The organism is Mycobacterium sp. NGS18 (assembly GCF_059813185.1).
The window spans coordinates 1-57,671 of sequence record NZ_JCALEC010000014.1; the positions used below are offsets into that span (position 1 = coordinate 1).

The 57,671-nt window shown below is 69.4% G+C and carries 52 protein-coding genes and 2 pseudogenes; 44 read left to right on the forward strand and 10 right to left on the reverse strand.

Features of this window, described 5'->3' with window-relative positions; genetic code table 11:
- Window positions 1–69: 69 nt before the first annotated feature.
- Complete coding sequence (locus tag AC5Y31_RS19760; RefSeq protein ID WP_499982397.1) at window positions 70–1,161, reverse strand: ESX-1 system-associated protein; 1,092 nt, start codon at window positions 1,159–1,161, stop codon at window positions 70–72.
- A gap of 110 nt (window positions 1,162–1,271) precedes the next feature.
- Here AC5Y31_RS19760 and aspS point away from each other — a divergent pair, with 110 nt between their 5' ends.
- Window positions 1,272–3,041 carry an aspartate--tRNA ligase gene (gene aspS, locus AC5Y31_RS19765; RefSeq protein ID WP_499982399.1) on the forward strand — a complete coding sequence of 590 codons (1,770 nt, stop codon included), beginning with the start codon at window positions 1,272–1,274 and terminating at the stop codon, window positions 3,039–3,041.
- Between the two features lie 40 nt (window positions 3,042–3,081).
- Window positions 3,082–3,489 (forward strand): PaaI family thioesterase, encoded by a 408-nt coding sequence (locus AC5Y31_RS19770; RefSeq protein ID WP_301635238.1) that lies wholly within the window; start codon window positions 3,082–3,084, stop codon window positions 3,487–3,489.
- A gap of 6 nt (window positions 3,490–3,495) precedes the next feature.
- Here the strand turns inward: AC5Y31_RS19770 and AC5Y31_RS19775 are convergent, their stop codons facing one another.
- The gene (locus AC5Y31_RS19775; RefSeq protein WP_499982401.1) at window positions 3,496–3,924 is read right to left on the reverse strand and encodes a transglycosylase family protein; all 429 of its coding nucleotides are present in this window, start codon (window positions 3,922–3,924) and stop codon (window positions 3,496–3,498) included.
- 319 nt (window positions 3,925–4,243) lie between these two features.
- Between AC5Y31_RS19775 and AC5Y31_RS19780 the strand changes: the two genes are divergently transcribed.
- From AC5Y31_RS19780 to aroQ, 14 genes and pseudogenes are all read left to right on the forward strand, one after another.
- Entirely contained in the window at window positions 4,244–5,086 is an 843-nt protein-coding gene (locus AC5Y31_RS19780; protein WP_499982402.1) for a DUF3097 domain-containing protein, read from the forward strand.
- Between the two features lie 78 nt (window positions 5,087–5,164).
- Window positions 5,165–6,274: an NDMA-dependent alcohol dehydrogenase gene (locus AC5Y31_RS19785; RefSeq protein ID WP_065026320.1), complete on the forward strand. Its 1,110-nt coding sequence runs from the start codon at window positions 5,165–5,167 to the stop codon at window positions 6,272–6,274.
- A gap of 26 nt (window positions 6,275–6,300) precedes the next feature.
- Window positions 6,301–7,641 (forward strand): replication-associated recombination protein A, encoded by a 1,341-nt coding sequence (locus AC5Y31_RS19790; RefSeq protein ID WP_499982404.1) that lies wholly within the window; start codon window positions 6,301–6,303, stop codon window positions 7,639–7,641.
- Between the two features lie 36 nt (window positions 7,642–7,677).
- Complete coding sequence (locus AC5Y31_RS19795) at window positions 7,678–8,070, forward strand: secondary thiamine-phosphate synthase enzyme YjbQ (RefSeq protein WP_301636305.1); 393 nt, start codon at window positions 7,678–7,680, stop codon at window positions 8,068–8,070.
- Window positions 8,071–8,160: 90 nt separating this feature from the next.
- The gene (gene alaS / locus AC5Y31_RS19800; RefSeq protein WP_499982406.1) at window positions 8,161–10,848 is read left to right on the forward strand and encodes an alanine--tRNA ligase; all 2,688 of its coding nucleotides are present in this window, start codon (window positions 8,161–8,163) and stop codon (window positions 10,846–10,848) included.
- A complete protein-coding gene (gene ruvX / locus AC5Y31_RS19805; RefSeq protein ID WP_499982408.1) occupies window positions 10,845–11,378 on the forward strand; it encodes a Holliday junction resolvase RuvX in 534 nt (177 codons plus the stop codon). Before alaS ends, ruvX begins: the two co-directional genes overlap by 4 nt.
- Window positions 11,371–12,627 (forward strand): endolytic transglycosylase MltG, encoded by a 1,257-nt coding sequence (locus tag AC5Y31_RS19810; protein ID WP_065022785.1) that lies wholly within the window; start codon window positions 11,371–11,373, stop codon window positions 12,625–12,627. The genes ruvX and AC5Y31_RS19810 overlap by 8 nt, the downstream gene beginning before the upstream one ends.
- The gene (locus AC5Y31_RS19815) at window positions 12,605–13,444 is read left to right on the forward strand and encodes a shikimate dehydrogenase (protein WP_499982410.1); all 840 of its coding nucleotides are present in this window, start codon (window positions 12,605–12,607) and stop codon (window positions 13,442–13,444) included. The genes AC5Y31_RS19810 and AC5Y31_RS19815 overlap by 23 nt, the downstream gene beginning before the upstream one ends.
- A 10-nt stretch (window positions 13,445–13,454) precedes the next feature.
- On the forward strand, window positions 13,455–13,874 hold the full coding sequence (locus tag AC5Y31_RS19820; RefSeq protein WP_499982412.1) for a prepilin peptidase: 420 nt from the start codon (window positions 13,455–13,457) through the stop codon (window positions 13,872–13,874).
- Window positions 13,875–14,065: 191 nt separating this feature from the next.
- Window positions 14,066–14,437, forward strand: a complete 372-nt coding sequence (locus tag AC5Y31_RS19825; protein WP_234787243.1) for a hypothetical protein — start codon at window positions 14,066–14,068, stop codon at window positions 14,435–14,437.
- Between the two features lie 123 nt (window positions 14,438–14,560).
- The gene (gene aroC, locus AC5Y31_RS19830) at window positions 14,561–15,778 is read left to right on the forward strand and encodes a chorismate synthase (RefSeq protein ID WP_065022803.1); all 1,218 of its coding nucleotides are present in this window, start codon (window positions 14,561–14,563) and stop codon (window positions 15,776–15,778) included.
- 3 nt (window positions 15,779–15,781) lie between these two features.
- A pseudogene (locus AC5Y31_RS19835) lies at window positions 15,782–16,306 on the forward strand (shikimate kinase); the annotation flags it as partial.
- A 92-nt stretch (window positions 16,307–16,398) separates the two neighbouring features.
- Entirely contained in the window at window positions 16,399–17,505 is a 1,107-nt protein-coding gene (gene aroB / locus AC5Y31_RS19840) for a 3-dehydroquinate synthase (protein WP_301635259.1), read from the forward strand.
- Window positions 17,502–17,936: a type II 3-dehydroquinate dehydratase gene (aroQ, locus tag AC5Y31_RS19845; RefSeq protein WP_065022780.1), complete on the forward strand. Its 435-nt coding sequence runs from the start codon at window positions 17,502–17,504 to the stop codon at window positions 17,934–17,936. Before aroB ends, aroQ begins: the two co-directional genes overlap by 4 nt.
- Here aroQ and AC5Y31_RS19850 read toward each other — a convergent pair.
- The gene (locus AC5Y31_RS19850; RefSeq protein ID WP_499982415.1) at window positions 17,912–18,604 is read right to left on the reverse strand and encodes a B-4DMT family transporter; all 693 of its coding nucleotides are present in this window, start codon (window positions 18,602–18,604) and stop codon (window positions 17,912–17,914) included. The two genes, aroQ and AC5Y31_RS19850, sit on opposite strands and share 25 nt — an antisense overlap.
- A gap of 33 nt (window positions 18,605–18,637) precedes the next feature.
- Here AC5Y31_RS19850 and AC5Y31_RS19855 point away from each other — a divergent pair, with 33 nt between their 5' ends.
- The 3 genes from AC5Y31_RS19855 to nusB are packed head-to-tail and all read left to right on the forward strand — an operon-like array spanning window position 18,638 to window position 20,813.
- Complete coding sequence (locus AC5Y31_RS19855) at window positions 18,638–19,741, forward strand: M24 family metallopeptidase (RefSeq protein ID WP_499982416.1); 1,104 nt, start codon at window positions 18,638–18,640, stop codon at window positions 19,739–19,741.
- 14 nt (window positions 19,742–19,755) lie between these two features.
- The gene (efp, locus tag AC5Y31_RS19860; RefSeq protein WP_065022777.1) at window positions 19,756–20,319 is read left to right on the forward strand and encodes an elongation factor P; all 564 of its coding nucleotides are present in this window, start codon (window positions 19,756–19,758) and stop codon (window positions 20,317–20,319) included.
- A gap of 2 nt (window positions 20,320–20,321) precedes the next feature.
- Window positions 20,322–20,813 carry a transcription antitermination factor NusB gene (nusB, locus tag AC5Y31_RS19865; RefSeq protein ID WP_065022776.1) on the forward strand — a complete coding sequence of 164 codons (492 nt, stop codon included), beginning with the start codon at window positions 20,322–20,324 and terminating at the stop codon, window positions 20,811–20,813.
- 6 nt (window positions 20,814–20,819) lie between these two features.
- Here the strand turns inward: nusB and AC5Y31_RS19870 are convergent, their stop codons facing one another.
- Window positions 20,820–21,095, reverse strand: coding sequence for a hypothetical protein (locus tag AC5Y31_RS19870; RefSeq protein WP_499982419.1), 276 nt, complete (start codon window positions 21,093–21,095; stop codon window positions 20,820–20,822).
- Between the two features lie 128 nt (window positions 21,096–21,223).
- Between AC5Y31_RS19870 and AC5Y31_RS19875 the strand changes: the two genes are divergently transcribed.
- The 10 genes and pseudogenes from AC5Y31_RS19875 to AC5Y31_RS19920 all read left to right on the forward strand — a co-directional run bounded on the left by AC5Y31_RS19875 (window position 21,224) and on the right by AC5Y31_RS19920 (window position 33,185).
- Complete coding sequence (locus AC5Y31_RS19875; RefSeq protein ID WP_065022774.1) at window positions 21,224–23,986, forward strand: aminotransferase class I/II-fold pyridoxal phosphate-dependent enzyme; 2,763 nt, start codon at window positions 21,224–21,226, stop codon at window positions 23,984–23,986.
- A 152-nt stretch (window positions 23,987–24,138) separates the two neighbouring features.
- Entirely contained in the window at window positions 24,139–24,879 is a 741-nt protein-coding gene (locus AC5Y31_RS19880; RefSeq protein ID WP_065022773.1) for a GntR family transcriptional regulator, read from the forward strand.
- A complete protein-coding gene (locus AC5Y31_RS19885; RefSeq protein ID WP_064853937.1) occupies window positions 24,876–25,103 on the forward strand; it encodes a 4Fe-4S dicluster domain-containing protein in 228 nt (75 codons plus the stop codon). The genes AC5Y31_RS19880 and AC5Y31_RS19885 overlap by 4 nt, the downstream gene beginning before the upstream one ends.
- Window positions 25,104–25,127: 24 nt before the next feature.
- Window positions 25,128–26,480 carry an ABC transporter substrate-binding protein gene (locus AC5Y31_RS19890; protein WP_065022772.1) on the forward strand — a complete coding sequence of 451 codons (1,353 nt, stop codon included), beginning with the start codon at window positions 25,128–25,130 and terminating at the stop codon, window positions 26,478–26,480.
- On the forward strand, window positions 26,477–27,325 hold the full coding sequence (locus AC5Y31_RS19895; protein ID WP_499982422.1) for an ABC transporter permease: 849 nt from the start codon (window positions 26,477–26,479) through the stop codon (window positions 27,323–27,325). Before AC5Y31_RS19890 ends, AC5Y31_RS19895 begins: the two co-directional genes overlap by 4 nt.
- Window positions 27,322–28,053 (forward strand): ABC transporter ATP-binding protein, encoded by a 732-nt coding sequence (locus tag AC5Y31_RS19900; protein ID WP_499982423.1) that lies wholly within the window; start codon window positions 27,322–27,324, stop codon window positions 28,051–28,053. Before AC5Y31_RS19895 ends, AC5Y31_RS19900 begins: the two co-directional genes overlap by 4 nt.
- Window positions 28,050–30,751 (forward strand): annotated as a pseudogene (locus AC5Y31_RS19905) (fumarate reductase/succinate dehydrogenase flavoprotein subunit). Before AC5Y31_RS19900 ends, AC5Y31_RS19905 begins: the two are co-directional and overlap by 4 nt.
- A gap of 59 nt (window positions 30,752–30,810) precedes the next feature.
- Window positions 30,811–31,371, forward strand: a complete 561-nt coding sequence (locus AC5Y31_RS19910) for a TetR/AcrR family transcriptional regulator (RefSeq protein WP_499982425.1) — start codon at window positions 30,811–30,813, stop codon at window positions 31,369–31,371.
- A 33-nt stretch (window positions 31,372–31,404) separates the two neighbouring features.
- Window positions 31,405–32,553 carry an acyl-CoA dehydrogenase family protein gene (locus AC5Y31_RS19915; protein WP_499982426.1) on the forward strand — a complete coding sequence of 383 codons (1,149 nt, stop codon included), beginning with the start codon at window positions 31,405–31,407 and terminating at the stop codon, window positions 32,551–32,553.
- 8 nt (window positions 32,554–32,561) lie between these two features.
- Complete coding sequence (locus tag AC5Y31_RS19920) at window positions 32,562–33,185, forward strand: FMN-dependent NADH-azoreductase (protein ID WP_499982427.1); 624 nt, start codon at window positions 32,562–32,564, stop codon at window positions 33,183–33,185.
- Window positions 33,186–33,192: 7 nt separating this feature from the next.
- Here the strand turns inward: AC5Y31_RS19920 and AC5Y31_RS19925 are convergent, their stop codons facing one another.
- The gene (locus AC5Y31_RS19925; RefSeq protein WP_499982428.1) at window positions 33,193–34,395 is read right to left on the reverse strand and encodes a serine hydrolase domain-containing protein; all 1,203 of its coding nucleotides are present in this window, start codon (window positions 34,393–34,395) and stop codon (window positions 33,193–33,195) included.
- A 105-nt stretch (window positions 34,396–34,500) separates the two neighbouring features.
- On the opposite strand from AC5Y31_RS19925, the gene pyrR reads away from it, so the two are divergent.
- From pyrR to metK, 13 genes are all read left to right on the forward strand, one after another.
- Entirely contained in the window at window positions 34,501–35,064 is a 564-nt protein-coding gene (gene pyrR, locus AC5Y31_RS19930; protein WP_065022764.1) for a bifunctional pyr operon transcriptional regulator/uracil phosphoribosyltransferase PyrR, read from the forward strand.
- Entirely contained in the window at window positions 35,061–36,038 is a 978-nt protein-coding gene (locus tag AC5Y31_RS19935; protein ID WP_499982430.1) for an aspartate carbamoyltransferase catalytic subunit, read from the forward strand. Before pyrR ends, AC5Y31_RS19935 begins: the two co-directional genes overlap by 4 nt.
- The gene (locus AC5Y31_RS19940; protein ID WP_499982432.1) at window positions 36,035–37,327 is read left to right on the forward strand and encodes a dihydroorotase; all 1,293 of its coding nucleotides are present in this window, start codon (window positions 36,035–36,037) and stop codon (window positions 37,325–37,327) included. Before AC5Y31_RS19935 ends, AC5Y31_RS19940 begins: the two co-directional genes overlap by 4 nt.
- Window positions 37,324–37,866, forward strand: coding sequence for a PH-like domain-containing protein (locus tag AC5Y31_RS19945; protein WP_499982434.1), 543 nt, complete (start codon window positions 37,324–37,326; stop codon window positions 37,864–37,866). Before AC5Y31_RS19940 ends, AC5Y31_RS19945 begins: the two co-directional genes overlap by 4 nt.
- Entirely contained in the window at window positions 37,863–38,987 is a 1,125-nt protein-coding gene (gene carA / locus AC5Y31_RS19950; protein ID WP_065022760.1) for a glutamine-hydrolyzing carbamoyl-phosphate synthase small subunit, read from the forward strand. The genes AC5Y31_RS19945 and carA overlap by 4 nt, the downstream gene beginning before the upstream one ends.
- Window positions 38,987–42,328 carry a carbamoyl-phosphate synthase large subunit gene (gene carB, locus AC5Y31_RS19955; protein ID WP_499982436.1) on the forward strand — a complete coding sequence of 1,114 codons (3,342 nt, stop codon included), beginning with the start codon at window positions 38,987–38,989 and terminating at the stop codon, window positions 42,326–42,328. The genes carA and carB overlap by 1 nt, the downstream gene beginning before the upstream one ends.
- Window positions 42,328–43,155 carry an orotidine-5'-phosphate decarboxylase gene (gene pyrF, locus AC5Y31_RS19960; protein ID WP_065022758.1) on the forward strand — a complete coding sequence of 276 codons (828 nt, stop codon included), beginning with the start codon at window positions 42,328–42,330 and terminating at the stop codon, window positions 43,153–43,155. Before carB ends, pyrF begins: the two co-directional genes overlap by 1 nt.
- Window positions 43,156–43,527: 372 nt before the next feature.
- Window positions 43,528–44,991, forward strand: a complete 1,464-nt coding sequence (zwf, locus tag AC5Y31_RS19965; RefSeq protein WP_499982438.1) for a glucose-6-phosphate dehydrogenase — start codon at window positions 43,528–43,530, stop codon at window positions 44,989–44,991.
- A 435-nt stretch (window positions 44,992–45,426) separates the two neighbouring features.
- The gene (mihF, locus tag AC5Y31_RS19970; RefSeq protein WP_003932123.1) at window positions 45,427–45,744 is read left to right on the forward strand and encodes an integration host factor, actinobacterial type; all 318 of its coding nucleotides are present in this window, start codon (window positions 45,427–45,429) and stop codon (window positions 45,742–45,744) included.
- Between the two features lie 7 nt (window positions 45,745–45,751).
- The gene (gene gmk, locus AC5Y31_RS19975) at window positions 45,752–46,354 is read left to right on the forward strand and encodes a guanylate kinase (RefSeq protein ID WP_301635328.1); all 603 of its coding nucleotides are present in this window, start codon (window positions 45,752–45,754) and stop codon (window positions 46,352–46,354) included.
- 65 nt (window positions 46,355–46,419) lie between these two features.
- On the forward strand, window positions 46,420–46,740 hold the full coding sequence (rpoZ, locus tag AC5Y31_RS19980) for a DNA-directed RNA polymerase subunit omega (protein ID WP_065022755.1): 321 nt from the start codon (window positions 46,420–46,422) through the stop codon (window positions 46,738–46,740).
- Between the two features lie 22 nt (window positions 46,741–46,762).
- A complete protein-coding gene (gene coaBC, locus AC5Y31_RS19985; RefSeq protein WP_499982440.1) occupies window positions 46,763–48,013 on the forward strand; it encodes a bifunctional phosphopantothenoylcysteine decarboxylase/phosphopantothenate--cysteine ligase CoaBC in 1,251 nt (416 codons plus the stop codon).
- A 125-nt stretch (window positions 48,014–48,138) separates the two neighbouring features.
- Window positions 48,139–49,350, forward strand: a complete 1,212-nt coding sequence (gene metK / locus AC5Y31_RS19990) for a methionine adenosyltransferase (protein ID WP_065022753.1) — start codon at window positions 48,139–48,141, stop codon at window positions 49,348–49,350.
- A gap of 77 nt (window positions 49,351–49,427) precedes the next feature.
- Here metK and AC5Y31_RS19995 read toward each other — a convergent pair whose 3' ends face one another.
- The 3 genes from AC5Y31_RS19995 to AC5Y31_RS20005 form a co-directional block, all read right to left on the reverse strand.
- A complete protein-coding gene (locus AC5Y31_RS19995; protein WP_499982442.1) occupies window positions 49,428–50,912 on the reverse strand; it encodes a flavin-containing monooxygenase in 1,485 nt (494 codons plus the stop codon).
- 63 nt (window positions 50,913–50,975) lie between these two features.
- Window positions 50,976–51,362, reverse strand: coding sequence for a VOC family protein (locus tag AC5Y31_RS20000; protein ID WP_499982444.1), 387 nt, complete (start codon window positions 51,360–51,362; stop codon window positions 50,976–50,978).
- A gap of 4 nt (window positions 51,363–51,366) precedes the next feature.
- Window positions 51,367–52,314 (reverse strand): alpha/beta hydrolase, encoded by a 948-nt coding sequence (locus AC5Y31_RS20005; protein WP_499982446.1) that lies wholly within the window; start codon window positions 52,312–52,314, stop codon window positions 51,367–51,369.
- Here AC5Y31_RS20005 and AC5Y31_RS20010 point away from each other — a divergent pair.
- Window positions 52,313–53,029 carry a lysoplasmalogenase gene (locus AC5Y31_RS20010; protein WP_499982468.1) on the forward strand — a complete coding sequence of 239 codons (717 nt, stop codon included), beginning with the start codon at window positions 52,313–52,315 and terminating at the stop codon, window positions 53,027–53,029. The genes AC5Y31_RS20005 and AC5Y31_RS20010 overlap by 2 nt on opposite strands.
- A 13-nt stretch (window positions 53,030–53,042) precedes the next feature.
- Here AC5Y31_RS20010 and AC5Y31_RS20015 read toward each other — a convergent pair whose 3' ends face one another.
- Window positions 53,043–54,392 (reverse strand): DUF4226 domain-containing protein, encoded by a 1,350-nt coding sequence (locus AC5Y31_RS20015; protein WP_499982447.1) that lies wholly within the window; start codon window positions 54,390–54,392, stop codon window positions 53,043–53,045.
- A 263-nt stretch (window positions 54,393–54,655) separates the two neighbouring features.
- On the opposite strand from AC5Y31_RS20015, the gene AC5Y31_RS20020 reads away from it, so the two are divergent.
- A complete protein-coding gene (locus AC5Y31_RS20020) occupies window positions 54,656–56,599 on the forward strand; it encodes a primosomal protein N' (protein ID WP_499982470.1) in 1,944 nt (647 codons plus the stop codon).
- A 6-nt stretch (window positions 56,600–56,605) separates the two neighbouring features.
- On the opposite strand, the gene AC5Y31_RS20025 is transcribed toward AC5Y31_RS20020, so the two are convergent.
- Window positions 56,606–57,589 (reverse strand): Acg family FMN-binding oxidoreductase, encoded by a 984-nt coding sequence (locus AC5Y31_RS20025; RefSeq protein ID WP_499982449.1) that lies wholly within the window; start codon window positions 57,587–57,589, stop codon window positions 56,606–56,608.
- Between the last annotated feature and the right edge of the window lie 82 nt (window positions 57,590–57,671).

Consider the following 57,671-nt stretch of genomic DNA (forward strand, 5'->3'; position numbering starts at 1 on the left):
AAGCCAGAACCAACCAACAACCGGCGCAGCCTGCAGGCTGCGCCGGTTCTTGCGTTGGGGCTCAGGCGTTTACCCGCCGCCCGCCGGGATCGACGCGCACCCGCCCAGCACCGTGGTGGACAGGAACGTCGCGGCATTGGCCAGATAGTTGTCCGACGGATCGTAGGTCGGCAGCGACAGCACGAACGCCCGCCGATACTGCGCGGACAGCTCCGCGAAGTCCTGCAGGGTGGGGTTGTTACTGCGCCGGCCCAGCTGCTGCATCTTGTTGGCCAGACTGATCATCACCGGGCCGACCGCCAGGTTGATCGCCTTCTGCTGCGGGTTCCAATAGGTCGCCGGGATGCTCGGGTCGATCTCGGTCCACTCGGCGGTGTCGGTGCCGAACTTGTCCAGCGCCGCCTTCCAGTCCGCGCACACCGGGTTCGGCCCGGTCAGGTAGCGCTGCGGGTTGGTGGGATTGCCCGGCGAGGCGGTCTTGGTGGGCGCGGACTGCGCCTCGACCAGCGGCGCGCGGGTCGCCGCCGATCCGTTGTTGCTGGCCGCGCAGATCGCGGCCAATGCCGAGGCCGCACTGTGTGCGGTGCCGGCCAGCGCCGCGTCGCGTTCGGTGTAGGTGGGAATGTGCTCGACGAACGCGCGGGCGTAGGCGATGAACTGCTCGTAGAGCTCACGCATCACCCGGTGCGGGGTGAGCTTCACCAGCCCGACGGTCTGCGCGGCGGCGTTGCGCACCACCTGTCCGGCGGCCAGGTACTCCTTTTTCTGTTCGTCGTTCCAGGCCGTGGCCGGGATCGACTGATCGCGCTCGTTCCACTTGCCGTGCCCCAGCAGGGACAGCGTGCTGGATAGGTTGGCGCTGATCGACCCCCAGGCCACGCAACTGGGGTCGTTGATGATGATCGCCACCGGCCCGGTGTCGTCGGCGCTGGCGATGCCCGAGGCCGCCGCGTTGCGGCTGGAGTTCGCGCCATCCAGCGATCCCTTGCCGGGGTCACCGCCGAGCAGCACCACCCCGACCAGCACTAGGGCGACCACAGCGAGCACGACCACGGCGGCCAGCCCCCATTTGAGGCTGTTGGTCTGCTTTGGCGAGGCGTCCTCTTCCTCGTCCTCCTCGTCGTCGTAGTCGAAGTCGAGGTCATCGGTGCCGTTGGTCACAGTGAGCCAGCTTAGAGCACCTACCGGCCCGGGGCAGTGCTGCGCGTTGGCCTTAGACTTGGCGACCGTCGAACCGTTACTCGACCGTCTTCGAACAAAGGGGCTCTTTGGTGTTGCGCAGCCACGACGCCGGCTCACTGCGGGCCACCGACGCCGGACTGAGCGTGACGCTGGCCGGCTGGGTGGCGCGCCGACGTGACCACGGCGGAGTCATCTTCATCGACCTGCGCGACGCCTCCGGGGTGTCGCAGGTGGTGTTCCGCGATGCGGCGGTGCTGGAGCAGGCTCACCGTCTGCGCGCCGAGTTCTGCGTTGCCGTCACCGGCGTCGTCGAGGTGCGTCCGGCCGGCAATGAGAACCCGGATCTGCCGACCGGAGCCATCGAGGTCAACGCGGCGGCGCTGACCGTCCTCAACGAGGCCGCGCCGCTGCCGTTCCAGCTCGACGAGTCACCCGGCGAAGAGGCGCGCCTCAAGCACCGCTACCTCGACCTGCGCCGCGAAGACGGTCCCGGGGCGGCGCTGCGGCTGCGCTCGAAGGTCAACGCGGCCGCTCGCGCGGTGCTCGCCGAGCATGACTTCGTCGAAATCGAAACCCCCACCCTGACCCGCTCTACCCCGGAGGGTGCCCGCGACTTCTTGGTGCCGGCGCGGCTGCAGCCCGGCTCGTTCTACGCGCTGCCGCAGAGCCCGCAGCTGTTCAAGCAGTTGCTCATGGTGGCCGGCATGGAGCGCTACTACCAGATCGCCCGCTGCTACCGCGACGAGGACTTCCGCGCCGACCGTCAGCCGGAATTCACCCAGCTGGACCTGGAGATGAGCTTCGTCGACGCCGAAGACGTGATCGGCATCGCCGAACAGGTGCTCAAGTCGCTGTGGGCCCTGATCGGCTATGACCTGCCGCTGCCGCTGCCGCGGATGAGTTACGCCGATGCGATGCGCCGCTTCGGCTCCGACAAGCCCGACCTGCGCTTCGCCCTGGAATTGGTGGAGTGCACCGAGTTCTTCAAAGACACCACCTTTCGGGTCTTTCAGGCCCCCTACGTGGGTGCGGTCGTCATGCCGGGCGGGGCGTCGCAGCCGCGCCGCACCCTGGACGGCTGGCAGGAGTGGGCCAAACAGCGCGGCGCCAAGGGCCTGGCCTATGTGTTGGTCGGCGACGACGGCGAGCTGTCCGGCCCGGTGGCCAAGAACCTCACTGACGCCGAGCGCGCCGGGCTGGCCGGACACGTCGGCGCCGCGCCGGGGGACTGCATCTTCTTTGCGGCCGGGCCGGCCAAGGGAACCCGGGCGCTGCTGGGGGCGGCCCGCGGCGAGATCGCCCGGCGCCTGGACCTGATCGACCCCGACGCCTGGGCGTTCACCTGGATCGTCGACCCGCCGCTGTTCGAGCCCGCCGACGACGCCACCGCGGCCGGTGACGTCGCGGTGGGCTCGGGAGCCTGGACCGCGGTGCACCACGCCTTCACCTCGCCCAAGCCCGAGCACGCGGGCGGCGTGGAGTCCGACCCCGGCGCGGTGCTCGCCGACGCCTACGACGTGGTGTGCAACGGCAACGAGATCGGCGGCGGCTCGATCCGTATCCACCGCCGCGACGTCCAGCAGCAGGTCTTCAAGGTGATGGGCATCGATGAGGCGGCGGCCCAGGAAAAGTTCGGATTCCTGTTGGACGCCTTCAGTTTCGGGGCGCCCCCGCACGGTGGCCTGGCGTTCGGCTGGGACCGGGTGGTGGCGCTGCTGGCTGGAGTGGACTCGATCCGCGAGGTCATCGCGTTCCCGAAGTCCGGCGGTGGCATCGACCCGTTGACCGACGCGCCGGCCCCGATCACCGCAGCCCAGCGCAAGGAAGCCGGGATCGACGCCAAACCCGAGCCGCGCTGAAACGCCGACACGGCGCCGCCGTGTCCGTCAGGCTGAGCGGGTGGACTCCGCTGAATTCGCGCGCCTGGTCGTCGCCAACATGCCGTTCGCGGCGGCGCTGGAAATCGACATCACCGCACTGGCACCCGAGCAGGTGAGCGCCACGATGCCCTGGGCGCCGGAGCGCTGCACCACCGGCGGCATCCTGCATGGGGGAGCGCTGATGGCGTTCGCCGACACCGTCGGGGCGGTGTGCGCGGTCGCCAACCTGCCCCACGGGGCCAGCACCTCGACGATCGAATCGAAAACGAATTTCTTCCGCGCGGTGCGCGAGGGCACCGTCACCGCGACCAGCCTGCCGCTGCACGTGGGACGGACCACGATCGTGGTGCAGACCGACCTGACCGGCGACAATGGCAAGCTGGTCGCCAGGGTCACCCAGACGCAGGCGGTGCTGGCGCCGAAGTAGCCGGTCTCACCAGAACGGTTTGAGCAGGCTGCGCACCGCCGGTGGCACCCAGCCCTCCACCGAGGATGGGAATACCCGTCCCGGACCGCATTTCGGCCAGGCGTAGGGGCCTTGTTTGTTCAGGACCCGATTGGCCACGGCGATCTGTTCCTCCCGCGACGCCTTCGACGGCAACCCGACGCCGCCGAACGCCCGCCAGGTCGACGGCTTGAACTGCAGGCCGCCGTAGAAACCGTTGCCGGTATCGGCGGCCCAGTTACCGCCGGACTCGCATTGTGCGACCGCGTCCCAGCCCATCATGTTGGCATCCGCGTGGGCGACGCCGGCCGACGCCAGTAGGGCGCCCACGATCCCGCCGGTGACCAGCCCGGATGCCGACCAGACGAGGTGCCGCCTGCCGAACTTCCCGACACGCCGTGCGGTGGTCCGGTGCATATCACAACCTCCGTGATAGTTGTCTATCAGTGAGGTTTACGAGGATAACGCGATAATTGATGAAATTGCACATTTTGGTCGCCTAAAGATGCAAATGAGTTTGTTGTTATTATCTGGGGTAATAGTCAATTAGAGTGGCGGAAGTTAACTAAGTTGTAATTGTTACGTATGTTGCGAGAGATCTCTTAAAAATTTAGAACGACATTAATTAATCCTGTTACTGAAGTGACAGCTGTGGCAGATGTGAAACTCGCCTGGGATGGCGACGCGCGCGGTCGCCTCACGGCCACCACCGCCCAAGCGCCTTAGGCTGCCTCGGGTGGCCGACCGCTATGGAACCGACATCTTCGCCGACAACCCGCACACCGGCCGCAAGATCCGGTCCGTCGAGGTGCCGCTGGAGCGCGGCATGGTGGTCGAAGACGCCCAGAGCGGCTACGTCGGCGCGGTGGTGCGGGTCGCCTACGGCCGGATGGATCTCGAAGATCGGCACGGCCGCACCCGCGGATTCCCCGTCGGCCCCGGCTACCTGATCGACGGCAAACCGGTCATCCTGACCGAGCCACGGCCCAGCGCGCCCAAGGCGCCTGCCCGTACCGCCTCGGGTTCGGTGGCGGTGCCCGGCGCACGCGCCAAGGTGGCGCTGGCCAGCCGGATCTACGTCGAGGGCCGCCACGACGCCGAACTCGTCGAGCAGGTGTGGGGTGATGATCTGCGCATCGAAGGGGTAGTGGTCGAATACCTCGGCGGCATCGACGATCTGGCCGGCATCGTGGCCGAATTCCAGCCCGGGCCCGGCCGTCGGCTCGGGGTGCTGGTCGACCACCTGGTCACCGGCTCCAAGGAGACTCGCATCGCCGAAACGGTGCGCCGCGGCCCGAGCGGTCCGCACACCCTGATCGTCGGGCACCCCTACGTCGACATCTGGCAGGCGGTCAAACCCGCGCGGGTCGGGCGGAAACAGTGGCCGGCGATTCCGCGCAACGTGGAGTGGAAACACGGTATCTGTGCCGCACTGGGCTGGCCGCACGCCAACCAGGCCGACATCGCGACGGCCTGGCAGCGTATCCGTGGCCGGGTGCGCAACTGGACCGACCTGGAGCCGGAGCTGATCGGCCGGGTCGAGGAACTGATCGACTTCGTGACGCAATCCGGCGGTTAGAGAGGTATAGCCGGGACCGCCGCGGTAATTCGGCTGAATCGGACCACCACAGGCATCCGAGCCGGTTGGATGGCAGGCATGAAAACAATTGCCGCCGTGGCGCATGCGCCAAATCAGCCCTTCGAGATCATGGAATTGGATCTGGACGGGCCGGGCCCGGGCGAGGTGCTGATCAAGTTCACCGCGGCCGGGCTGTGTCACTCGGACCTGCACCTGGCCGACGGCGACTGGCCGTCCCGGTTCCCGATCGTCGGCGGGCACGAGGGCTCCGGGATCATCGAGGACGTCGGTCCCGGGGTCACCAAGGTCAAACCCGGCGATCACGTGGTGTGCTGCTTCATCCCCAGCTGCGGCAGCTGTCGGTACTGCTCGACCGGGCGGCAGAACCTGTGCGACATGGGTGCCACCATCCTGGAGGGCTGTATGCCCGACGGCACGTTCCGATTCCACTCAGGCGGAACCGATTACGGCGGGTTCTGCATGCTGGGCACCTTCGCCGAGCGGGCCACCGTCTCGCAGCACTCGGTGGTCAAGGTCGATGACTGGCTGCCGCTGGAGACCGCGGTGCTGGCCGGCTGCGGGGTGCCCACCGGCTGGGCGACCGCCAACTACGACGGCGGGGTGCGTGCCGGGGACACCGTGGTGGTCTACGGCATCGGCGGCGTCGGCATCAACGCCGTGCAGGGCGCCGCGCACGCCGGCGCCAAGTACGTGGTGGCAGTCGACCCGGTGGAGTTCAAACGGGAGACCGCGCTCAAGCTCGGCGCCAGCCACGCCTTCGCCACCGCCGAGGAGGCGATGGCCAAGATCGCCGAGCTGACCTGGGGGCAGATGGCCGACCAGGCGCTGATCACCGTCGGCGACCTCGGCGAGGCCGTCACCACCGCCGCGATCAACACCGTCGGCAAGGGCGGCACCGTCGTCATCGCGGCGATGGCCCGCTTGGAGGACCTCGACGTGCAGGTGTCGGGCACCATGTTGGCGCTATTCGGAAAGACGATCAAAGGCACGCTGTTCGGCGGGGCGAACCCGCAGTACGACATCGTGCGACTGCTGCGCCTCTACGACGCCGGCCAGCTCAAGCTCGACGAACTGGTCACCCGCCGCTACACCCTGGAGCAGGTCAACGAGGGCTACCAGGATCTACGCGACGGCAAGAACATCCGCGGGGTGATCGTGCACCGCTGACGCCGCGAGCGGACGGCGGAAATGGTATGCCTGAAGGCGTGTCCGACGGACTGTTCGACCTGACCGGCGACCCGGCGCCCGAACCCGGCTCGGGCACCTCCACGCCGCTGGCAGTCCGGATGCGCCCGGCGACCCTCGACGAAGTGGTCGGCCAAGACCACCTGCTGGGGCAGGGTTCCCCGCTGCGCCGGCTGGTCGACGGCTCCGGGGCGGCCTCGGTCATCCTCTACGGCCCGCCCGGCACCGGAAAGACCACGCTGGCCTCGCTGATCTCCGGCGCGACCGGGCGGCGCTTCGAGGCGCTGTCGGCACTGAGCGCCGGGGTCAAAGAGGTGCGCGCGGTGATCGACACCGCCCGGCGCGCCGCCGCCTACGGCGAACAGACCGTGCTGTTCATCGATGAGGTGCACCGGTTCTCCAAGACCCAGCAGGATGCGTTGCTGGCCGCGGTGGAGAACCGGGTGGTGCTGCTGGTGGCGGCTACCACTGAGAACCCGTCGTTCTCGGTGGTCGCCCCGCTGCTGAGCCGGTCGCTGATCTTGCAGCTGCGTCCGCTGGGGCCCGAGGACATCGCCGCGGTCGTGCGCCGCGCCATCGATGACGAGCGCGGCCTTGGCGGGCGCATCGAGGTGACCCCGGATGCCGTCGACCTGCTGGTCCGGCTGGCCGCCGGTGACGCCCGGCGGGCGTTGACCGCGCTGGAAGTGGCTTCTGAAGGGGTGGCGGCTGGCGAGCAGGTGACCGTCGAGATCGTCGAGGGTTCCCTGGACCAGGCCGCGGTGCGTTATGACCGCGACGGCGACCAGCACTACGACGTCATCAGCGCGTTCATCAAGAGCGTGCGCGGCTCCGATGTCGACGCCGCGCTGCACTACCTGGCCCGGATGCTGGTCGCTGGGGAGGACCCGCGGTTCATCGCCCGTCGGCTGATGATCCTGGCCAGCGAAGACATCGGGATGGGGGATCCGACCGCGCTGCAGACCGCGGTGGCCGCCGCGCAGACTGTCGCGTTGATCGGCATGCCCGAGGCGCAGCTGACCCTGGCGCACGCCACCGTGCACCTGGCGACCGCGCCGAAGTCCAACGCGGTGACCACGGCGCTGGGGGCGGCGATGGCCGACATCAGGGCCGGCAAGGCCGGGGCGGTGCCGGCGCACCTGCGCGACGGCCACTACTCCGGGGCGCAGGCACTGGGCAACGCGGTCGGCTACCGCTACGCCCACGACCACCCCGACGGTGTTGTGCCCCAGCAATATCCACCCGATGAGCTGGTCGGGGCGGACTACTACCAGCCCACCGGACGTGGTGCCGAACGGGAGATCGGCGGGCGCCTGCAGAAGCTGCGGTCGATCATCCGCCGCCGCTGAGCTCCCTGCTCGTACCCTGGGGATATGAACACCGAAGTGCTCGACGTCGACACGGCCCGGCGTCGCACCGTGGACCTCACGGCACAGCTGCGTGACTTCTGCGCCGCCCACGGTGACGGCTTGTGCAACGTGTTCGTGCCGCACGCCACGGCCGGAGTGGCGATCATCGAGACCGGCGCCGGCTCGGATACCGACCTGGTCGACACCCTGGAGCGGCTGCTGCCCCGCGATGACCGCTACCGGCACGCGCACGGGTCGCCGGGGCATGGCGCCGATCACGTCCTGCCGGCCATCGTGGCGCCGTCGATCACGGTGCCGGTGGCCGGCGGTGAGCCGCTGCTGGGCACCTGGCAGTCCGTGGTGCTGGTCGACCTCAACCGGGACAACCCGCGGCGGTCGGTGCGACTGAGTTTCCTCGGCAGCGCCTGACCGCCCCCTCTTGGCGGCAAGAAGGTGGTCGGCAGACCGGTACTGTAGGGCCGTCTATAGGTGCGACAACGGCGGGAAAGCGACTTAAGAGTGCAGACACACGAGATCAGGAAACGCTTCCTCGATCACTTCGTGAAGGCGGGCCACACCGAGGTGCCCAGTGCTTCGGTGATCCTCGACGACCCGAATCTGTTGTTCATCAATGCCGGCATGGTGCAGTTCGTGCCGTTCTTCCTGGGGCAGCGGACCCCGCCGTATGCCACCGCCACCAGCATCCAGAAGTGCATCCGCACCCCGGACATCGACGAGGTGGGCATCACCACCCGGCACAACACCTTCTTCCAGATGGCCGGCAATTTCTCGTTCGGCGACTACTTCAAGCGCGGCGCGATCGAGCTGGCCTGGACCCTGCTGACCAACAGCGTCGACGAGGGCGGCTACGGGCTGGACCCGGAACGGATCTGGGCCACCGTCTACCTCGACGACGACGAGGCCGTCGCACTGTGGCAGGAGATCGCCGGGTTGCCGACCGAGCGCATCCAGCGCCGCGGCATGGCCGACAACTACTGGTCGATGGGCATCCCCGGGCCGTGCGGACCATCCTCGGAGATCTACTACGACCGCGGCCCCGACTTCGGTGTCGACGGTGGCCCAGTCGCCAACGAGGACCGCTACATCGAGATCTGGAACCTCGTGTTCATGCAGAATGAACGCGGCGAAGGCACCTCCAAGGAGGACTTCGAGATCCTCGGACCGCTGCCACGCAAGAACATCGACACCGGGATGGGCATCGAGCGGGTCGCGTTCCTGCTGCAAGGTGTGCACAACGTCTACGAGACCGACCTGGTCCGCCCGGTCATCGATGTGGTGGAAGCGCGCGCGCCCCGGGGTTACGGTGCGGGCAACGACGCCGACGACGTGCGTTACCGGATCATCGCCGACCACTCTCGCACCGCGGCGATCCTGATCGGCGACGGGGTGAGCCCGGGCAACGACGGCCGCGGCTACGTGCTGCGCCGGCTGCTGCGCCGGGTGATCCGCTCGGCCAAGCTGCTCGGTATCGAGGGCCCCATCGTCGGTGAGCTGATGGCCACCGTACGCGACGCGATGGGCCCGTCGTACCCGGAGTTGGTCAGCGACTTCGACCGGATCGCCCGGATTGCGGTGGCCGAGGAGACCGCGTTCAACCGCACCCTGACATCGGGGTCGAAGCTCTTCGACGAGGCAGCGGCGGCCACCAAGTCCGCCGGCGTTACCGTGCTGTCCGGCAAGGACGCCTTCGCCCTGCACGACACCTACGGCTTTCCCATCGAACTCACGCTGGAGATGGCGTCGGAGGCCGGCCTGGCCGTCGATGAGGCCGGCTTCCGCGCCCTGATGGCCGAGCAGCGTCAACGCGCCAAGGCCGACGCCGCCGCCCGCAAACACGCCCACGCCGACCTGAGCGCCTACCGGGAGTTGATCGACGCCGGCCCCACCGAGTTCACCGGGTTTGACGAACTGACCTCGGAGGCAAGGATTCTCGGGATCTTCGCGGACGGCAAACGGGTCCCGGTGGTTGCGCACGGCGACGCCGCCGCCGCCGATCGGATCGAGTTGGTGCTCGACCGGACCCCGCTCTACGCCGAAGCCGGCGGGCAGATCGCCGACGCCGGCACCATCAGCGCCGGCCCCGCCAAGGCCGCGGTCACCGATGTGCAGAAGATCGCCCAAACCCTGTGGGTGCATCGGGTCACGGTGGAATCGGGTGAGTTCGTCGAGGGCGATACCGTCACCGCCGCGGTGGACCCGGGCTGGCGCAAGGGCGCCACCCAGGGCCACTCCGGCACCCACATGGTGCATGCCGCGCTGCGGCAGGTGTTGGGGCCCAACGCGGTTCAGGCCGGGTCGCTGAACCGGCCGGGTTATCTGCGGTTCGACTTCAACTGGCAGGGGCCGCTGAGCGACGAGCAGCGCACCCAGGTCGAAGAGGTCACCAACGAGGCGGTGCAGGCCGACTTCGAGGTGCACACCTTCAACGAGGAACTCGAGAAGGCCAAGTCCATGGGCGCCATGGCGATGTTCGGCGAGAAATACCCCGACCGGGTGCGGGTGGTCGAGATCGGCGGGCCGTTCTCGCTGGAGTTGTGTGGCGGCACCCACGTGCACAACTCCGCGCAGATCGGTCCGGTGACCCTGCTCGGCGAATCATCGGTCGGATCCGGGGTGCGCCGGGTGGAGGCCTACGTCGGGCTGGACTCGTTCCGCCACCTGGCCAAGGAACGCGCGCTGATGGCCGGCCTGGCGTCCTCGCTGAAGGTGCCGTCCGAGGAGGTGCCCGCCCGGGTAGCAAACCTGGTGGAGCGGCTGCGGGCCGCCGAGAAGGAACTCGACCGGGCGCGGCTGGCCAGCGCCCGCGCGGCCGCGTCGAATGCCGCCACCGGCGCCGAACAAATCGGTAACGTGCGCGTGGTGGCGCAGCGGATGTCCGGTGGTATCGGCGGTGGCGACCTGCGCTCACTGGCCGGCGACATCCGCGGCAAACTCGGCGAGGGCCCGGCGGTGGTGGCGCTGATCGCCGACGGAGAAGACAGCGTGCCCTACGTGGTCGCCACCAACCCCGCCGCACAGGAACTCGGGCTACGTGCCGACGATCTGGTCAAAGACCTGGCCGCGGCGGTGGCCGGCCGGGGCGGTGGCAAGGCCGACCTGGCGCAGGGCTCCGGCAAGGACTCGGCCGGCATCGACGCCGCCCTCTCGGCGGTTCGCACGGCGGTCGCCCGGAGCACGCCGGCGTGACCTCAGCCCACCATCGCACCCCGGACCGGCCCGGCGGGCCGGATGATCCCGGCCGCGGACGACGCCTTGGGGTGGATGTGGGCAGTGTGCGGATCGGGGTGTCGTGCAGCGATCCCGACGGTCTGCTGGCGACCCCGGTGGAGACCGTCCGCCGGCACGCCTCCGGGTCGCACCTGCGCCGGCTGGCCGAGCTGGCCGAGGAATTCGACGTGGTGGAAGTGGTGGTCGGGCTGCCCCGGACCCTGGCCGACCGCACCGGGTCGGCCGCCGACGACGCCATCGCGGTCGCCGATGACCTGGCCCGGGTGCTGGCCAAGCGCAAGCGGCCGGCCCCGGTGCGGCTGGCCGACGAGCGGCTGAGCACGGTCAGCGCGACGCGGGCCCTGCAGGCGGCCGGAATGCGGTCAAGGCGTCAGCGCTCGGTGATCGACCAGGCGGCAGCGGTGACCATCCTGCAGAGCTGGCTCGACCAGCGCCGGGCCCCGGACCCTGTGGATCGGGCGGTGCCGACGGAGGACAACGGTGTCTGACGAACGACCCAGGTGGAAAGCCAGGCCTGTGGCGGTGGGACCTACGCGGCAGCAGCGGATGAGCCGGACCGAACGGGCTCGCGAGGACCGGCGGCGACGACAGCGCAACCGGCACCGGCGCGTGGTCGGCGGACTGGCCGTCGTGCTGATCACCATGACCGTGATCGCGGCGGTGTTCCTCGGTTCCAAGCTGTGGCACTCGCGCGGGCCGGTCGTCGACTACACCGGTGACGGCGGCCCGCAGGTGCTGATCGAGGTGCACGAGGGCGACTTCACCACCGCCATCGCCGAAACCATGCTGGGCGCCGGTGTGATCGCCAACGTCGCAAAGTTCCTCGACGCCGCGCAGAACAACACCGCCATCGCGGCGATCCAGCCCGGCTTCTATCGGTTGCGGACCGAGATCCCGGCCGCGACCGCGGTCAAGCAGCTCACCGACCCGGCCAACCGGATGGGCAAGCTGGTGATCCCCGAAGGCCGTCAACTCGACGACACCACCGACATGAAGACCAACGCGGTGACCCCGGGAGTGTTCACGCTGATCGCGGAGGCCAGCTGCCTGGAGCTCAACGGCGATCGGCACTGCCTCACGGCGGAGGACCTGCGGCGCGCCGCGGCGATGGAGACACCGCAGGCGCTGTCGGTGCCGGACTGGGCTTTGGAGCCGGTCACCAGGATGGGCCGCGACCACCGCCGCATCGAGGGGTTGATCACCGCGGGCACCTGGAACGTCGACCCGACGGCGCCGGCACCGGTGGTCTTGTCGAAGGTGATCGGCCAGAGCACCGCGGAGTTGGCCAAGTCCGGTCTGCCGGCCACCGCCGCGCAGTTGGGCATGACGCCCTACGAACTGTTGACAGTCGCGTCGCTGGTGCAACGCGAAGCCTTGCCGCACGACTTCGCCAAGGTGGCCAGGGTTATCGACAACCGGCTGGGCGAGCCGCAGCGCCTGGAGTTCGACTCGACGGTCAACTACCCGCTGGACCGCCAGGAGGTGGCCACCACCGACGCCGACCGGGCCAAGGTGACGCCGTGGAACACCTACGCCTCCGAAGGGCTGCCGGCCACCCCGATCTGTTCGCCGGGAATGGAGGCCCTGCAGGCCGCCGAGCATCCCGAGCCGGGCGACTGGCTGTACTTCGTGACGATCGACAAGGACGGCACCACCTTGTTCACCCACAACTATCAGCAGCACCTGACCAACATCGAGATGGCTCTGGGCAACGGTGTCCTGGACAGCTCCCGCTGAGCCGGGGCCACGCAAGGCGGCCGTTCTCGGGTCGCCGATCGCGCACTCCCGCTCACCCCAACTGCATCTGGCGGCCTACCGGGCGCTGGGCTTGCAGGGATGGACCTATGACCGCATCGAGTGCGACGCCGAGCGGCTGCCGGCGCTGGTAGCCGGATTCGGGCCGGAATGGGTCGGCGTGTCGGTGACCATGCCGGGCAAATTCGCCGCACTGGCGTTCGCCGACGAACGCACCCCGCGCGCCGAGCGGATCGGCTCGGCCAACACCCTGGTGCGCACCGAGTCCGGCTGGCTGGCTGATAACACCGACGTCGACGGGGTCAGCGGAGCGCTGGGATCGGCCGGTGACATCTCGGGGGGAGAGGCGGTCGTGCTCGGGTCCGGCGGCACCGCCCCGGCCGCGGTGGTGGCGTTGGCCGAACTCGGGGTCAGCCGCATCACGGTGGCGGCGCGTAACCCCGACAACGCCGCCCGGGTGGTGGCCCTGGCGACCGATGTCGGTGTGCCGGCCCGCCATTGCACACTCGACGAGGCCGGACTGAGCAACTCGGCCGCGACCGCGTCGGTGATGGTCAGCACCCTTCCGGCCGACGTCGCTGCCGCCTTCGCGCCGGTGCTGGCCGGGGTGCCGGTGCTGCTGGACGCGATCTACGACCCCTGGCCGACTCCGCTGGCGGCCGCGGTCACCGCGGCAGGCGGCACGGTGATCAGCGGCCTGCAGATGCTGTTGCACCAGGCGTTCACCCAGGTCGAGCTCTTCACCGGCCGGCCCGCACCCTGTGCGGCGATGACTTGCGCGATCGCCGGTCCGGCCTGAGCATGACGCCATGCTGGCGGTGCTGGTGGCGGCGTGGCTGACGCTGCTGAGTGGCTATGACCTTCGGCAGCGCCGGTTGCCGAACTGGCTGACCCTGCCCGCGGCGGTGGTAGTGCCCGCGGTGGCGGCCGGGTCCGGCCGGGGAACCGCGGCACTGGCCGGGGCGGCGGCGCTGACCGCGGTCTATTTGGCGGTGCACCTGATCGCACCGGCCGGACTGGGCGCCGGCGATGTCAAACTCGCCGCCGGACTCGGTGCATTGACCGGTTCTTTCGGCGCCGACGTGTGGTTGCTGGCGGCACTGTTCGCGCCGCTGCTGACCGGGGTGTGGGGTCTGATCGCCGGGTTGGCCCGCCGGGGGCCGACGGTTCCGCACGGACCATCGATGTGCCTGGCCAGCGCGGTGGCGGCGGGTCTGGGAATGTTCTGAGGACGCCGCCTCAGCGCGATTGTGGAGGTCACTGACGGCGCTGGGATAAGCGAACGCAAATTAACGCCGTAGTTAACCTTGACAGGAAACGTTTGCTACTCAGCCCATTATTAGCTAATATCAGCAGTATTGACTCTGCTGACGGGGGTTAACCAGAGGGGGTGACCGTGAAGCGAGCTGTAATTGGGGGCGTGGCCGCTGCTGCGGTCGTCGTGGGCGGCGCCGTGCTGGCCACCAACATGGCTTCGCCGTCCCTGCCTGACGTGCAGGTTCCGGCGGTTGCGCTTTCCAGCGCCGAGGGAACCGACGCCACCGTGCAGTGGCTGGACCTGTTCGCGCAGACCTCGGCCGGCAACGTCGATGCGTTCGGCGGGTACCTGCTGGACCCGAGTACGGCCGTCCCGCCCGGCGAAGCTCCGCTGGTGCTGATCGACCCGCAGACCTCGGCCGAGGACTTCGACCGCATCCTGGACGGCGTCGTCGGCAATGCGGACAGCCAGCTCAATGCGGTGACCAACGGTCGTGACGCCGTCACCTATTTGATCCTCAAGAACGGCTCCTGACCCCACTCGGGGTGGCAAGCCGGTGTGATTCCGGCGTTTCTCGCGATACTGAGCCGTCTGCGTGCGCACGCGTAACCTCCGCCGAGCCCGGGCGGCCAAGACCGGCATGGGAAGATGGGACACGTGTTGCGTTGGATAACCGCCGGGGAATCACACGGTCGCGCGCTGGTCGCCGTGGTCGAGGGCATGGTCGCGGGAGTGACCGTCACCTCGGCTGACATCGCGGCCCAACTCGCCCGTCGTCGCCTCGGCTACGGCCGCGGCGCCCGGATGAAATTCGAGGCCGACGCGGTCACCGTTTTGTCCGGGGTGCGCCACGGCGTCACCCTGGGGGGCCCGATCGCGGTCGAGATCGGCAACACCGAGTGGCCCAAGTGGGAGACGGTGATGTCCACCGATCCGGTGGATCCCGACGTGCTCGACGCCGAAGGCGGGGCCCGCAACGCGCCGCTGACCCGGCCACGGCCCGGCCACGCCGACTACGCGGGCATGCTCAAATACGGCTTCGACGACGCCCGCCCGGTGCTGGAACGGGCCAGCGCGCGCGAGACCGCCGCGCGGGTCACCGCGGGCACCATCGCGCGGGCGTTTCTGCAGCAGGCCCTGGGCGTTCAGGTGATCTCTCACGTGATCTCGATCGGCGCTTCCGACGCCTACGACGGTCCGGTGCCCGCACCCGAAGACCTGGCCGCGATCGACGACAGCCCGGTGCGCGCCTACGACGCGAAGGCACAGGAATCCATGATCGCCGAGATCGAGGCCGCCAAGGCAGACGGCGACACCCTGGGCGGCGTAGTGGAAGTCGTCGTCTCGGGCCTGCCGATCGGGCTGGGGTCCTTCATCAGCGGCGACGACCGCCTCGACAGTCAACTGGCCGCGGCGATCATGGGCATCCAGGCGATCAAGGGGGTCGAGATCGGCGACGGTTTCACCACCGCCCGTCGGCGCGGCAGCGCCGCCCACGACGAGATGTACCCCGGTCCCGACGGTGTGGTGCGCTCCACCAACCGGGCCGGCGGGCTGGAGGGCGGCATGACCAACGGCCAGCCGCTGCGGGTGCGCGCGGCGATGAAGCCGATCTCCACCGTCCCGCGGGCACTGGCGACCGTCGACATGGCCACCGGCGATGAAGCGGTCGCGATCCATCAGCGCTCCGACGTGTGCGCCGTCCCGGCCGCCGGAGTGGTGGCCGAGGCCATGGTGGCGCTGGTGTTGGCCCGCGCCGCGCTGGCCAAGTTCGGCGGGGACTCGCTGGCCGAGACCCGCCGCAACATCGAGGCGTACCGGCGCTCGGTGACCGAGCGCGGGCCGGTGGGCGACCAGGCCCGGGCATCGGGGTAGACCGTGGCTCCCAGAGCGGTTCTGGTGGGGTTGCCCGGGGCGGGCAAGTCCACCATCGGACGGCGGCTGGCCAAGGCGCTCGACGTCGAGATGCTCGACACCGACGCCGCCATCGAGGCCTGCACCGGACGCAGCATCGCCGACATCTTCGCGACCGATGGTGAGGCCGAGTTCCGCCGCATCGAGGAGGACGTGGTGCGCGCGGCGCTGGCTGAGCACGACGGAGTGCTGTCCTTGGGCGGGGGAGCGGTCACCAGCGCTGGAGTCCGCGAAGCGTTGGCCGGCCACACCGTGGTGTTCCTCGAGATCAGCGCCGCCGAAGGGGTACGGCGCACCGGCGGCAGCACCGTGCGGCCGCTGCTGGCCGGGCCGGGCCGGGCCGAGAAGTTCCGCGAGTTAATGGCCCAGCGGGTGCCGCTCTACCGGCGCCTGGCGACGATCCGGGTCAACACCAACCGGCGCAACCCCGGAGCGGTGGTCCGCTATATCGTGTCCAGGCTGGAGGCCGGCGTCCCGAACCGCAAGGCCCCCGCGGCAACTGGGGCTCAACCGCCGCCGGCACCGGCCGGCTCACCGCCCACCCCCGCCACGCTGGCCGCACGACAGACCGGAGGACGTAAGTGACCGAGATTCCCGAGCCGATCACCGTGACGGTGGCCACCGATCCGCCGTACCCGGTGGTGATCGGCAAAGGCCTGCTCGGAGATCTCGCCGATCAGCTCGCCGGGCGCAACAAGGTCGCGATCCTGCACCAGCCGACGTTGGAGGCGACCGCGGAGGCGATCCGAAGCTACTTGGCGGACAAGGGAATCGAGGCGCACCGCATCGAAATCCCCGATGCCGAGGACGGCAAGTCGCTGCAGGTGCTGGGCTTCATCTGGGATGTGCTGGGCCGTATCGGGCTGGACCGCAGAGACGCCCTGGTCAGTCTCGGCGGGGGCGCGGCGACCGACGTGGCCGGCTTCGCGGCGGCCACCTGGCTGCGTGGCATCTCGATTGTGCATGTGCCGACCACCCTGCTGGCCATGGTCGACGCCGCGGTCGGCGGCAAGACCGGCATCAACACCGAGGCGGGCAAGAACCTCGTCGGCGCGTTCCATCAGCCCACAGCCGTCGTGGTGGATCTGGCCACCCTGGAGACGCTGCCGCAGCGCGAGATCGTCGCCGGGATGCCCGAGATCGTCAAGGCCGGCTTCATCGCCGATCCGGTGATCCTGGATCTGATCGAAGCCGATCCGCAAGCCGCGATGGATCCGACCGGTGAGGTGCTGGGCGAGCTGATCCGGCGCTCGATCATCGTCAAGGCCGAAGTCGTCGCCGCCGACGAGCGGGAGTCAGGCCTGCGCGAAATCCTCAACTACGGCCACACTTTGGCGCACGCGATCGAGGCGCTGGAGCACTACCAGTGGCGGCACGGCGACGCGGTATCGGTCGGGCTGGTGTTCGCCGCCGAGCTGGCCCGTGTCACCGGACGCCTCGATGACGAAACCGCCGACCGGCACCGCTCGATCCTGCTGTCGCTGGGCCTGCCGGTCAGCTATTACGAGAGCGCCCTGCCGGCGCTGCTGGAATACATGATGGGGGACAAGAAGAACCGGGCCGGCGTGCTGCGGTTCGTGGTGCTCGACGGCCTGGCCAAGCCGGGCCGGCTGGAAGGGCCCGACCCGATGCTGCTGGCCGCCGCCTACGACGAGGTGGGCCGGCGTTTCCGATTGGAGCGACGGTGAACCGGATCAACGTCATCAACGGCCCGAACCTGGGCCGGCTAGGCCTGCGCGAGCCGGATGTCTACGGCGACACCACTTACGCGGACCTGCAGGCACTGATCGAGGCCGAGGCGGCCGCGCTGGGTGTCGACGTCGTGGTGCGCCAAAGCGACAGCGAAGCCCAACTGCTGGACTGGATTCACGCCGCCGCCGACGCCGCCGAACCGGTGATCCTCAACGCCGGTGGCCTAACCCACACCTCGGTGGCGCTGCGCGATGCCTGCGCCGAGCTCAGCGCACCGTTGATCGAATTGCACATCTCCAATGTGCATGCGCGCGAAGACTTTCGCCGCCACTCCTACCTGAGTCCGATCGCCAGCGGGGTGATCGTCGGCCTCGGGGTGCGCGGCTACCTGCTGGCGCTGCGCTACCTGGCCGAGTCGCCCGGCTGAGTCTGGCCGCCGTCGTCGGCGATCGGGGGAATCTCGGTGGTCGCCGCCTCGTTCTCGGCCGGGTACTCCTCGGTCGGGTACTCCTCGGTAGTGAAGCCGGCGGCCGGACCGGCCAGCGTCGCGTCCGCGTCGGCAGGGGCGCTGGCGGTCTCCTCGGCAGCCACCGGAGCGGCGCCCACACTGGCGAACACGTCCGTGGCGGCCTCCTCCTGGGCGGCCAGGCCGTGGTGGCGCATCGGTTGCTTCTCGTAGTCCTTGTCGACGCGACGGCGTCCCAGGGTGACCGCGGCCACCGCCGGCACGAACACCAGCAGCGCGGTGAAGGCCGCGAAACTGGTCAGCTCGTTGAACAGGGTGCTGACGTAGAGCGCCTTGTCGACCAGCGCGATGATCCACGACACCAAACCGCTCAGCACACCGGCGACCAGCCCGGCACCCAGCCAGGTCATCGCGAGGTCCTCGCGCCGGTCGGGGTCGGGGTTGGCTTTGGCGTCGGCGCGGCCGTCCGAGCGGCCCCACACCATGACGGCGATCACGAACAAGATCATCAGGATCAGGCTGATCAGCCCGGCCTGCGCTTCGAAGGCGTTGATCAACACCCCCTGGATCAGGCGGATGACGACCATCAGCGCTGCGAAGACCAATCCGCGAAGAAACCACTTGCTCATGGGGGCACAGCGTAGCGAGTACCGTCACACCGCGTGACACATTCCTCCCGTCGACTGCGTCTGAGCGCTGTGATCGGTGCGGCCGATCTGGACGCGATGCTGGTCACAGACCTGGTCAACGTGCGTTATCTGTCCGGATTCACCGGTTCGGCCGGTGCCCTGCTGGTCTATGCCGACAATTGGGCCGGCGACCGGCCCGCGCTGCTGGCCACCGATGGCCGGTACCGCACCCAGGCCGCCTGGCAGGCCCCCGATCTGCCGGTCGCGATCGAGCGGGCCGGAGCGAGCCACCTGGTGGCGCAGGCCGCGGCGGCCGGGGTGCGCCGGCTGGGGTTCGAGGGACACGTCGTCACCGTAGATGGGTTCGACACGCTGTCCAACGCCGCCGACGGCACCGAGCTGGTGCGGGCCTCGGGCTTGGTGGAGGCGCTGCGGGAGGTCAAGGATGCCGGTGAGGTCGCGCTACTGCGGCTGGCCTGCGAGGCCGCTGACGCCGCACTGAGCGTCCTGGTGGACCGCGGCGGGATACGGCCGGGCCGCACCGAAAAGGAGGTCGCCCGCGAATTGGAAGCCCTGATGCTCGACCACGGCGCCGACGCCGCCTCCTTCGAGACCATCGTGGCCGCCGGCCCCAACTCGGCGATCCCGCATCACCGGCCGACCGACGCCGTGCTGGCCGCCGGCGACTTCGTCAAGATCGACTTCGGGGCGCTGGTGGCCGGCTACCACTCCGACATGACCCGCACCTTCGTGCTGGGCCCGCCGGCCGACTGGCAGGCCGAGATCTACCAAGTGGTGGCGGCGGCGCAGCGGGCCGGGCGCGAGGCGCTGCAGCCGGGTGCCGGGCTGCGCGACGTCGACGCCGCCGCGCGCGAGGTGATCGCCGGCGCCGGCTACGCCGAGACTTTCAGCCACGGCCTCGGCCACGGGGTGGGTTTGCGGATTCACGAAGCGCCGGGAATCAACGCGGCGGCCGACGGTACACTGCTTGCCGGTGCTGTGGTGACCGTGGAGCCCGGCGTCTATCTGGCCGATCGTGGCGGCGTCCGCATCGAGGACACGCTCGTGGTCGCTGATGCTCCCGCACAGGCCCCGGAATTGCTGACTCGGTTCCCCAAGGAACTGACCATTCTCTAGGAGACGTAGTAAACGTGGCTTCAACTGCTGACTTCAAGAACGGACTGGTGCTGGTGATCGACGGCCAACTGTGGCAGATCACCGAATTCCAGCACGTCAAGCCGGGCAAAGGTCCGGCCTTCGTGCGCACCAAGCTCAAGAACGTGGTGTCGGGCAAGGTCGTGGACAAGACCTATAACGCCGGCGTGAAGGTGGAGACCGCCACCGTGGACCGGCGCGACGCCACCTACCTGTACCGCGACGGCGCGGACTTCGTGTTCATGGACAGCGAAGACTACGAGCAGCACCCGCTGCCCGAGTCGCTGGTCGGCGACGCGGCGAACTACCTGCTGGAGAGCATGCTGGTGCAGATCGCCTTCCACAACGGGGTGCCGCTGTATCTGGAAATGCCGGTCAGCGTCGAACTCGTGGTCGCGAGCACCGAGCCCGGCCTGCAGGGCGACCGGTCCAGTGCGGGCACCAAGCCGGCCACCATGGAGACCGGTGCCCAGATCAACGTGCCGTTGTTCATCAACACCGGAGACAAGCTGAAGGTCGACACCCGCGACGGCAGCTATCTGGGACGGGTCAACTCCTGACCATGCCCGATGGCAAGCCGGTCAAGGGACGGCATCAGGCACGCAAGCGCGCGGTCGATTTGCTGTTCGAGTCCGAGGCTCGGGGGCTGACCCCGGCCGAGGGCGCGGCGATGCGGGCCGAGCTGGCCAGCCAGCAGCCCGACGTGGCGCCGCTGCACCCGTACACGGTGACGGTGGCCACCGGTGTCGCCGCCCACAGCGCCCATATCGACGACCTGATCACCTCGCATCTGCAGGGCTGGAAGCTGGAGCGACTGCCGGCCGTGGACCGGGCGATCCTGCGGGTGGCGATCTGGGAGCTACTGCATGCCGAGGACGTACCCGAGCCGGTCGCCGTCGACGAGGCGGTGAAACTGGCCAAGGAGCTGTCCACCGATGACTCGCCCGGCTTCGTCAACGGTGTACTGGGCCAGGTGATGCTGGTGACGCCCCAGCTGCGGGCGGCATCGCAGGCGGTTCGCCAGGCGACTCAGCAGCCCGACACCGAGGAGTAGCCGGCGTCAGTGCCGGGGCGGGCAACTGCCCTGTGGGCCGCGCGCAACGCAGCGCGCGAGCTCGCCGCCCCGGTCATGCAGGCACCAGAGGAAAAAGGCGTCACCGATTTGGTTGACGCCCTCGAACGGGCTCGCCTTGGCTTCGCCGTCGTCGATGACCACCGATCCGTCCTGCACGGCCGCCGGGCAATCCGCGGCGCTTAGGCGTTCGCAGGCCTCCTCGGCCGTCTGTGCGCCGGCCACCGCGGCGGTATAGATGTCGAGTTTGCCGATCTGGCCCACCGGTCCGACGCTACCCACGGCGGTGCCGCGTCGACACGGCAATTGGTTCCCGGATCGAAGGGCCTTCGGCCCTTGCCGGACCATGCGAAAGCGCCCCGCCCGCAAGCGTCTCGGGCCACACTGGCCTTATGGGCCTTACGAGCTCGGACAGCGACGGGCAGCGCCGGAGGTTGCGGGTGTCAGCGCTGGCGGCGGTGGCCAACCCGTCGTATTCGCGGGTGGACACCTGGAATCTGCTCGACGACGCCTGCCGCCAACTGGCCGAGGCCAACCGGTCCGGACTGGACACCACCCACCACGCCGCGCGGGCCAAGCGCCTGCTGGACCGGCTCGGCGCCTACGAGCGGTACTGGCTGTTCCCCGGCGCCGCCACCCTGGCAGTCCTGCGCGGATACCTCGAGTCGATGGCGACGGTATCGCTTTCCGAACAGGTGTCGCTGGTGGTGCGGCTGCTGTCGGACTACGGCGACCGGGCGGCGCTGTTCGACCTCGGCGCACCGCTGGCCGATCAGGAGCTGGTGGCCCAAGCCCGCCAGCAGCAGTTCTACACCGTGCTGCTGGCCGACGACTCGCCGTCGGGCGCCCCCGAGAGCCTCGCGGAAAACCTGCGCGCACTGCGCCGCCCCGACGACGAAGTGCAGATCGAACTGCTGGTGGTGTCCAGCGTCGAAGACGCCGTCACCGCAGTCGCGCTCAACGGCGAGATCCAGGCGGCGATCGTGCGGCACGATCTGCCGCTGCGGTCGCGCGACCGGGTGCCGCTGATGAACACGCTGCTGGGCGCCAACGACGACGCGGGGACCATCGACTGCGGCCGCGATGCCATCGAATGCGGGGAGTGGATGCGCCTGCTGCGGCCCCACATCGACCTCTACCTGCTCACCGACGAGTCGATCGCCGCCGACGCCGAGGACGAGCCCGACGTCTACGACCGCACCTTCTACCGGCTCAACGACGCCACCGACCTCAACAGCAGCGTGCTCGCCGGAATCCGCAAGCGTTATGCCACACCGTTTTTCGATGCGCTGCGGGCTTATGCCGCCGAGCCGGTCGGCCAATTCCATGCGCTTCCGGTGGCGCGCGGCGCCAGCATCTTCAACTCGCGCTCACTGCAGGACATGGGAGAGTTCTACGGCCGCAACATCTTCATGGCCGAGACCTCGTCGACGTCCGGTGGGCTGGACTCGCTGCTCGACCCGCACGGCACCATCCGGGTCGCGATGGACAAGGCCGCGCTGACCTGGAACGCCGACCATACCTACTTCGTCACCAACGGAACCTCGACGGCCAACAAGATCGTCGTGCAGGCGTTGACCCGCCCGGGTGACATCGTGCTGATCGACCGGAACTGCCACAAATCGCACCATTACGGCCTGGTGCTGGCCGGGGCGTATCCGATGTACCTGGATGCCTACCCGCTGGCGCCGTTCGCGATCTACGGGGCGGTGTCACTGCGCACCATCAAACGCGCACTGCTGGATCTGGAGGCCGCCGGGCAGCTGCACCGGGTCCGGATGCTGTTGCTGACCAACTGCACCTTCGACGGCGTCGTCTACAACCCGCAGCGGGTGATGGAGGAGATCCTGGCGATCAAGCCGGACATCTGCTTTTTGTGGGATGAGGCGTGGTACGCGTTTGCCACGGCGGTGCCCTGGGCACGGCAGCGCACCGCGATGGTGGCCGCCGAACGCCTCGAGATCATGCTCTCCTCGGCTCGCTACGCCCAGGAGTATCAGGAGTGGCGCGCCAGCATGGCCGGCATCGACCGGGACCAGTGGAGCGAGCATCGGCTGCTGCCGGACCCCTCGGCGCGGGTCCGGGTCTATGCGACCCACTCCACCCACAAGTCGCTGTCCGCGCTGCGCCAGGCGTCGATGATCCACGTGCGCGACCAGGACTTCAACGCGCTGGCCCGCGAATCGTTCACCGAGGCGTTTTTGACCCACACCTCCACCTCGCCGAATCAGCAGCTGCTGGCGTCGCTGGACCTGGCCCGCCGGCAGGTCGACATCGAGGGCTTCCACATGGTGCGCCGGGTCTACGACATGGCGTTGGTGTTTCGCCACCGGGTCCGCAAGGACCGGTTGATCAGCAAGTGGTTTCGCATCCTCGACGAGGACGATCTGGTGCCCGACCGGTTCCGGGCATCCACGGTCAGCTCCTACCGGCAGGTCCGCCAGGGTGCGCTGGCGGAGTGGAACGAGGCGTGGCGTTCCGACGAATTCGTGCTCGACCCGACCCGGGTCACCTTGTTCGTCGGCAAGACCGGCATGAACGGCTACGACTTCCGCGAGAAGATCCTCATGAACAGATTCGGAATTCAGATCAACAAGACCTCGATCAACTCGGTGCTGCTGATCTTCACCATCGGCGTCACCTGGTCCAGCGTGCACTACCTGCTCGACGCCCTGCGCCGGGTCTCTACCGACTTGGACCGCGTCTGGAACGCGGCCAGCACCGACGATCGTGCGCTGCAGCAGCGCCGAATCGTCGAGATCACCCAAGATCTGCCGCCGCTGCCCGACTTCAGCGAGTTCGATCACGCGTTTCGACCCGACAGCGCAAGCCCATTCGGGGATATGCGGTCGGCGTTCTACGGCGGCTACGAGGAGTCCGACCGCGAGCATGTGCTGCTCGGCGATGCCGGGCGCCGGGTCGCCGATGGCAAGGCTCTGGTGTCGACCACCTTCGTGGTGCCGTACCCGCCCGGCTTCCCGGTGCTGGTGCCCGGACAGGTGATCTCCAAGGACATCCTGTACTTCCTGGCCGAACTCGACGTCAAGGAAATTCACGGCTACAACCCCGAGCTGGGGCTGGCCGTGTTCACCCCGGAGGCGCTGGCGCGGTACGCGCACGCCCCCGGCAGCGGTTCGCCTCACCACGATTGTTAACCGGCCCACCGGCGACGCTGCGGCGCAATGCGGATACGGTGACCGGTTTCCGCTGGCAGTCGGGTGTTGCCTGGTGGCGTAATGAATCAGCCCGCTGATCAGCAGGATTCGCTGTGCTGCCGTGACCGGCGCGGCGCCCTTAGCGTGTCTGCATGGCCGAAGCCCGACTCGCAGCACAGCCGATCCGCCGTGCGGACCGGGCGCGGCAGGTCGCCGACGTCCTGCGCCACCAGATCCACGGCGGTGCCTACGACGACGGCCTGCCCGGGGAACCGGAGCTGGCCGCCGAATTCGCCGTCTCCCGCAACATCATTCGTGAGGCACTGGCCGTCCTGAAGGCCGAAGGGCTGATTCGCCGGGGGCCCAGAACCGGCACTCGCGTGGCGCAGCACAAATTGGATCACGACCTGGACGCACTGCTTGGCCTGCAGGAGACCTTCAACGGTCAAGAGGTGCGCAACGAAGTGCGGGTGGCCGCCACGGTGTCGGCCCCGCCGTCAGTGGCCCGGCGGCTTTTGCTCGACCCCGGCGCGCAGGTGGTGTTCATCGAACGGCTGCGTTACCTCGATGACGTGCCGCTGAGCCTGGATCAGACCTATCTGGCACCCGATATCGGCGCCGCCGTGCTGGCCCACCCGCTGGAGACCAACGATGTCTTCCCGCTGCTCGAGCGGATCAGCGGCCAGCATCTCGGAGCCGCCGGCCTGGCCCTGGAGGCGATTCCGGCGGACCCGCACTCGGCGGCACTGCTGCAGATTCCCGGCGGCGCGGCGCTGCTGATGCTGGAGCGCCTGACCAGCCTGGCCGACGGCAGGCCCGTCGATCTCGAATACATCCGGATGCGCGGTGACCGGGTCACCATGCGCGGCAACCTGACAAGGAGCACTCCATGACGCTGATCAACGGCCGGTCCGACGTTCCGGTGACCATCGACGAGTCGCTGTGCATCGAGGGCTGCACGCTGTGCGTCGACATCTGCCCGCTGGATTCGTTGGCGATCAACCCGGACAACGGCAAGGCCTTCATGCACGTCGACGAGTGCTGGTACTGCGGACCGTGCGCCGCCCGGTGCCCTACCGGTGCGGTCACCGTCAATATGCCCTACCTCCTCCGCTGAATGCATTGACCACCAAGGTGTTACATGAAGAGAACCGTGATCGCACTGGCTTTCACCGCCGTCATCGCGGCTGGCTGCTCGCTGGACTCCACCGCCCCGGGTGATTCCGTCGACGTGGTGGTGGGCTACCAGTCCAAGACCATCAACACCGCGACCGCCGGAACCTTGCTGCGCGCCCGCGGCTACCTGGAGCACCGGCTCGCCGACATCACCGCGCGCACCGGCACCAAATACCGGGTGGAATGGCAGGACTACGACACCGGGGCACCGATCACCGCGCAGATGCTCGCCGAGAAGATCGACATCGGCTCGATGGGCGACTACCCGATGCTCGTCAACGGGGTCAGGACCCAGACCAATGCCCAGGCCCGCACCCAGCTGGTCTCGGTGACCGGCTACCACCCCGCCGGCGCGCTGAACATGGTGGTGGTGGCACCGGATTCACCGGCCGACACCCTGACCGACCTGGCCGGGGCCAAGGTCTCGGCCAGCGTGGGATCAGCCGGGCATGGCACCCTGCTGCGCGCCCTGGCCGGCACGGGCGCCCACGTCGAGGTGCTCAACCAGCAACCCCAGGTCGGTGCCTCGTCGCTGGAATCCGGTCAGGTGCAGGGCCTGTCCCAGTTTGTGGCCTGGCCCGGACTCCTGGTCTATCAGGGCCGGGCGAAACTTCTCTACGACGGTGCCGAGCTCAATTACCCGACCCTGCACGGGGTGGTGGTGCGTCGCGCCTACGCGCAGAACCACCCCGAAGTGCTCGCCGCGTTTTTGCAGGCTCAGCTGGACGCCACCGAATTCCTCAACCGTAAACCGCTGGAGGCGGCCCGGATCGTCGCCGCGGACAGCGGGCTGCCGCAAGAGGTCGTCTACCTCTACAACGGGCCGGGCGGAACATCGTTCGACACCACCCTCAAGCCGGCACTGGTGGAGGCGTTGAAGAACGACGTGCCCTACCTGAAGTCGATCGGCGACTTCGCCGACCTCGACGTGGACGGCTTCGTCTCCGACGAGCCGCTGCGTGCGGCGTTCGCCGAGCGAAAAGTCGACTACGACAAGGCGGTCGCCGCCCTCGACATACCCCCGACGACCGGTGGCGAGCTCTGGCTGCAGGGATCGGACACCACTGTGACGGTTGCCGATCCGACCGCGCTGCTCGAGGCAGCGCGCGCCGCGAACGCCCGCGGCGACCACGTCCGGGCGGCCTACGTCCACGATGCCGAGCTGGGCACCCGCTGGTTCGCCGACAAGTCCGCGTGGGTCCGCGATGGTGGGCGCTACCTCCCTTTCGACACCACCGCGGGCGCGCAACGCTACCTCGCCGCGCACCCCGGCGCCGTCGTGCTGGACTACCAGCAGGCCCTGGCGGGCGCGGCATGACCGCGGTCATCGCCGGTGCCCCCGCGGCGACGGTCCCGGCCGGCGCGGCACCACAGCGGCCGCGCTCGGCCCGGCGGTCCTGGCTGCTGCGGCTGACCTCGGTGGCCGTCGCAATCGGCTTGTGGCAGTTGCTGACCGCCGCCGACGTGCGGTGGTGGCTTCGATTCGACACCCTGCCCACCGTCGACGAGGTCTTCACGACTCTGGTTCGCCGGCTGAGCACGGACGTGTACTGGCTGGACCTGGCGCAATCGCTGATCCGGATCCTCACCGGCTTCGGGCTGGCCGCGGCGGCCGGGGTGGCCACCGGCATCCTGCTGGGGCGATCCCGGGTGGCGGCCGACGTGGTCGGACCGCTCACCGAACTGGTCCGGCCCATCCCGGCGATCGCCGTTGTCCCGGTGGCGATCCTGCTGTTTCCGGCCGGCGAGCAGGGCATCGTATTCATCACCTTCCTGGCCGCCTACTTTCCGATCCTGGTCAGCACCCGGCACGCGGTGCGCGCACTGCCCACGCTGTGGGAGGACTCGGTCCGCACCTTGGGCGGCGGACGCTGGGATGTGTTGAGCCAGGTGGTGATTCCGGGGATCCTGCCGGGCGTGTTCGGCGGCCTGTCGGTCGGGATGGGGGTGTCGTGGATCTGCGTGATCTCGGCGGAGATGATCTCCGGCCGGCTCGGCATCGGGTATCGCACCTGGCAGGCCTACACGGTGCTGGCCTACCCGGATGTGTTCGTCGGCATCATCACCATCGGAGTGCTGGGCTTCGCCACCTCGGCGGCGGTGGAGGTGGTCGGACGCCGGCTGACCCGCTGGTTGCCCCGTAGTGAGGAGAACGCGCGATGACGTCCGGCATGAGTCTGACCCTGGACCGGGTCCGGTTGTCCTACACCGATTCCCCGGTGATCGACGAGCTGAGTCTGGCCGTTCGGCCCGGCGAGATCCTGGTATTGACCGGACCGTCCGGATGCGGCAAGTCGACGGTGCTGCGCGCACTGGCCGGGCTGCTGGCGCCCGAGCGCGGACAGGTGCTGGCCGACGATGCCTTGGTGAGCAGCACCTCCGGTGATCGCGGGATGGTGTTTCAGGACAACGCATTGCTGCCGTGGCGCTCGGTGCGGTCCAACATCGAGCTGGCGTTGCGGCTGCGCGGTGTGCCGCGGCATCGCCGCCGGGCTCAGGCCGAGCGCTGGATCGCCGAGCTGGGTCTGGACGGGTTCGGCGGTTATCTGCCCAAAAGCCTCTCCGGCGGGATGCGCCAACGGGTCCAGTTGGCCCGCGGGCTGGCCGGCGCGCCACGCGCGGTGATGATGGACGAGCCGTTCGGGGCGCTGGACAGCGCGACTCGCGCCGCCATGCAGGCGCTGCTGATCGCAACCTGGTGCACCCACCCGACCACGATCGTGTTCGTCACCCACGACGTCGACGAGGCGCTGGCACTGGGCGACCGGGTGGCGGTGCTGGGCCGCGCCGGGCAGCCGCTGCGGGCCCTGGTCGATGTCCCCGAACCGCGCAGCGGCCAAGCCGAACCTGAGCTGCGCGCCGAACTGCTTGCCGCATTGGACTATTCATGACTCAGATACCTGATGCCGCGCGGCCGCTGCGGCTGGACTGCGATGTGCTGGTGATCGGCGGCGGCACCGCCGGCACCATGGCCGCCTTGACCGCCGCCGAGCACGGCGCGCGGGTGCTGCTGCTGGAAAAGGCTCATGTGCGCCACTCCGGTGCGTTGGCGATGGGTATGGACGGCGTCAACAACGCGGTCATCCCGGGCAAGGCCGAGCCCGAAGACTACGTCGCCGAGATCACCCGCGCCAACGACGGGATCGTCAACCAGCGCACCGTGTACCAGACCGCCACCCGCGGCTTCGCCATGGTGCAACGGCTGGAACGCTACGGCGTGAAGTTCGAGAAGGACGAACACGGCGAGTACGCGGTGCGCCGCGTGCACCGCTCCGGTTCCTACGTGCTGCCGATGCCCGAAGGCAAGGACGTCAAGAAGGCGCTCTACCGCGTACTGCGGCAACGCACGATGCGGGAGAAGATCCGCATCGAGAACCGGTTGATGCCGGTACGGGTGCTCACCCACGGTGGCCGTGCGGTCGGAGCGGCCGCATTGCACACCCGCACCGGCGAATTCGTCGCGGTGGGAGCCAAGGCGGTGGTGCTGGCCACCGGGCCGTGCGGCCGGCTGGGCCTACCAGCCTCGGGCTATCTGTATGGCACCTACGAGAACCCGACCAACGCCGGCGACGGCTACTCGATGGCTTATCACGCCGGTGCCGAACTGTCCGGCATCGAATGCTTCCAGGTCAACCCGCTGATCAAGGACTACAACGGGCCGGCCTGCGCTTATGTGGCCAACCCGTTCGGCGGTTACCAGGTCAATGCGCTGGGGGAGCGCTTCGTGGACTCCGACTACTGGTCCGGGCAGATGATGGCCGAGGTCAAATCGGAGATCGACTCCGCGCGCGGTCCGATCTACCTCAAGGTGTCACACCTGCCCGACGAGACGCTCTCGGCACTCGAGGACATCCTGCACACCACCGAGCGGCCCACCCGGGGTACTTTCCACGCCAACCGCGGCCATGACTACCGCACCCACGACGTGGAGATGCACATCTCCGAGATCGGGCTGTGCTCCGGGCATTCCGCCTCGGGAGTGTGGATCGACGAGCACGCCCGCACCACCGTGCCTGGCCTGTACGCGGCGGGCGATCTGGCCTGCGTGCCGCACAACTACATGATCGGCGCCTTCGTGTTCGGCGATCTGGCCGGCGCGCACGCGGCGTCCACGCTGGCCGACACCGCGGCCCCGCAGGAGCTTCCCGCTGACCAGCTCACCGAGGCGCACGAGCTGATCTACCGCCCGCTGCGCCACCCCGACGGCCCGCCGCAGCCGCAGGTCGAGTACAAGTTGCGCCGGTTCGTCAACGACTATGTGGCGCCGCCCAAGACCGCCGCCAAGCTGTCGCTGGCGGTGCACACGTTCGAGCGGATGCGCGCCGAGATCGCCCAGATGGGCGCCCGCAACCCGCATGAGTTGATGCGGGCGGTCGAGGTGTCGTTCATCCGCGACTGCGCCGAGCTGGCGGCCCGGACATCGCTGACGCGCACCGAATCGCGCTGGGGCCTTTACCACGAGCGGGCCGATCTGCCCGGCCGCGACGACCTGCAGTGGGGGTATCACCTCAATGTGCGCAAGGGTGCCGACGGCGCCATGGAATTCCTGAAGCGTCCGGTGGCACCGTATTTCGTGGCGGTTCCCGAGTTCGACGGGCTGCCGCCGGCCGACCAGTCGGTGCACCCGGTGTCGCAGCCGCCGCTGCTGGGCGCCAGGCGCCGTCGACCGCACAGTCACGGGTCATCTCGCCGGGCGCCTCGCACCCGCCGTCGCCGCGGATCGCGGCCGTCGTCGCCCTGGAGGAACCGACGCTGAGCGAACTCGCCGATTTCCTCGGCGATCCCGACCCCGGGGTGCGACGCACCGCGGTGGCTGCCCTGACCGAGCACACGCCGGACGGATACGAATCCGCGTTGTTCGACGCGCTCGCCGACGAGGACGCCGCGGTGCGGCGCAGCGCCGCCGACGGGGTGCGGGAACTGGTCGAAGTGGTGGCCGACCCGACGGTGGCCGGCGCGCAGCTGGACTCCGGTGACCCGGTGGTGCGCGCCTGCGTGGTGTATCTACTGGCCAGCCGGCGTGCAGGCGACCCGGCGCGATATCGCCTCGCGCTGGCCGATCCGGACCATCGGGTGCGCATCGAGGCGGTGCGTGCGCTGGTCTCGGTCGACGATGCGTCGGCGGTGGCCACCGCCGCCGGTGACGGCAACCGGGAGGTGCGCATCGCGGTCGCCAACGCGTGCGCGACGTTGCAGGCCGGGGCTGAGACCCTCCGCCGGCTGATCGGTGACGCGGATCCGCTGGTGCGGGCCGCAGCGTTGGCCGCTCTCGGCGAAGTAGGTTGCAGCCAAGCAGATCTCGCCGCCGTGGAACCGGCACTGGCCGAGTCGGCGTGGCAAGTGCGGGTGGGTGCAGTACGGGCGCTGGGCGGGTCGCACGCCGCGGTGGCGGTGCCACGCCTGAGCGTGGCTCTCAGCGACCCTCACCTCGACGTCCGCAAAGCCGCGGTGCTGGGGCTGACACGCTGGGCCGCAGCGGACGTCGCTGCCCGCGACGCGTTGAGCATCGCGGTGAAAGACAGCGACGCCGATGTGCGCGCCTACGCGCGTCGCGCACTGCAGGAAGCGGGCCTGCACACCGGCGTCTAGGTGACCGACAACCGGGAAACTCCTATACAGCCCGGGCGGGGTCAGTACCCTGACTCGGCATGGCCGAAGTGTCCGCCAATACGAGGCTGTCCGTGCAGGACTGGGTGCAGGCCGGGTTCGGCATTCTGGCCGAGGACGGGCTCAAAGCCTTGACCATCGACCGGCTCTGCCGACGCCTGCGAGTCACCAAAGGCAGTTTCTACTGGCACTTCGCCGATATGAAGACCTACCGGCAGGCGCTGGTCGACACCTGGGCCGCGGTCCGCGACGAGGACCGCGGGGACTTCGATGCGCTGTCGGCGCTGCCTCCGCGCGAACGGCTCTCGCGGATGATGACCTCGCTGGTCGGGCCGCGGCACTGGATGCTGGAACGCGCGATGCGCGAATGGGCCCGCTCGGAGGACACCGTCGCCGAGGCGGTGCGCGCGTCGGATCGCCGGGTGCTCAAGGCGGTCCGACAGGTCTTTGTCGATGAGGGCTTCGATACCGAGGAGTCCGACATGCGCGCCAACGCCACGTTCGCCGCCGGCATCGGGTTCCTGCACCTGTCCGGATCTCGGCCCAGCCCGCGCGCCGTGGGGCGCCGCGAACAGTTCCTGGACGTCATGCTGCGGCACTGATTTCCATACCAAAAGGTATGGTAGGGTCCGGGGATGACGACGGCGCCGACCGCGGGGTTCATCGAGCGCTTGGCCGAACGCGCCGCGGAAGCCGAGGAACTGCGCCGGCTGCCGGCCGCCACCATCGAGGACTACCGGCGCTCCGGTCTGGCCGGGCTGCTGCTACCGGCCCGCTACGGGGGACAGCAGGCGGAGTTTCCGGAGATTCTCGACCCGATCCGCCGCATGGCGCACGGCTGCGCATCCAGTGCCTGGACGCTGGGGTTCTACACCCTGCACAACTGGATGCTCGCACTCTTCGGCGAGCGGGCGCAGGACGAAGTCTTCGCCTCCGGGCCGGTGCTGTGCCCCGCGCCGTTGGCGCCGACCGGCCGCGGCACCCCCGACGGCGACGGGATCCGGCTTTCCGGGCGGTGGTCCTGGGCCACCGGGGTGGCCGATGCCGACTGGATTCTGGTCGGCGCGATCTGCGGGACCGACGACGCGCCGTACCCGGCGCTGGTGCTGCTGCCGGCATCCGATATCCGCATCGAGGACGTATGGCACACCGCGGGAATGCGGGCGACCGGTTCCAACGACGTCGTCGTCGAGGATGTCTGGGTACCGCAGCACCGGCTGGTCAAAGTCGTCGACATCTACTCCGGGACCGCGCCGGGCGCCGCCCTGCACGACGCCTCGGCCTACCGGTGGCCGATGGTCCCGGCGCTGGCACTGGTGGCCGCGATGCCCGCGCTGGGCTCGGCCGAACGGGTCGCCGACCTCTACGCTCAGCGGCTCGGGGAGCGCGTACTGGCGTATTCCGGTGCGGCACAGAAGGATCAGCCCGCCGCGCAGATCCGCCTCGGTGACGCACGGGTGCGGTTGAGCGCGCTGCGCGGGCTGCGTGATGTCACCGTGGCCCGGTTTCAGGACGCGGTCGACCGTGGCGAGCGGATCGGCCGAGCGGTCCGGGCCGAGGCGCGCGCCGCAGCCGCGCATATCGTGCACGAATCCCGCGCGGTGATCGCCGATCTGCTCGAAGCTTCCGGGGCGAGCGTGCATTTCGTCGACAACCCGCTGCAACGGATCAAACGTGATGTCGACATCATCTGCGGTCACGTCGTCTTCGACTACGACGTGGCGCGTGAGCTGGCCGGCGCGCTGGAGGTCGGCGTGAAGGTCTCGCCGATCTCGATGATCTGATGGCGGTCATGAAAACTCTCTGGGTGGAGGCCAGTCCCAAGGAAGAACATTCGCTGTCGTCGGCGCTGGCCCGGGCGTTCCTGGACGCCGCGCCCGCCGCCGCGGTCGGCGACGTCGAACGGTTCTCGGTGTGGGCCGACGAGATGGTGGTATTCGGGCGGGAGGCCGCTCTTGCCAAGTTCGCACCGCTCTACGGCGAACGGCGCACACCCGAGCAGAAGCAGGTCTGGTCGAAGGTGCTGGCCGAGATCGAACGGGTACGGTCGTTCGACCGGCTGGTGGTGTCCTCACCGATGTGGAATTGGCATGTGCCGCATGCCTTGAAGGCGTGGATCGACGTCATTGTGCAACCGATGGCCAGCTTCACAGTCGACGAACATGGTGTGCACGTGGGCACGTTGGGCGACGGCAAACCGGTACAGCTCATCTTGACCCGCTCCAGCGCCTACGACGGCAGCCGCCACGACCTGCAGGATTTCCAGCGGCCCTACTTGGAGTACGTGTTCACCATGCTGGGCTACCGGGTTGAGACCCTGGTGTTCGAGCCGACGACGAGATGGACTGCCGAGGAGCGGGCGCAGCTGCGCGAGGCGGCCCTGGAGCGGGCACGCCTGGCGGGCCAGCAGCTCTAGGTTCGGCTCACAAGCCCAGCGCGCGGTAGGTCCGGCGCACGAACTTCGGTTGCGCGACCCGCAGTTTGGCGACCGAGGTGTTGCCCGCGACGGCCGCGGCCGACTCGGTGGACAACGTCGGTGCGTTTTGGACCAGGTACAGCAGGATCAGGTCTGCGGACGGATCGGCCTGCCACCAGGTGCCGTAGGCGCCCGGCCAGCTGAACGCCCCCGCGCCGCCCGGCCCGAACAGCGGCTGCGACTTGGCCGGGTCGGTCACCACCGACAGGTTGAGCCCGAATCCGCGGCCGACCCAGAACGGGGCCCCCAAGAACGGGTGCCGTTTCTGGGCGTCGGTGAGCCGGTCGGTGTGCATCGCTTGCGCCGATTCCGCCGAGATCACCCGGGTGCCACCGAATACGCCGTCGGCCAGCAACATTCGCGCGAAAGCCAGGTAGTCGTCAGCGGTGGACATCAGCCCGCCGCCGGCGTTGGGGAACGCCGGCATGGTGATCGGCATCGGCCCCATCGCGTCGTCGCGCAGCGTGTCGCCGTCGAGGCGGTACATGGTGGCGCTGCGCCCGCGCAGCTGCGGGGAGACGCAGAACCCGGTGTCGGCCATTCCCAGCGGTCCCAGGATCCGCTCGTCGAGCAGCTGGGGCAGCGGCTTGCCCTCGATCCGGGAGAGCACCACGCCCAGCACATCGATGCCATGCCCGTAGGTCACCCGCTCGCCGGGTTGATCCACCAGCGGCAGCGCGGCCAGCGCCGCCAGCCAGGCCTCCGGGCCGCGTCCGAACGGCAGCCGTTGATACTCCCGCGCGATCGGGCCGGACACCGAGAAGCCGTAGCCGATACCGCAGCGGTGCGTCATCAGGTCCTCGATGGTGAGCGCTCGCCGGGCCGGAGTGGTCTTATCCAGCGGCCCGGACGGGTCGCTCAGGACGCGCGGCGCGGCGAGCTCGGGCAGCCAGTGGGCGACCGGGTCGCTCAGGCGCAGCCGGCCTTCGTCGGCCAGGGCCATGGCGGCGGCGACGGTGATCGGTTTGGTCATCGAGGCGATCCGGAACACCGTGTCGCGGGTCATCGGAAGGCCGGCGCCGACATCGCGGTAGCCGATCTCATTGACCTGCAGCACCTGTCCGCGCTGCCAGACTATGGTCACCGCGCCGGCGAGCAGGCCGGTGTCGCAGGCCTCCCGCAGCGACGCCTGGTTGGGGGCGAGATTCACCCGGCCCAGGCTAGCGGCAGCGCGGCGGGTGCTAGGCTACCCGGCAGTTCGACATCCTTTAACGATCCGTCCCGCGAGGCGGAGAAGGAGGTCCAGCGGTTTCCCATGGGCGCTGCCGGTAATTCCAGCACCGACCGAGAGTTGATGTCCTCGGCGGATGTGAGTCGCACCATTTCGCGTATCGCACACCAGATCATCGAGAAGACCGCTCTCGACGGCTCCGACGCGCCGAAAGTGGTGCTGCTGGGCATTCCGACCCGCGGAGTCACCCTGGCCGCTCGGCTGGCCGCCAAGATCAGCGAATTCTGCGGGGTCGACATCGGCCACGGCGCCCTGGACATCACCCTCTACCGCGATGACCTGATGCGCCAGCCACCGCGGCCCCTGGAAACCACCTCCATCCCGGTCGGCGGCATCGACGACGCACTGGTGATCCTGGTCGACGACGTGCTTTACGCCGGCCGGTCGGTGCGGGCTGCGCTGGATGCGCTGCGCGATCAGGGCCGGCCCCGGATCGTGCAGCTGGCGGTGCTGGTCGACCGCGGCCACCGCGAACTGCCGGTGCGCGCCGACTACGTCGGCAAGAACGTGCCGACCGCACGCGGCGAGAGCGTGCACGTGTTGCTGGCCGAACACGACGGCCGCGATCAGGTGGTGATCACCCGATGACCGCCCGGCACCTGCTGGCCGCCGGCGACCTGAGCCTTGATCAGGCCACCGCGATCCTCGACGACGCCGACCGGTTCGCCGAAGCCCTGGTCGGCCGCGAGGTCAAGAAGCTGCCCACCCTGCGCGGACGCACCGTGATCACCATGTTCTACGAGAACTCCACCCGCACCCGGGTCTCGTTCGAGGTCGCCGGCAAGTGGATGAGCGCCGACGTGATCAACGTGTCCGCATCGGGGTCCTCGGTGAACAAGGGAGAGTCGCTGCGCGACACCGCTTTCACGTTGCGCGCCGCCGGCGCCGACGCGCTGATCATCCGGCACCCGTCCTCGGGGGCGGCACACCTGCTCGCCGAATGGACCGCGGGCGCCGAGGAAACCGGCCCGGCGGTGATCAACGCCGGCGACGGCACCCACGAACACCCGACCCAGGCCCTGCTGGACGCGCTGACCCTGCGCCAGCGGCTCGGCGGCATCGAGGGCCGGCGGGTGGTGATCGTCGGCGACATCGTGCACAGCCGGGTGGCCCGCTCCAACGTGCAACTGCTGGCCACCCTCGGCGCCGAGGTGGTGCTGGTCGCCCCGCCGACGCTGTTGCCGGTCGGGGTGGCCGACTGGCCGGTGACCGTGAGCTACGACTTCGACGCTGAGCTGCCCGCTGCCGACGCGGTGCTGATGCTGCGGGTGCAGGCCGAGCGGATGACCGGTGGCTTCTTCCCGTCGACGCGCGAGTATTCGGTGCGTTACGGGCTCTCGGAGAAGCGCCGGACGATGTTGGCCGACGACGCGGTGGTGTTGCACCCCGGTCCGATGCTGCGCGGCATGGAAATCGCCTCGTCGGTGGCGGACTCGCCCCAATCCGCGGTGCTGCAACAGGTTTCCAACGGCGTGCACGTGCGGATGGCGGTGCTGTTCCATCTGCTGGTGGGCAGCGAATCCGCGGGGTCGGCGGCGTCGTCGGGGGAGGTGGAGCTGTGAGCGTGCTGATCCGCGGGGTGCGGTGCTATGGCGAGGGCGATCCCGTCGACGTCTTGGTGCACGACGGCCAGATCGCCGAGATCGGTGCCGGCCTGGCTGCACCGGCCGGCTGTGACGTCATCGACGCACCCGGTCAGGTCCTGCTGCCCGGATTCGTGGACCTGCACACCCACCTGCGGGAACCTGGTCGCGAATACACCGAGGACGTCGAAACCGGCTCGGCGGCCGCGGCTCTCGGTGGCTACACCGCGGTGTTCGCGATGGCCAACACCGAGCCGGTGGCCGACTCCCCGGTGGTCACCGACCATGTCTGGGCGCGCGGACAGCAGATCGGCCTGGTCGATGTGCACCCGGTCGGCGCCGTCACCGTCGGGCTCGGTGGCACCCAGCTGACCGAGATGGGCATGATGGCCGCCGGCGCCGCGGGGGTACGGATGTTCTCCGACGACGGAGTGTGCGTGGCCGATCCGCTGGTGATGCGCCGCGCCCTGGAGTACGCCACCGGCCTGGGCGTGCTGATCGCCCAGCATGCCGAGGAACCCCGGCTGACCGTCGGCTCGGTCGCCCACGAGGGGCCCAACGCCGCCCGGCTGGGACTGTCCGGCTGGCCGCGCGTCGCCGAGGAGTCGATCGTCGCCCGCGACGCCCTGCTGGCCCGCGACGCCGGTGCTCGCCTGCACATCTGCCACGCGTCCACCGCCGGCACCGTGGAGCTCCTCAAATGGGCGAAGGCGCAAGGGATCTCGGTGACCGCCGAAGTCACCCCGCACCATCTGATGCTCGATGACAGCCGGTTGGCCGACTACGACGGGCGCAACCGGGTCAACCCGCCGCTGCGCGAGGCCTCCGACGCGGCCGCACTGCGTCAGGCTTTGGCCGACGGTGTCATCGACTGCGTGGCCACCGACCACGCCCCGCACGCCGATCACGAGAAGACCTGCGAGTTCGCCGCCGCCCGGCCCGGCATGCTCGGACTGCAGACCGCCCTGTCGGTGGTGGTGGCCACCATGGTCGAGCCGGGCCTGCTGACCTGGCGCGACGTGGCTCGGGTGATGAGCGAGCGGCCCGCGGAGATCGTCGGCCTGCCCGATCAGGGCCGGCCGCTGGAGGTGGGCGAGCCGGCCAACCTGACGGTGGTGGACGCGCAAGCGAGTTGGGTGGTGACCGGCGAGCAGCTGGCCAGCCGCTCGGCCAACACCCCGTATGAGGCGATGACCCTTCCCGCCACCGTCACCGCGACGTTGCTGCGCGGCCGGCTGACCGCCCGGGACGGGAAGAGTCCGGCATGAACACCCCCACGATGGTCGCCTCGCTGATCTTCGCGTTCGTGCTGGTGGTGCTGATCGGGTTGGTGATCCGGTTGATGATGCGCGGCTGGCGGCACCGCGGCCAGTTGCAGGAGGCCCTGATCGGCACGCTGCCGCCGGTTCCCGACACCGTCGGACCGCCTACCGTCGCCCCCACCCGCGGCCTGTATCTGGGCTGTACCTTGGCGCCGAAGTGGAACGACCGGGTGGTGGTCGGCGACCTCGGTTATCGCACCAAGGCGGTGCTGACCCGTTACCCGGAGGGAATCATGGTGCAGCGCAGTGGCGCCCGGCCGATCTGGATTCCGCAGGACTCGGTGGTCGCGGTCCGCACCGAACGCGGTATCGCCGGCCGCACGATTCCTTCCCGCAATCACGACGGCGTGCTGGCGATCCGGTGGCGACTGCCGTCGGGCACCGAGATGGACACCGGCTTCCGCGCCGACGACCGCACCGACCACCGTCGCTGGCTGGGTGCCGGCGACGATGCTGAACGAACCGATGAGGACGGAGACCGATGAGCAACGCGCGTGCCGCCCTGGTCCTCGAGGACGGCCGGATCTTCACCGGAAGGCCGTTCGGAGCCGTGGGCCAGAGCCTGGGCGAAGCGGTGTTCTCCACCGGCATGTCCGGCTACCAGGAGACGCTGACCGACCCCAGTTACCACCGCCAGATCGTGGTGGCGACCGCCCCGCAGATCGGCAACACCGGGTGGAATCGCGAAGACGGTGAGAGCCGCGACGAGAAGATCTGGGTGGCCGGCTACGTGGTCCGCGACCCGTCGCCGCTGGCCTCGAACTGGCGCGCCAGCGGAACCCTGGAAGACGAACTGGTGCGCCAGGACATCGTCGGGGTGGCCGGGATCGACACCCGCACCGTGGTGCGCCACCTGCGCAACCACGGCACGATGAAAGCCGGGGTGTTCTCCGGTGACGCACTGGCAACGCCCGAGGAGTTAGTGAGCCGGGTCCGCGAGCAGCCGTCGATGCTCGGCGCCGACCTCGCCGGGCAGGTCAGCACCGACACCGAGTACGTGGTGGACCCCGACGGGCCACACCGGTTCACCGTCGCCGCACTGGATCTGGGCATCAAGACCAACACGCCGCGTAACTTCGCCCGGCGCGGGATCCGCAGCCACGTGCTGCCGTCGTCGGTGGACTTCGCTTCGATCGCCGCACTGAAGCCCGACGGGGTGTTCTTGTCCAACGGCCCCGGTGACCCGGCCACCGCCGACCACCTGGTCGCGGTGACCCGCGAAGTGCTGGGCGCCGGGATCCCTCTGTTCGGAATCTGTTTCGGCAACCAGATTCTGGGCCGGGCGCTGGGTTTGAACACCTACAAAATGGTGTTCGGTCACCGGGGCATCAACATCCCGGTGATCGACCACGCCACCGGCCGGGTGGCGGTGACCGCGCAGAACCATGGCTTCGCCTTGGAGGGTGAAGCAGGCCAGCGCTTCGACACCGACTTCGGTGCGGCGGTGGTCAGCCACACCTGCGCCAACGACGGGGTCGTCGAGGGCGTGAAACTCGCTGACGGCCGGGCTTTCTCGGTGCAGTACCACCCCGAGGCCGCGGCCGGACCGCACGACGCGGAATACCTGTTCGACCAGTTCGTCGACCTGATGGCAGGGGAGAAGTAATGCCGCGCCGTACCGACCTGCACCACGTGCTGGTGATCGGCTCCGGGCCGATCGTGATCGGCCAGGCCTGCGAGTTCGACTACTCCGGCACCCAGGCGTGCCGGGTGCTCAAGGCCGAGGGCCTGCAGGTGAGCCTGGTCAACTCCAATCCGGCGACGATCATGACCGACCCGGAGTACGCCGATAACACCTACGTCGAGCCCATCACCTGGGAGTTCGTCGAGAAGGTGCTCGCCCAGCAGGCCGAACGCGGCAACAAGGTCGACGCGCTGCTGGCCACCCTGGGTGGGCAGACCGCGCTGAACACCGCCGTCGCGCTGCACGAGCACGGGGTGCTGGAGCGTTACGGAGTCGAGTTGATCGGGGCCGACTTCGATGCCATTCAGCGCGGCGAGGACCGCCAGCAGTTCAAGGACATCGTCGCCCGCGTCGGCGGCGAATCGGCCCGCTCCCGGGTCTGCTACACCATGGCCGAGGTCACCGAGACCGTCGCAGAACTCGGCCTGCCCGTCGTGGTGCGGCCCTCGTTCACCATGGGCGGGTTGGGTTCCGGCCTGGCGGCCAGCCTCGACGAGGTGGCCCGGATGGCCGGCGACGGGCTGGCGGCCTCACCGACGGCCAACGTGCTGATCGAAGAATCCATCTACGGCTGGAAGGAATTCGAGCTCGAGCTGATGCGCGACGCCAACGACAACGTCGTCGTGGTCTGCTCGATCGAGAACGTCGACCCGATGGGCGTGCACACCGGCGACTCGGTGACCGTCGCCCCGGCGATGACGCTGACCGACCGGGAATACCAGAAGATGCGTGACCTGGGCATCGCGATTCTGCGCGAGGTCGGGGTGGACACCGGCGGCTGCAACATCCAGTTCGCGGTCGACCCGAAAGACGGCCGGCTCATCGTGATCGAGATGAACCCGCGGGTGTCCCGATCGAGCGCACTGGCGTCCAAGGCCACCGGCTTCCCGATCGCCAAGATCGCCGCCAAGCTGGCCATCGGCTACACCCTCGACGAGATCCTCAACGACATCACCGGAAAGACCCCGGCCTGCTTCGAGCCGGCACTGGACTACGTCGTGGTCAAGGCCCCGCGCTTCGCGTTCGAGAAGTTCCCCGGCGCCGACCCGCGGCTGACCACCACGATGAAGTCGGTGGGCGAAGCGATGTCGTTGGGCCGCAACTTCATCGAGTCACTCGGCAAGGTGATGCGGTCGCTGGAGACCGATCGGGCCGGGTTCTGGACCAAGCCCGACCCGGACGGCACCGCGCAGGACGCGCTGGCCCGGCTGCGCACACCCACCGAAGGCCGGCTCTACGACATCGAGCTGGCGCTGCGACTCGGCGCCAGCGTCGAGCAGGTCGCCGAGGCCTCCGGGGTGGACCCGTGGTTCGTCGAGCAGATCAACGGCCTGGTGGCGCTGCGCGCCGAGGTCGTCGACACCGCGGTGCTGGACGCGGATCTGCTGCGACGCTGCAAATACAGCGGGCTGTCGGATCATCAGATCGCCGCGCTGCGGCCCGAACTGGCCGGCGAGGACGGCGTGCGGCTGCTGCGGTCCCGGCTGGGGATTCACCCGGTCTTCAAGACCGTCGACACCTGCGCGGCGGAGTTCGAATCCCAAACGCCCTACCACTACAGCACTTTCGAGCTCGACCCGGCCGCCGAGACGGAGGTGGCGCCCCAGGACACCAAACCCAAGGTGCTCATCCTGGGCTCCGGCCCGAACCGGATCGGCCAGGGCATCGAGTTCGACTACAGCTGCGTGCACGCTGCGATCACGTTGAGCGAGGCCGGGTTCGAGACCGTGATGGTCAACTGCAACCCCGAGACGGTCTCCACCGACTACGACACCGCCGACCGGCTCTACTTCGAACCGCTGACGTTCGAGGACGTGCTCGAGGTGTACTACGCCGAACAGCAGTCCGGACAGGGCGGCCCCGGGGTGGTCGGCGTCATCGTGCAATTGGGCGGGCAGACACCCTTGCGGCTGGCCCAGCGGCTGGCCGATGCCGGGGTGCCCATCGTGGGCACCAGCCCGGAGGCCATCGACCTGGCCGAGGACCGCGGCGCATTCGGCGACGTCCTGGCAGGCGCCGGGCTGCCGGCGCCGCGCTACGGCACCGCGACCACTTTCGAGCAGGCCAGAAGGATCGCCGCCGACATCGGCTACCCGGTGCTGGTCCGGCCGTCGTACGTGCTGGGCGGTCGCGGCATGGAGATCGTCTACGACGAGGAGACGCTGCGCGGCTACATCACCCGGGCGGCATTGCTGACACCGGAGCATCCGGTGCTGGTCGACCGGTTCCTGGAAGACGCCATCGAAATCGACGTCGACGCCCTGTGCGACGGCGCCGAGGTCTACATCGGCGGGATCATGGAGCACATCGAGGAGGCCGGCATCCACTCCGGCGACTCGGCGTGCGCGCTGCCGCCGGTGACACTGGGCCGCAGCGACATCGAGAAGGTGCGCCGCGCCACCGAGGCCATCGCCCATGGCGTCGGGGTGGTCGGGCTGCTCAACGTGCAGTTCGCCCTCAAAGACGACGTGCTTTATGTGCTGGAGGCCAACCCGCGGGCTTCTCGCACGGTCCCGTTCGTGTCCAAGGCCACCGCGGTGCCGCTGGCCAAGGCCTGCGCGCGGGTCATGCTGGGCGCCACCATCTCCGAACTGCGCGCCGAGGGCCTGCTGGCGGCCTGCGGTGACGGCGCCAGCGTCGGCCCGCACGCCCCGATTGCGGTCAAGGAGGCGGTGCTGCCCTTCCACCGCTTCCGCCGCGCGGACGGATCCGGCATCGACTCGCTGCTCGGCCCCGAGATGAAATCCACCGGCGAGGTGATGGGCATCGACCGCGACTTCGGGACCGCGTTCGCCAAAAGCCAGACCGCCGCGTACGGGTCGCTGCCCGCCGACGGCACGGTTTTCGTCTCGGTGGCCAACCACGACAAGCGTTCACTGGTGTTCCCGGTCAAACGACTGGCGGATTTGGGCTTCCGGGTCCTGGCCACTGAGGGGACTGCGGAGATGCTGCGCCGCAACGGAATTCCGTGCGAGGTGGTGCGCAAGCATTTCGAGGAAGCCAGTGGAAGCGATCCGCTGCCGTCGGCGGTGGACGTGATCCGGGCCGGTGAGGTCGACCTGGTGATCAACACCCCCTACGGCAACTCCGGACCGCGGGTGGACGGCTACGAGATCCGCGCGGCGGCGGTGAGCGTCAACATCCCATGCGTGACCACCGTCCAGGGCGCGGCCGCGGCGGTGCAGGGCATCGAAGCGGGAATCCGGGGCGATATCGGGGTGCGTTCCCTGCAGGAGCTGCACAGCACGCTCGGCGGGCACTAGTGGCTGCCCGGGGTTTCGGCACCCGGCTGGCCGAGGCGACCGCGACCCGCGGACCGCTGTGCCTGGGCATCGACCCGCACCCCGAACTGCTGAGCGCCTGGGGCCTGGCCTCGACACCGGAGGGCCTGGCGGCTTTCAGCGAGATCTGCGTCGCGGCCTTCGCCGGCTTCGCCGTCGTCAAGCCGCAGGTGGCGTTCTTCGAGGCCTACGGCTCGGCCGGCTATGCGGTGCTGGAGCGCACGATCGCGGCGCTGCGCGAGGCCGGTGTGCTGGTGCTGGCCGACGCCAAGCGCGGTGACATCGGCTCGACGATGGCCGCCTACGCAGCCGCCTGGGCCGGTGAGTCACCGCTGGCCGCCGACGCGGTGACCGCCTCGCCGTACCTGGGCTTCGGATCGCTGGCCCCGCTGCTGGATACCGCCGCCGCCCATCGGCGGGGCGTTTTCGTGCTGGCCGCCACCTCCAACCCGGAGGGGGCCAGTGTGCAGCGCGCCGTGAGCGACGGCCGCAGCGTGGCGCAGTCGATCGTCGATGCCGCCGCTGCAGCCAACGGGGCGGCCGGCGGGGAGCCCGGTTCGATCGGGGTGGTGGTCGGCGCGACGCTGCGCGACGTCCCTGATCTGAGTGCCTTGGGCGGCCCGGTGCTGGTGCCGGGCATCGGGGCGCAGGGCGGACGCCCGGAGCAGCTGGCCGGACTCGGCGGGGCCGCTTCGGGCACGCTGCTGCCCGCCGTCTCCCGCGAGGTGCTGCGCGCCGGCCCCGACGTCGATGCGCTGCGCGCGGCGGGGGAGCGGCTCCGCGACGCCGTCGCGTATCTGGCGGGTTAGCGAGCCGGAAATCCAGCGGCGGGCCACCGATTCGGTGACCCGCCGCTTGCGCATCAGGTACTGGGGCCGACTCCGCTCGCACCGGCCGGTCTTGCTTGAAGGTAATCGGTCGACCCCTCGAAGCGGCTGTGAACGCAATCTCTGGTCACTGTGAAACATTAACCGGCAGTAGGAGATACGAGAATCCTCGGGAAAACTCGAAGGTAAGCTGTGGCCAGGCTGTCAGCCGGGCTTTTCCCAGCGGCTATACCCGGTTATCCGGAGAAACCCGCGCTCGCGCGGCCAGGGTGAAACGATGGGCACCACCAGAAGAAAGCCCGGTAGGTCGTTCGCGGCAGGCGAATTCCTGCCGGCGAACTGACGGGGGACGCGATGCGCAGTTCTGACCACGCCGCACCCGACGCGGCACCGCACGTGGTGGTGTTGTTCGGCGCCACCGGCGATTTGGCCCGCCGCAAGCTGCTTCCGGGCCTGTTTCACCTGTCGCGGTCCAAGCTGGCGCCTCAGCTGCGCATCGTCGGCACCTCCCTCGACGACTTGGACGACGGCGCTTTCCGCAAGATCGCGGTGGCCGCATGCGAACAGTCGTCGCACGGGGCGGCTTCGCCGGATGAGAGCCAGAACTGGGCGCAGAACCTGACCTATGTGCCGCAACACGGCGGGCCCGAGGCGCTGGCGGCGGCGGTGCGGGCGCAGGCGGCGCAGCTCGACCTGCTCGGCGGCCAGGAGCCGCAGCTGCTGCACTACCTGAGTGTTCCGCCGTCAGCGGCGATCCCGGCGATCCGGATGCTGGAGCAGGCGAACCTGGTCGACGGCGCGGCGGTCGTCATGGAGAAACCCTTCGGCACCGATCTGGCCAGTGCGGTCGAGCTCAACGCCTCGATCCACCAGACCTTCGACGAATCACAGATCTTCCGCATCGACCATTTCCTCGGCAAGGAGGCGGCGCAGAATATTCTGGCGTTCCGGTTCGCCAACGGCCTGTTCGAGCCGATCTGGAACCGCACCTTCATCGACCACGTCCAGATCGACATCCCGGAGAAGTTGTCCCTGGAGGGCCGGGCCGCCTTCTACGAGCCGACCGGCGCTTTCAAGGACATGGTGGTCACCCATTTGTTCCAGGTGCTGGCTTTCGTCGCGATGGAGGCGCCGACGGAGCTGGCCTCCGATGCGATCAGCGTGGAGAAGAACAAGGTTTTCCGGTCCATGGTGCCGCTGGATCCGCACAACGTGGTCCGCGGCCAGTACCGCGGCTACCGCGACGAGCCGGGGGTGGCGTCGGACTCGGACACCGAGACATTCGTCGCACTCAAATGCGAGATCGACAACTGGCGCTGGGCGGGGGTGCCGTTCTACCTGCGCACCGGCAAATGCCTGGCCGAGGGTCAGCGGATCATCTCGATCGCCTTCCGGGAGCCGCCCCGGAGCATGTTCCCGGCGGGGTCTGGGGTCGGCGCGCACGGCCCGGACCACCTCACCTTCGACTTGGCGGACCAGGCGAAGCTGTCGCTGTCGTTCTACGGCAAGCGCCCCGGACCGGGGATGAAGCTGGACAAGCACAGCATGCAGTTCCAGATGGCCGACACCGAGACCGCCGGCGATGTGCTGGAAGCCTATGAGCGGCTGATCCTGGACGCGATGCGCGGCGACCGCACGCTCTACACGCACGCGCAGGGCATCGAGCGGCTGTGGCAGGTCTCGGCGCCGTTGCTGGACGATCCGCCGCCGGTGCGCGGCTACGACATCGGATCCTGGGGGCCCAACACCGTCCACCAGCTCATCGCGCCGCACGCCTGGCGGCTACCGTTCGACCGGACGTGGCGAGGCGGTAGGTAGCCGCGCAGCGGCCCGGCGGCGCGAACGCCGGTCATGCCCGCTCGGATCACCATCGGAACGGCTTCGACACGCCCGACACGCCGTGAGGTGCGAATTCAATGCTGCCGCGGTCCTACCGGTCTCCCAAGCGCCGGAAGGGGCCTGGCGGCGTCGCTCGTCCGGCCCGCCGCCCCCAGGTAAACGCCCAGCTCACACGTGGTTTTTGCAGGCCCCGACCGGGGGTGCGCGGCTGCGGTGGACCCGGTCGCATAGGCACCCGCGGCCCCGGTCGGGCTGCCGTGCTCAGCCGCCGCACGCTGGGCATTTGTAGCCGGAAACGGGGGGTGGGGTTAGATTTCGTCAGACGGCGTGGGTACGGTCGTCGTCTCTGGCGGGAGTACCCGGCCGAGACAAGGAAAACATCGGCGTTGTCGATGATGACGAGACGGAGGAATCGTGGCCCTTCCCCAGTTGACCGACGAGCAGCGCGCCGCCGCGTTGGAGAAGGCGGCGGCCGCGCGTCGGGCCCGAGCAGAGCTCAAGGACCGGCTGAAGCGTGGCGGCACCAACCTCAAGCAGGTGCTCAAGGACGCCGAGACCGACGAGGTCCTGGGCAAGATGAAGGTCTCTGCGCTGCTGGAGGCGTTGCCGAAGGTCGGCAAGGTCAAGGCGCAGGAGATCATGACCGAGCTGGAGATCGCCCCCACCCGCCGGCTGCGCGGCCTGGGCGACCGGCAGCGCAAGGCGCTGCTGGAAAAGTTCGACTTCTCCTGACCTGTCAGTGAATGCCGGTGGAGGACCGGGCAGCCGACACGCGGGGCGTGTGGTGGTGCTGTCCGGTCCATCCGCGGTCGGTAAGTCGAGCCTGGTCCGGTGCCTGCGGGAGCGGGTACCGGACCTGTATTTCAGCGTGTCGGCCACCACCCGCGCGCCGCGGCCCGGAGAGGTGGACGGCGTCGACTACCGGTTCGTGACGCCAGAGGAGTTCGGCCGGCTGATCGAGGCCGACGCGCTGCTGGAGTGGGCCGACATCCACGGCGGCCTGCAGCGATCAGGAACCCCGGCGGGACCGGTCGCAGAGGCGACCAAGGCGGGCCGACCCGTCCTGATCGAGGTCGACCTGGCCGGGGCCCGGGCCATCAAGAAGGCCCTGCCGGAGGCCGTCACGGTGTTTTTGGCGCCGCCGGACTGGGAGACGCTGCAGGCCAGGCTGGTCGGGCGGGGTACCGAATCCGCGGAGGTCATGGAACGTCGACTGGCCACCGCGCGCACCGAGTTGGCGGCGCAGGGGGACTTCGACGCGGTCGTGGTGAACAGTCGATTGGAAACCGCCTGCTCAGAATTGGTATCCTTGCTGGTGGAATCCGCATCCGACGCGGTCTGATCGACCGGACCACCGCCTCAGGCGTGATCAACCCCAGCCCAATGAGCTTCAGGAGATTGTCTTAAGTGAGTACTTCGCAGACCGACGCGGCCGTGGTGACCGACGCCGATGAGTTCGACCCGGCGTTGATCGGTGGCTACGACACGCCACTGGGCATCACCAACCCGCCCATCGACGAGCTGCTGCAGCGGGCGTCCAGCAAGTACGCCCTGGTGATCTACGCGGCCAAGCGGGCGCGCCAGATCAACGACTACTACAACCAGCTTGGCGAGGGCATCCTCGAATACGTCGGGCCGCTGGTCGAGCCCGGCCTGCAGGAGAAGCCGCTGTCGATCGCACTGCGTGAGATCCACGGCGACCTGCTCGAGTACACCGAAGGCGAGTAGCAGAGGTTCGGGGCCGGTACCCGTGACTGCTAAGCGGATCGTCGTCGGCGTCTCCGGCGGTATCGCCGCCTACAAGGCGTGCACGGTGGTCCGTCAGCTGGCTGAGGCCGGCCACTGCGTGCAGGTCGTGCCGACCGAATCCGCACTGCGGTTCGTCGGGGCCGCCACCTTCGAAGCGCTCTCGGGCCAGCCGGTGCACACCGGCGTGTTCGATGACGTTCCGCACGTTCCGCACGTCGCCATCGGCCAGCAGGCCGACCTGGTGGTGGTGGCGCCGGCCACCGCTGACCTGCTGGCCCGCGCGGTCGCCGGGCGGGCCGACGACCTGCTGACCGCCACCTTGCTCACCGCCCGCTGTCCGGTGCTGTTCGCCCCGGCGATGCACACCGAGATGTGGCAGCATCCGGCCACCGTCGCGAACGTCGCGACGCTGCGGGACCGCGGCGCGGTGGTTCTCGAGCCCGCGTCGGGACGCCTGACCGGCGCCGACACCGGGCCCGGCCGGCTGCCCGAGGCCGAGGAGATCAACACCTTCGCCTCGCTGCTGCTGGAGCGCGCGGACGCGCTGCCCTACGACCTGGCCGGACACAAGGTGCTGGTGACCGCGGGCGGCACCCGCGAACCGATCGACCCGGTCCGCTTCATCGGCAACCGCAGTTCGGGCAAGCAGGGCTACGCGGTGGCCCGGGTAGCCGCCCAGCGCGGTGCCGAGGTCACGTTGATCGCCGCCCACACCGCCGGGCTGATCGACCCGGCCGGAGTGCACGTGGTGCGCGTCAGCTCGGCCCCGCAACTGCAGGACGCGGTCACCAAACACGCCCCCGATGCGCAGGTGCTGGTGATGGCCGCCGCCGTCGCCGACTTCCGCCCGGCCCGGATGGCGCAGTCCAAGATCAAGAAGGGCCCGGGGGAGAACGACCGGCCGCCCACGATCGATCTGGTCCGCAACGACGACGTGCTGGCCGGCGCGGTCCGGGCGCGTGACGACGGGCAGCTGCCCAACATGGCCGCCATCGTCGGTTTCGCCGCCGAGACCGGGGACGAGAACGGCGACGTGCTGTTTCACGCCCGGGCGAAGCTCCAGCGCAAAGGGTGCGATCTGCTGGTGGTCAACGCCGTCGGCGAGGGCCGGGCCTTCGAGGTGGACCACAACGACGGCTGGCTTTTGACCGCCGATGGAACCGAGTCCGCGCTGGAGCCCGGCTCCAAGACACTGATGGCCAGTCGCATCGTGGACGCGATCGCGGCGTTCCTGCAGGGGCAGGGCCGATGAGGACGCTGCTACGGTAGCGAGCCGGGGGGTTGTGACGCAGGCGGGGGCAGCGCTCGAGATGCAGACGATATATTTTCCCGGCCTAACTTTTTTGACAGTGCGGAGACGCACGGAAGGATGACATTGTGAGCGAAAAGGGTCGGCTGTTCACCAGTGAGTCGGTGACCGAGGGACACCCCGACAAGATCTGTGACGCCATCAGCGACTCGGTGCTCGACGCACTGCTCGCCGATGACCCCCGCTCGCGGGTCGCAGTGGAAACCCTGGTCACCACCGGGCAGGTACACGTGGTCGGGGAGGTGACGACCAGCGCCCGCGAGGCCTTCGCCGACATCACCAACACCGTGCGCAAGCGCATCCTCGACATCGGCTACGACTCCTCGGACAAGGGCTTCGACGGCGAGACCTGCGGGGTCAACATCGGGATCGGGGCGCAGTCGCCCGACATCGCCCAGGGCGTCGACACCGCCCACGAGGCCCGCGTCGAGGGGGCGGCCGACCCGCTGGACTCCCAGGGCGCCGGCGACCAGGGCCTGATGTTCGGCTACGCCATCGCCGACACCCCGGAGCTGATGCCGCTGCCGATCGCGCTGGCCCACCGGCTGTCGCGGAAGCTGACCGAGGTCCGCAAGAACGGCACGCTGGACTACCTGCGCCCGGACGGCAAGACCCAGGTCACCATCGAGTACGAGGACGACGTCCCGACCCGGTTGGACACCGTGGTGATCTCCACCCAGCACGCCGACGGCATCGACCTGGTGAAGACGCTGGACCCCGACCTGCGGGAACACGTGATCACCACCGTGCTGGCCGAACTCGCCCACGAGACCCTGGACTCCTCCTCGACCCGCATCCTGATCAACCCGACCGGCAAGTTCGTCGTCGGCGGGCCGATGGGTGACGCCGGTTTGACCGGCCGCAAGATCATCGTCGACACCTACGGCGGCTGGGCACGGCATGGCGGCGGCGCCTTCTCCGGCAAGGACCCGTCGAAGGTCGACCGCTCGGCCGCGTACGCGATGCGCTGGGTGGCCAAGAACATCGTCGCCGCCGGCTTGGCGCAGCGCGTCGAGGTGCAGGTGGCCTACGCCATCGGCAAGGCCGCCCCGGTCGGTCTGTTCATCGAGACCTTCGGCACCGCCACCGTCGACCCGGTCAAGATCGAGAAGATCGTGCCCGAGGTCTTCGACCTGCGCCCGGGTGCGATCGTGCGCGACCTGGACCTGCTGCGCCCGATCTACGCACCGACCGCCGCGTACGGCCACTTCGGTCGCACCGACATCGAACTGCCGTGGGAGCAGCTGGACAAGGTCGACGACCTCAAGCGCGCCATCTGATCTTCCGCCGAGCAGACGCATAGGCCCCCATTTCCGACCGGATTTGGGGGCTTTTGTGTCTGCTCGCGCCGTAAAAATCAGGCGGTGAACCGGTAGTCGTCGAGATCGAAGCGCCGGCTTCGCCAGTAGGCCTCCACCGTGGTGGTGGGCCGCAGTGGGACGTCGCCGTTCTTGTCGAAGTAATAGCTGTTGGCCAGCCGGCAACTGTCCTGCCAGAACACCTGCCGGTGCCGTTTGCTCATCATCTCGTCGAAGTAGCGGGCGTTGGCCGCCTCGGAGATCTCCACTCGGGTGGCGCCACGCCGCCGGGCGCGGGTCAGGCAGCGCACGATGTGATGGGTCTGCGCCTCGACCAGCGCGAAATACGACGACCCGACGTAGCCGTACGGGCCGAAAACGCTGAACAGGTTGGGGAATCCGGGGATGCTGACGCCCTCGTAGGCCTGCAGGCGGTGCTCGTCCCAGAACCGGCTCAGCGACTGGCCCCCGGCCCCGGTGACCGCGAACGTGGGGATGTTGTCGCTGTCCATCACCTTGAACCCGGTGGCCAGGATGAGGACGTCGACGTCGTGCGCGGTCCCGTCGGCGGTGACGACGCCGGTGGGGGTGAGCCGCGCGATGGGATCGACCACGAGGTCGACGTTGTCGCGGTTGAAGGTCGACAGGTAGGTGTTGTGGAAACCGGGCCGCTTGCAGCCCACCGCGTAGCGCGGGGTGAGCTGCTCACGCACCACCGGATCGCGCACCTGCCGGCGCAGATAGGCCCGCCCGGCGGACTCCATGCGCTTGGCCAGTGGAAACACCGTGAAGTACTGCGCCGCGATCGGAAACGTCGCCTCGACGTAGGCCTGACTGGTCAGCCGCTGCAGCGCCTTGCCGCCGGGCACCCGCATCGCCCAGCGGACCGGCGCCGGCAGTGGCAGGTCCAGCTTCGGGAAACACCAGATCGGGGTGCGCTGAAAAACGGTGAGCTGCGAGACTTTCGGCGCGATCTCGGGGATCACCTGCACCGCCGAGGCCCCGGTACCGATCACCGCGACGCGCTTGCCGGTCAGGTCTTGCGAGTGGTCCCAGCGCGCGGTGTGGATGGTCACCCCGCCGAAGGTGTCGACACCGTCGATCTCGGGCAGCTTCGGTGTGGTGAGCACGCCGCTGGCGTTGATCAGAAACCGCGCGGTGACCTCTCCATACGAGTCCGTCTGCACCCGCCACAGATCGGCCCGGTCATCGAACTCCGCCGCAAGCACCTTGGTGGCGAACCGGATTCGGGAACGCAGCCCGTACTTGTCGACGCAGTGCTCGGCATAGTTCTTCAACTCCCGGCCGGGGGCGTAGGTGCGCGACCACTCGGTGCTCTGCTCGAAGGAGAACTGGTATGAGAACGACGGAATGTCCACGGCGATACCGGGATAGGTGTTCCAGTGCCAGGTCCCGCCGACCCCGTCGCCGGCCTCGACGATCAGATAGTCGGACATGCCGGCTCGGTCGAGGCCGATCGCGGCACCGATGCCGGAGAACCCGGCGCCGACGATCAGGACTTCGTGGTCGGGTTTGTCGGTCACGGCGGCTCCTCGTCGGGCGATACCGGTCGACGGTAGCGCGTCGATCAGCGGGCCGGTGGCGCGTTAGTGCGAATCCGGCGGGTCGAGCCGCCACGGCGGGTTACGGCGGGTCTCGCCGGCCTGAAATAGGCACAGCGGGTGGCCGTCGGGATCACGCAGCCTGGCCTCTCGCCACAGCCAGGGCATATCCGTCGGCGGCTGGCTGAATTCGACCAAGCCCCGCAGGCGCTGGTATTGGCCGTCGAGGTCGTCGGTTTCGAAGTAGATCGTCACCTGCTCGCCGGCCGGGACTGCGCTGACCCGTTCCACCGAAAAGGTGCTGTCCCCGGCGGGGCATTCGAAGCGCAGGTAGTCGTCGGTCTTGACGATCAGCCGCAGACCCAGCAGGCGGTAGAACCGCTCCGACCGGTCGATGTCGGTCGAGCCGACGGTGACCTGGTTCAGCCGCATCGGATCAACCGTGCAGGGCCGTTTTCAATGCCGCCAGCCCGCGGTCGGTGGCCTGGGTGGCCGCCGGGATCACCCCGGCATAGCCCAGGTAACCGTGCACCAGCGTGGTGGCGTTGTGCACCTCGACCGGCACCCCGGCGGCGGACAGCAGTTCGCCGTAGTGGATGCCGTCGTCGCGCAGCGGGTCATGGCCGGCCACGGCGATGTACGCCGGCGGCAGGCCGGCCAGGTTCGCCGCACGTGCGGGCGCGAGCGTCGGCGGCGGATCGCTCAGGTCGATGCCGGCGGCATAGGCCAGGGTCAACGCGGCGATCGCGTCACGGTCGATGATCGGCGCATCAGCGTTCTCGCTGAACGACGGCAAGGTGATGTCGTAGGTGGTGGCCGGATACCACAGCAGCTGAAAGCAGATGTCCGGCCCGCCGGCGTCGCGGGCCAGCTGAGACACCACCGCTGCCAGGTTGCCGCCGGCCGAATCCCCGGCCACCGCCAGCCGGGCCGGGTCGACGCCGAGCTCGGCGGCATGTGCCGCCACCCACTCGGTGGCGGCCAGCGCATCCTGCACGGCGGCCGGGAACGGATGCTCGGGAGCCAACCGGTAGTCCACCGACACCACCACCGCGTCGGCGTCGACCGCATGCTGGCGGGCGGTGCCGTCGTGGGTGTCGAGGTCGCCGGCGACGAAACCGCCGCCGTGGAAGAACACCACCACGGCGGCGGGGCCGTTGGCCGCACTCGGTGGCCGGTAGATGCGCACCGGCAGGTCCCCGCCGGGGCCGTCGATGACGCCGTCCTCGCTGGGCAGGTCGGGGTAGACCGGCCGGCGTGGCAGGTCACGCATCTGGCGGCGCGCCGTCTCGACGCCGTCGGCGAGTGTCAGTCGGAAGGGGACGACGTCCAGTACCTTCAGCACTATGGGGTCGATAGCGGAGTCATCGTCGGTGAGTGACATCAGACCACCGTACGCAACGCGCCTGGTCCCCACCGCCTGGGCTGCGGCCGGTTGGGCTGGTGTGGGTTACGGCGTCTTTTTGACCGTGCTGGCGTTGCGGTCGGCGCCGGGGGAGGAGTTGACCGGGCACTGGGTGGGCCAGCCGGCGTTCAAGGCGTCGATGGCGGTGCTGTTGGCCGTCGCCGCGGTCGCGCACCCGATCCTGCGCGAGGCGCGTTGGCTGATCCCCGCGCTGATCCTGTCGGCCGCCGGCGACTGGCTGCTGGCGATCCCGTGGTGGGAGCCGTCCTTCGTCGCCGGACTGACGGCATTCCTGTTGGCGCACTTGTGTTTTCTGGGGGCGCTGATTCCGCTGGCAGTGGTGTCCCGGGGCAGGCTCGTCGGCGTGGGGCTGACCGGCGTGAGTTGCCTGACGCTGCTGGTGTGGTTCTGGCCCGGCCTGGCCCGCGAACAGATGACGGTGCCGGTGACCGTCTACGTCGTGGTGCTCGGCGCCATGGTGTGCGCGGCTTTGCTGGCGAAGCTGCCCACCCGATGGACCGCGGTGGGCGCGGTGTTCTTCGCCGTTTCGGACGCCATGATCGCGATCAGCCGGTTCGTACTGGGCAACGAGGTGCTGGCGGTGCCGATCTGGTGGGCCTACGCAGCGGCGCAACTGCTCATCACGGCCGGCTTCTTCTTCGGTCGCTCCGATAATGCCGAACCCGCCGGCTGAAACCCGCTGGCGCTCAATGCCGGTGACCTCCGGTTCCTAGACGTAGCCGTTCGGGGTCGAATGCCGGAAGGCGACGGCGGTGCGGTGCGGTCATGTGGTCGTGCGCCAGCGCGTCGCCGTGGCCGGAGGCGATGTCGCCGATGCTGAACAGCGACTCGGTGCCCGGTGCGAAGTAGGAGCTGTGGCCGGCCATCGGCCAGGACGGGCCCGGGGTCTCGGCCTTGAACCGGGTCGATCCGTAGCCGTCGTCGGCCGGATCGCGGCCGAGCCCGACCGTTGCCGCGGTGCCGGGCACCGGCACTTGCGGCTCACTGGCGAATCCGGTGATCGGGTCCGAGGATGCCGCGCCGACATAGACGTGCCCTGTCGCGGGTAGGTGAAAGTCCTTGGCGCTGCGCGCCAGGTCGGTTCCCGGCGAACCGACGAGCACCACGTCGTCGGCCCGCATCCCGAAGCCGGCGGCGGCATCAGCCACCGTCGTCGAGCCGTACGAATGCCCGATCACCGTGATATGCGTGGCCCCGCGGTGTGCGGCCCGCAGGGCGCTGACGTCCGCAGCCAGCAGGCTGCCGCCGGATCGTGCTGAATTCGGTTGTGCCACAGACGGGTCGAAAAAGCTGTCCGGAGCGCGGTAGCCCATCCACAGGATGACCGAATTCGATCGCGCCGGATCGGCGCGGACGACCTCGCGGTAGACGTTCACCCCGTCCGGATGCGACAGGTAGCCGTCGCGGACGCTGCTGTGTGCCCCCGGTACCAGCACCGTGGTGTTGTCGGCGGTGTCGGGATCACCGATCGCGATGGCCGCCCGGCCCCGGCCACCGAACGCCGCCGGGTCGTAGGTGATCAGCAGCACCGGGCCGTCAGCGCAGTTGGCCCGAAGGCCGTCCCGGACCCGTAGGGCGTTGTGGTAGCGGATCATGTCCGTGGCGCTGATCGCCTTGGTGGCGTTCTCCACCCGGTCGATGTCGTCGGCGAGCAGTTGCCGGTTGACCCGATCGCGAACGGCGGCCGGGACGCCGTGGTACCCGGCAGCCAGCGGCCCCAGCAGCGCCGTGCGGGCCCGGTCGTCGGCGACGGCGGCGGCGACCACCCGGCGGATGTCTCGGGTCTTGGCGGCCAGAAAGAGCTGGAATTGGCGGGCGCCGGCCGGGGTGTCCAATGCCGGCTGATCGCCCAGCGCCTCTCGGATCTCGGCGTCGATGGCGTCCAGGCGCCGACGGCCGTCGCGGGCGTGGGCAACGGCGTCACGCAGTGTCGCCGACAGCAGCTGATCGGTGCGCGCCGCGGACTGCTGCCGGGACAGGAGTAAACCCTCGCGGGCTCGTGCCGCCTCCGCATGGGCGCCGCGCTCGTCGGGCATACCGCAGCAAGCTAATTCAGCGCCGCCGACGGCGCGGTCGTCGATCCACAGACCGCCCCGCTTGTGATCCGGCGGCTGCCGGGGTCGGCGGAGTCTGCTAGACCTGCGTGGTGAGCGTCGACACCCGCGGTTCAGCGAGGCTCGACGAAGGAGAGCCGACGCTGGGACCGCGACATGAGCACCGCGGTTCAGCGAGGCTCGACGAAGGAGAGCCGACGCTGGGACCGCCGCATGAACCCGAACCCATAGCCCGGGTGCTGCCGATGCTCTCGGTGCCGCACCTGGACCGTGAGTTCGACTACCTGGTCACCCCCGAGCAGTCCGAGGACGCGCGACCCGGCGCACGGGTGCGGGTGCGCTTTCACGGCCGGCTGGTCGACGCCTTCATCTGGGAGCGCCGTGCCGATACCGACCATGCCGGCCGGCTGGGCCGGCTCGAGCGGGTGATCTCCAGCGAACCGGTGCTCACCGCCGAGGTCCGCCGGTTGGTGGAGGCGGTGGCCGCCCGTTACGCCGGCACCCGGGCTGACGTGTTGCGGCTGGCGGTACCGCCGCGGCATGCCCGGGTGGAACGCGAGGCGGTGACGCCGGCCGAGGCGCCGCTGCCCGCACCGGTCGATCCGGCGGCCTGGCAGCGCTACCGGGCGGGCGGGCCGTTTTTGGCGGCGCTCGGGGAGGGCCGGGCCGCGCGGGCGGTGTGGCAGGTGCTGCCCGGCGATTCCTGGGTAGACCGGTGTTCGGAAGCCGCCGCCCAGACCATCCGCGCGGGGCGCACCGCCTTGGCGATCGTTCCCGACCAGCGCGACATCGACGCATTGTGGAGCGCCGCAACGGCCCGGATCGACGAGTCCGCGGTCGTCGCGCTGTCGGCGGGTCTGGGGCCGGCCACCCGCTACCGGCGCTGGCTGTCGGTGCTGCGGGGCGGGGCCCGCCTGGTGATCGGCACCCGCAGTGCGGTGTTCGCCCCTCTTGCCGACCTGGGACTGGTCATGGTCTTCGACGACGGCGATGACAACCTTGCCGAGCCGCGGGCGCCCTACCCGCACGCCCGCGAGGTGGCGATGCTGCGGGCGCACCTGTCGGGTTGCGCCGCACTGATCGGCGGATACGCGCGCACCGCCGAGGCGCACGCGCTGGTCCGCGCCGGGTGGGCGCATGACGTGGTGGCGTCGCGGACGGTGCTGCGGACGGCGGCGCCGCGGGTGGTGGCCCTCGATGACACCGGATACGCCGAAGAGCGTGACGCCGCGGCGCGCACCGCCCGGCTGCCCTCGGTGGCGCTGCAGAGCGCGCGCAGCGCACTGGCCGCCGGTGCGCCGGTGCTGGTGCAGGTGCCACGGCGCGGGTATGTGCCGTCGTTGGCGTGCGGGCGCTGCCGCGCCATCGCCCGATGCCGGCACTGCACCGGTCCGCTGTCCCTTCCCGAACGCGGTGGCGCCGCCGGCTGTCGCTGGTGCGGCCGGGCCGAGCCGGCGCTACGGTGCGCGCGCTGCGGGTCGGATGCGGTGCGGGCGGTGGTGGTCGGGGCCCGGCGCACCGCCGAAGAACTCGGCCGGGCCTTCCCGGGTACGGCGGTCATCACGTCCGCCGGGGACACCATCGTCGATCGCACCGGCGAGGGGCCCGCCCTGGTGATCGCCACTCCCGGCGCCGAGCCGCACGCTCCGCAGGGGTACGGCGCGGCGCTGCTGCTGGACAGCTGGGCGCTGCTGGGCCGCCAGGATCTGCGGGCCGCCGAGGACACCTTGCGGCGCTGGATGGCGGCCGCCGCCCTGGTGCGCGACCGGGAGGCCGGCGGGGTGGTGACGGTAGTCGCGGAGTCGTCGATTCCGACCGTGCAGGCCCTCATCCGGTGGGACCCGGTCGGCCACGCCGACGCCGAGCTGGCCACCCGCACCGAAGTCGGATTGCCGCCGGCGGTGCACATCGCGGCCCTCGATGGCGACCCGGAGTCGGTGGCGGCGCTGCTGGAGCAGGCGCGACTCCCCGGCGCCGCCGACGTGCTCGGCCCGGTGCCGCTACCGCCGGGTGTGCGGCGCCCTGCTGGCGTCCCGGACGAGCTGCCGGTGATCCGGATGCTGGCCCGGGTCGGCCGCGACCACGGCCTGGCGCTGGCCGCGGCACTGCGCCACGGCGTCGGGGTGCTCAGCGCCCGCGGGTCGCATCATCCGGTACGGGTACAACTCGACCCGCTGCATATCGGCTGAGAGTTCTTATCCGCCCCGGATGTCCAGGACGTCGTCGAGCGGGCGCCGCGAGGTGAGGTGCGGTGGTTCCTCGCCCGCGGGAGCGTGCCCGATCCGGATCAGGATCTGCGGTACGCCGTCGCCGCCCACCAGCGTCTCGACGATCTCCCTGGCGACCTGAACCTCGGTGAGGTGGGTCAGCGGGCAGGTGGCCAAACCGGCCATCGTGGCCTCCAGCAGAACCACCGAGAGTGCTTCACCGGTCGCCAACGCCGCGGCGCGGGAGTCGGTATCGGTGGACAGCACGACGATCACCGCCTGATCCTGCTGGATCCGGACACGTCGCTCAGGGTGGCGGGCGGCCGGAAACGCTCGACCGATATCGACCCGGTCACCTTCGGCCGCTGAGGCCAACGCGCTGTAGGGAATACCCGCCGATTCCGCGAAAGGAACCGTCCACCGGCGTAATTCGGCGTGGTAGGTGGAATCGTAGAGCCGTAACGACTCGGCGAGTTGTGAGGCCTGCGCCAGGCGCGGCCGGGCGTCCTCCGGCAGCACATCCAGGTGCACGTCGTAACGATCGAGGCGGTCACGCAGCACCGGTTCGAACAGTTCCCAGTTCGCCGGAGACTGCAAAGGCAAGCGGTCACTGCGGCGTTCCTGGATCGCTGCGGCCTGGCGGCGGTGTCCCTCGGTGACGTGATCCAGCCGGGCGAATCGGATCGATGCCAGATGGTTGGGGTCATTGGGATTGGGAAACCGCTCGATGTCGGCGCGCAGGCCCGTCGCGCACAGGGCCACCCGAAGGTGGTCCAGCGCCGCGCCGCAACCGATGATCGCCTCACGCCCGGCCCGGTCGGTCGGCAACACCCGGCTCGGGTCGAGGAACAGCTGCAGCGCAGTGCCGTCGAACAGCCATCGCCACGGCTGGATGTTGTGCAGCGACGGGGCACGGCAGGCCGCCTCGACCGCATCTCTGACGGTCTGGGCTTCCACCATCACGGCAGACAACGTGACCTCCGATCTTTACCTCGCCTTCCATGATGGCGCTCCGCACAGGCCGGCGGAAGGGCCGTTGGTACTTCGGGCCGTC

Excerpts from the sequence above, each read along its gene's own strand:
- AC5Y31_RS20005 (WP_499982446.1), bottom strand. The coding sequence starts at position 52,314 with ATGTCACTCACCGACGATGACTCCGCTATCGACCCCATAGTGCTGAAG.
- AC5Y31_RS19820 (WP_499982412.1), top strand. The coding sequence starts at position 13,455 with ATGCTGGCGGTGCTGGTGGCGGCGTGGCTGACGCTGCTGAGTGGCTAT.
- zwf (WP_499982438.1), top strand. The coding sequence starts at position 43,528 with ATGCGCAGTTCTGACCACGCCGCACCCGACGCGGCACCGCACGTGGTG.
- AC5Y31_RS19945 (WP_499982434.1), top strand. The coding sequence starts at position 37,324 with ATGAACACCCCCACGATGGTCGCCTCGCTGATCTTCGCGTTCGTGCTG.
- AC5Y31_RS19920 (WP_499982427.1), top strand. The coding sequence starts at position 32,562 with ATGAAAACTCTCTGGGTGGAGGCCAGTCCCAAGGAAGAACATTCGCTG.
- AC5Y31_RS19900 (WP_499982423.1), top strand. The coding sequence starts at position 27,322 with ATGACGTCCGGCATGAGTCTGACCCTGGACCGGGTCCGGTTGTCCTAC.
- AC5Y31_RS19910 (WP_499982425.1), top strand. The coding sequence starts at position 30,811 with ATGGCCGAAGTGTCCGCCAATACGAGGCTGTCCGTGCAGGACTGGGTG.
- nusB (WP_065022776.1), top strand. The coding sequence starts at position 20,322 with ATGCCCGATGGCAAGCCGGTCAAGGGACGGCATCAGGCACGCAAGCGC.
- AC5Y31_RS19890 (WP_065022772.1), top strand. The coding sequence starts at position 25,128 with ATGAAGAGAACCGTGATCGCACTGGCTTTCACCGCCGTCATCGCGGCT.
- AC5Y31_RS20000 (WP_499982444.1), bottom strand. The coding sequence starts at position 51,362 with ATGCGGCTGAACCAGGTCACCGTCGGCTCGACCGACATCGACCGGTCG.
- pyrR (WP_065022764.1), top strand. The coding sequence starts at position 34,501 with ATGGGCGCTGCCGGTAATTCCAGCACCGACCGAGAGTTGATGTCCTCG.
- carB (WP_499982436.1), top strand. The coding sequence starts at position 38,987 with ATGCCGCGCCGTACCGACCTGCACCACGTGCTGGTGATCGGCTCCGGG.
- AC5Y31_RS19895 (WP_499982422.1), top strand. The coding sequence starts at position 26,477 with ATGACCGCGGTCATCGCCGGTGCCCCCGCGGCGACGGTCCCGGCCGGC.
- AC5Y31_RS19875 (WP_065022774.1), top strand. The coding sequence starts at position 21,224 with ATGGGCCTTACGAGCTCGGACAGCGACGGGCAGCGCCGGAGGTTGCGG.
- AC5Y31_RS20020 (WP_499982470.1), top strand. The coding sequence starts at position 54,656 with ATGCTCTCGGTGCCGCACCTGGACCGTGAGTTCGACTACCTGGTCACC.
- AC5Y31_RS19935 (WP_499982430.1), top strand. The coding sequence starts at position 35,061 with ATGACCGCCCGGCACCTGCTGGCCGCCGGCGACCTGAGCCTTGATCAG.
- AC5Y31_RS19880 (WP_065022773.1), top strand. The coding sequence starts at position 24,139 with ATGGCCGAAGCCCGACTCGCAGCACAGCCGATCCGCCGTGCGGACCGG.
- AC5Y31_RS20015 (WP_499982447.1), bottom strand. The coding sequence starts at position 54,392 with ATGCCCGACGAGCGCGGCGCCCATGCGGAGGCGGCACGAGCCCGCGAG.
- AC5Y31_RS19790 (WP_499982404.1), top strand. The coding sequence starts at position 6,301 with ATGCCTGAAGGCGTGTCCGACGGACTGTTCGACCTGACCGGCGACCCG.
- AC5Y31_RS19885 (WP_064853937.1), top strand. The coding sequence starts at position 24,876 with ATGACGCTGATCAACGGCCGGTCCGACGTTCCGGTGACCATCGACGAG.
- AC5Y31_RS19850 (WP_499982415.1), bottom strand. The coding sequence starts at position 18,604 with ATGAGCAAGTGGTTTCTTCGCGGATTGGTCTTCGCAGCGCTGATGGTC.
- AC5Y31_RS19775 (WP_499982401.1), bottom strand. The coding sequence starts at position 3,924 with ATGCACCGGACCACCGCACGGCGTGTCGGGAAGTTCGGCAGGCGGCAC.
- AC5Y31_RS19785 (WP_065026320.1), top strand. The coding sequence starts at position 5,165 with ATGAAAACAATTGCCGCCGTGGCGCATGCGCCAAATCAGCCCTTCGAG.
- carA (WP_065022760.1), top strand. The coding sequence starts at position 37,863 with ATGAGCAACGCGCGTGCCGCCCTGGTCCTCGAGGACGGCCGGATCTTC.
- AC5Y31_RS19915 (WP_499982426.1), top strand. The coding sequence starts at position 31,405 with ATGACGACGGCGCCGACCGCGGGGTTCATCGAGCGCTTGGCCGAACGC.